Genomic DNA, 57,671 nt, shown 5'->3' with positions numbered 1-57,671 from the left:
AAAGTAGGAAAATCCGCTTTCCGTAAAGGCTGAGCTGTGATAGCGAGGGAAATTTAGTACCGAAGTTCCTGATTCCACACTGCCAAGAAAAGCCTCTAGCGAGATAAAAGGTGCCCGTACCGCAAACCGACACAGGTAGGCGAGGAGAGAATCCTAAGGTGAGCGAGAGAACTCTCGTTAAGGAACTCGGCAAAATGACCCCGTAACTTCGGGAGAAGGGGTGCTTTTTGAGGTGAATAGCCTCGAAGAGCCGCAGTGAATAGGCCCAGGCGACTGTTTAGCAAAAACACAGGTCTCTGCGAAGCCGCAAGGCGAAGTATAGGGGCTGACGCCTGCCCGGTGCTGGAAGGTTAAGAGGAGGGGTTAGCGCAAGCGAAGCTCTGAATCGAAGCCCCAGTAAACGGCGGCCGTAACTATAACGGTCCTAAGGTAGCGAAATTCCTTGTCGGGTAAGTTCCGACCCGCACGAAAGGCGTAACGATCTGGGCACTGTCTCAACGAGAGACTCGGTGAAATTATAGTACCTGTGAAGATGCAGGTTACCCGCGACAGGACGGAAAGACCCCGTGGAGCTTTACTGTAGCCTGATATTGAATTTTGGTACAGCTTGTACAGGATAGGTAGGAGCCGTAGAAGCCGGAGCGCTAGCTTCGGTGGAGGCGTCGGTGGGATACTACCCTGGCTGTATTGAAATTCTAACCCGCACCCCTTATCGGGGTGGGAGACAGTGTCAGGTGGGCAGTTTGACTGGGGCGGTCGCCTCCTAAAGAGTAACGGAGGCGCCCAAAGGTTCCCTCAGAATGGTTGGAAATCATTCGTAGAGTGTAAAGGCACAAGGGAGCTTGACTGCGAGACCTACAAGTCGAGCAGGGACGAAAGTCGGGCTTAGTGATCCGGTGGTTCCGCATGGAAGGGCCATCGCTCAACGGATAAAAGCTACCCCGGGGATAACAGGCTTATCTCCCCCAAGAGTCCACATCGACGGGGAGGTTTGGCACCTCGATGTCGGCTCATCGCATCCTGGGGCTGTAGTCGGTCCCAAGGGTTGGGCTGTTCGCCCATTAAAGCGGTACGCGAGCTGGGTTCAGAACGTCGTGAGACAGTTCGGTCCCTATCCGTCGTGGGCGTAGGAAATTTGAGAGGAGCTGTCCTTAGTACGAGAGGACCGGGATGGACGCACCGCTGGTGTACCAGTTGTCTTGCCAAAGGCATCGCTGGGTAGCTATGTGCGGACGGGATAAGTGCTGAAAGCATCTAAGCATGAAGCCCCCCTCAAGATGAGATTTCCCATAGCGTCAAGCTAGTAAGAACCCTGAAAGATGATCAGGTTGATAGGTCAGAGGTGGAAGCGTGGTAACATGTGGAGCTGACTGATACTAATCGTTCGAGGACTTAACCAAGTTTTTAGCGAACTCAAATGTTTATTGAATTTTCTTCTACATTATCTAGTTTTGAGGGAATGAAAAAATATATTTTCCTCTTGAAAAAATTAAAAAAGACATTATAATAAAATAGTGTCAAATAAAATAGTCTGGTAATTATGGCGAGAAGGTCACACCCGTTCCCATACCGAACACGGAAGTTAAGCTTCTCAGCGCCGATGGTAGTTGGGACGAAAGTCCCTGTGAGAGTAGGACATTGCCAGGCTGTTATATTATTGTTCCGCAGTAGCTCAGTGGTAGAGCTATCGGCTGTTAACCGATCGGTCGTAGGTTCGAGTCCTACCTGCGGAGCCATTTTTATGTCATCAAGTAAATTCAGCTATGCTTCCATAGCTCAGTAGGTAGAGCACTTCCATGGTAAGGAAGAGGTCAGCGGTTCGAGCCCGCTTGGAAGCTTACCTATATTAATATTATGGCCCCTTGGTCAAGCGGTTAAGACACCGCCCTTTCACGGCGGTAACACGGGTTCGAATCCCGTAGGGGTCACCATTTCGGAGGATTAGCTCAGCTGGGAGAGCATCTGCCTTACAAGCAGAGGGTCGGCGGTTCGATCCCGTCATCCTCCACCATATAATATGCCGGTGTAGCTCAATTGGTAGAGCACGACCGAATAAGCTTCCTGAAATATCATCAGCATACTGACCGAGCTGCTCCTTGAATAAGCTTTCTGAGGTCAGGATGACGATAATAAGGACAGCGTGTACAATCTAATATTTTTTTCAAACTATTTGCCGGTGTAGCTCAATTGGTAGAGCAACTGACTTGTAATCAGTAGGTTGGGGGTTCAAGTCCTCTCGCCGGCACCACTTTTTAAAAATAAATATGGAGGGGTAGCGAAGTGGCTAAACGCGGCGGACTGTAAATCCGCTCCCTCCGGGTTCGGCGGTTCGAATCCGTCCCCCTCCACCATTTATATTTTTAAAAAAGTTGGACATACTATAAGTGTAAATCACTATTGGGCTATAGCCAAGCGGTAAGGCATCGCACTTTGACTGCGACATGCGTTGGTTCAAATCCAGCTAGCCCAGCCAAGAGCCATTAGCTCAGTTGGTAGAGCATCTGACTTTTAATCAGAGGGTCGAAGGTTCGAGTCCTTCATGGCTCATAATTAAAGATAAAACCCTGGGAGATATATCCTCGGGTTTTATCTACGAGTTTGCGGAAGTAGTTCAGTGGTAGAACACCACCTTGCCAAGGTGGGGGTCGCGGGTTCGAATCCCGTCTTCCGCTCCATAGATGGGGCCTTAGCTCAGCTGGGAGAGCGCCTGCTTTGCACGCAGGAGGTCAGCGGTTCGATCCCGCTAGGCTCCACCATCACACTACATAATTCGCCTTAAATCAGATGATGATTTAAGGCTTTTTTTATTTTTATGAGCTGGAATTTTATCTTATAAGAATAGAAGGTCGCATAGAGAGGTTCTATGAGCCTGTGATCTGGATTATTAAGAGAGAAAGGTCGCGTAGAGGGGTTCTATGAGCCCGAGATCTGGATTATTAAGAAAAAAAGGACGCATAGAGAGGTTCTATGAGCCCGAGATCTGGATTATTAAGAAAAAATGGACGCGTAGAGAGGTTCTATGAGCCCGAGATCTAGATTATTAAGAATAAAAGGACGCGTAGAGAGGTTCTATGAGCCCGAGATCTGGATTATTAAGAGAGAAAGGAAGCGTAGAGGGGTTCTATGAGCCCGAGATCTGAATTATAAAGAGGGAAAGGACGCGTAGAGGGTGTTCTATGAGCCCGAGATCTAGATTATAAAGAGAGAAAGGTCGCGTAGAGAGGTGCTATGAGCCCGAATTCTGGATTGTTAAGAAAAAAAGGACGCGTAGAGGGGTTCTATGAGCCTATGATCTGGATTATTAAGAAAAAAAGGACGCGTAAAGAGGTGCTATGAGCCCGAACTCTGGATTGTTAAGAAAAAAAGGTCGCGTAGAGCAGTCCCTGAATCATAATCATGATTTTTTAGTAAAAACACCCGAACACCCTACCGCTTACCGCATATATATACACAATTCTGTCGAGTTGAGTCATTTGTTTGAAAGCGGTTAAAATAGAAGTAATAAGGGCTAGGGAGGAATTGCATTGACTAAGAAACTTTCAATTATTGGAATGCCTATGGACTTAGGCCAAATGCGTCGTGGAGTAGATATGGGGCCTAGTGCCATCCGCTATGCAGGAATCTACGAGCGATTAAAACCGCTGTTTGAAGAAATTCATGATTTAGGTGATATCCCGGTCGGAAGACCTGAAGTTGTCGTAGATAAGGAATCGAATTTACGAAATTTAGACCTGGTTGCCGAAAAAAGTACTTTGCTGGCTGAGAAAGTAGACGAGGCTGTCCAATCTGGAGCATTTCCACTTGTTTTGGGTGGAGACCATAGCATTGCGATTGGTACATTAGCTGGTGTTTCTAAGCATTATAAAAATCTTGGTGTGATCTGGTATGATGCGCATGGTGATTTGAATACAGCGGAGACAAGCCCAACAGGAAACATCCATGGAATGCCTTTAGCAGTCAGCCTTGGATGGGGTCACTCTTTATTAACCCAGATCCTTAACTATTCCCCAAAAGTAAAGCCTGAAAATGTAGTCATTATTGGTGCAAGAGCACTTGATGATGGTGAAAAAGAATTAATAAAAGAAAAAGGGATAAAAGTCTATACCATGCATGAAATCGACCGTTTAGGTATGACGAAAGTAATGGAAGAAACTATTTCATATCTTAAGGAAAAAAACAGATGGGGTTCACTTGTCACTAGATTTAGATGGATTAGATCCAAGCGACGCTCCAGGAGTAGGTACACCGGTTATGGGCGGAATAAGCTACAGAGAAAGTCATCTTGCGATGGAAATGCTCGAGGAAGCGAAAATTATTACTTCTGCAGAATTCGTAGAAGTGAATCCCATTTTAGATGAAAAGAATAAAACAGCTGTCTGTGCTGTTGAACTGATGGGATCATTATTTGGAGAAAAACTTTTATAATAAATTAAAAGCAGCTGCCCGAATTTCTGCAGCTGCTTTTTACATTTTTGATTCTAAGGTATGATATTGATACAGTAATAAATCGAGCTTTTTACTTGCTGCTATGACGCGGGGATGTAACAAAGAAGTCTCAGATGCAAGCCGAACCATTTCATGTCGGCAGTTTTCTATTTCCTCCAATAATTTAGGACGTTGAAGACCCACTTTGCCATTACCTCTTTTCTATAAAATCGTTATTGTTATCTTTTTACCCCAAGGAAAAAACTTTAAACTAATTGCTTACCGTAATTAGTAAATTTTTGTTAATATTATAGATGTTGAGAAGATTTTTCGTTTTAAACGAAACTTTTTTGCTAGGGATACGTAGTATCGTATAGCAGCATTGGAGCTGAGGTAATTTAATGGAAGCTATTATTAAAAAAAGAATAAAACAAGTTATTAAAGGCGACCAAGATGCCTTTGGTGAAATCGTTGAGATATATAAAAATAGCGTCTATCAGCTTTGTTATAGAATGCTTGGGAATCGCCATGAAGCAGAAGACGTAGCACAGGAAGCTTTTATCCGTGCATATGTAAATATCAAATCGTTTAACCAAGACTTAAAGTTTTCAACCTGGCTGTTTCGGATTGCTACTAATTTATGTATTGATCGCATGAGAAAAAAGAAACCCGATTATTATTTAGATGCAGAGGTAGCAGGAACAGAAGGATTAACGATGTATGCGCAGGTCCCATCAAATACGCCGTTGCCGGAAAAAGAGGTTGAAAGCTTAGAACTGCATGAAACTGTTCAGCAGGAAATATTAAAACTGCCAGAAAAATACCGTTCTGCAATCGTATTAAAATACATTGAAGAACTGTCATTAAATGAAATTAGTGAAATTCTTGATTTGCCACTAGGAACGGTCAAAACAAGAATTCACCGAGGACGAGAAGCGTTGAGACAACAATTAAGATATGTGTGATAAGAGGTGAAACGTTAAATGTGTCCAGAACAAATCATTGAACTAATGCACGAATTTTTAGATGAAGAAATAGAACCAGAAAAGGAACAAATATTAAGAGAGCATCTTAAAAGCTGCGCAGAATGCGATGCGATTTTTCATGAACTAAAAAGAACGATTGCTTTTGTAAAGAGCACTTCTCATATGCAAGCTCCAGATGATTTTACGGCGAATGTGTTAGCTCGTCTCCCAAAAGAAAAGAAACAGATTTCGATGCAGAGATGGTTGAAGAATCATCCTATACTTGCTGCCGCATCCGTATTCGTAGTCTTAATGTTGGGAAGCTTATTCTCTACATGGAACCAGGACCAGGAATTTGCTGTATCTAAGCAAAAGAACCTTATCGTCAAAAATAATACTGTTATTGTTCCTAAAGGGGAAGTTGTAAAGGGCGATGTTACTGTTCGTAATGGAAAACTGAAAATAGAGGGAGAAGTCCAAGGAGACGTGACAGTCATCCATGGTGAGAAATATTTAGCGTCTGCGGGACATGTAACCGGAAAAATTGAAGAGGTAAATGAGGTGTTTGACTGGATATGGTATCATATGAAAAAGACAGGACAAGATGTCTTGGCCCTTTTTGACCAGCCAGCAACAAATTAAAGACAAATCACTCTGTGTATGAGTGATTTGTTTTTTTACAAGGCTCTGTTAAACTTGCCTGTTGATTTCCGCTCCAGACGCGAGCGGTTCGTGGGTGTTTCGGCGAGCCTCCTCGACGCAAGCGTCTGCGGGGTCTCCCCTGAACCATACTCCCACAGGAGTCTTCGCGTCTTCCGCTCCAATCAACAGGGTGCAATAATCAACATTGTTCTTTAACACAGCCTTTTACAAAGAATGTCTAAATTATCCTTGAAGTGTCAGGAAAGAGGGAGTTTTCGCCTAAATATAGACATATAATAAGCATATGAAGAATTTATGGTATAATAATTGAGTTGTCATGAAAATAGGTTTTTATAAAATTACGGAGGAAAAACAATGCAGTTTGCTGATTTCACTGTATGGAAGTATTTAGCTAGTATTGTTGATATTGTCCTCGTATGGTATGTCATTTATAAACTGATTAATGTGATAAAAGGAACAAAAGCTGTTCAATTATTAAAAGGGATACTGGTGATTCTCTTAGTCAGAGTGGTCAGTGAGTTCCTTGGCTTAGCCACATTAAGCTGGATGATGCAACAGGCCATAAATTGGGGATTTCTTGCTATAATCATTATTTTTCAGCCTGAACTTAGGAGAGCTCTTGAGCAATTGGGGAGAGGGCGGTTCTTTTCAAGGAGCAGTAATCCGGATGATGATGACCAGGAAAAAACAGTCGAAGCGATTATTAAGGCTACCGACTATATGGCAAAACGACGGATTGGCGCTTTGATCTCCATTGAAAGAGAAACGGGTATGAGTGATTACATAGAAACAGGAATACATTTAGGTTCAACGATTTCTTCGGAATTGCTCATTAACATTTTCATTCCAAACACACCACTACATGATGGGGCTGTTATTATTCAAAAGAACAGTGTGGCAGCGGCTGCCTGTTATCTACCTTTGTCAGAAAGTCCATTTATTTCAAAGGAGTTAGGTACCCGGCACCGAGCGGCACTAGGAATAAGTGAAGTAACCGACAGTATTACGGTTGTTGTTTCAGAGGAGACTGGTAGTATTTCTCTTACAAAGAACGGAGAATTGCACCGTGATTTAAAGTCGGAAGGATTAAAAGAATTACTTACGAGTGAATTAGTCATTCATAACAAAGCGAAACAAGCTTCTTCCGCTCGTTGGAACTGGAGGGGGAAGAATAATGGATAAATTGATGGATAACCCATGGTTTATAAAAATTCTTGCGTTGTTATTGGCTGTTCTGTTATATAACTCGATCCCGCCGCACACAGGAAAACAACTATCGGATGTGAATGTACCAGGAGTACAATCGACCGTCACAATTAAGGATTTCCCTGTAAAAGTGTATTATGATACAGAAAATTTAGTGGTCTCTGGTATCCCAGATACAGTGGATATTACTTTAAAAGGACCAAAGACACATGTACAGTCTGCCAATGCGCTAAGGAACTTTGAAGTATTCGTAGATTTAACAAATGCAAAAATTGGTAAGCAAAAAGTGAAACTAGAGGTCAAAGATCTCTCTGATAAACTAACGGCAACCATGAAACCAGGTACTGTTACAGTGTCTGTACAAGAAAAAATCACCAAGGAATTCAAAGTCGAGGCAGAATTCAATAAGAATCAAATCGAGGATGGATATTCCGCCGGACAACCTGTGGTAGAACCAAATAAAGTAAAAATCACAGGTGCAAAAAGTGCAATCGATCGAATTACTTATGTAAAAGCGACTGTAGAGGCAAAAGAAAAGTGGAAGAATTCATTAACGAAGGAAGCTACTGTCCAAGTATTAGACAAGGATTTAAATAAATTGGATGTTACGGTGGAGCCAAGTACGGTAAAAGTCACGATTCCGATTAAGGATAATAGTAAGACCGTTCCCATAACGATACAAAAGAAGGGAACACCACCAGCAGGAGTGACAATCGAATCCATTGATTTAGATGTAAAAGAAGCAACCATTATTGGTCCTGAAGAGATTCTCAAGGAAACAGAAAGTGTCCGTGTAGAAGTGGATGTAAGTAAAATTACGGATAATACCACACTCGACTTACCTGTTATCATTTCAAATGGAATAACAAAGGTGACACCGCAAATGGTGAAGGCCACAATTGTTGTCAAAAAGACAGAAGAAAAGACCGTTTCGAGCATTCCTTTAAAAATTCGTGGATTGTCAGATAACTACACTGTGGAGATTAATGATCCGGCGAATCAAATGATAAGTTTATTGGTTTATGGTCCAAGTGCGGCTGTCGGTGGCTTAAAGCCTGAAGACTTCAGTGTATATGTGGACCTATCCAGCCTTTCGGAGGGGGAACACGATGTGAATATTCAAATCGAAGGTCCTAAAGATGTGGATTGGAAACCAGATAAAGCAAAGGCGAGCATAACGATCACTAAAAATAATGCATAGATCAGATACAGCCTATATATTGAAGGAGCGATTTTTAAAAATGGGAAAATATTTTGGTACCGATGGCGTACGCGGAGTAGCAAATAGTGAATTAACACCTGAATTAGCCTTTAAATTAGGCCGATTCGGCGGGTATGTTTTAACAAAGGATAAGGATCGTCCAAAAGTACTAATTGGACGTGACACTCGTATATCTGGCCATATGCTCGAAGGCGCCCTCGTAGCAGGATTATTGTCAACTGGTGCTGAGGTTATGCGTTTAGGCGTTATTTCAACACCAGGTGTTTCTTATTTAACAAAAGCGTTAGGTGCGCAGGCGGGTGTAATGATTTCTGCTTCACATAACCCTGTAGCGGATAACGGTATTAAGTTCTTCGGTCCAGACGGATTTAAACTGTCTGATGAACAAGAAAATGAAATTGAAGAGTTAATGGACTTACCTGAAGATCAACTGCCACGTCCAACGGGTGGAGATCTTGGACAAGTCATGGATTATTTCGAAGGTGGACAAAAGTATCTTCAATACTTAAAGAATAGTGTGGATGAAGATTTCTCCGGCATTCATATTGCATTAGACTGTGCACACGGAGCAACTTCATCATTAGCCTCTCACCTATTTGCTGATTTAGATGCCGATCTATCAACGATGGGAGCTTCTCCTAATGGGCTAAATATTAATGCAGGTGTTGGCTCTACCCACCCTGAAGCACTTGCTGCTTTAGTAAAAGAAAAAGGTGCCGATGTTGGCTTATCTTTTGATGGTGATGGCGACCGCTTAATCGCAATCGACGAAAAAGGAAATATTGTCGATGGAGATCAAATTCTTTATATTTGCGGTAAGTACATGAAGGAACATGGCCGCTTAAAGCACGGAACGATTGTTTCAACAGTTATGAGTAACCTTGGTTTTTATAAGGCCTTAGAAAACCACGGAATTACCAGCGTACCAACAGCGGTTGGAGACCGCTATGTGGTGGAAGAAATGAAGAAAAGTGGATTTAATCTAGGCGGAGAACAATCCGGGCATATTATTTTCTTAGATTACAACACAACAGGAGACGGCTTATTAACTGGCTTACAATTAGTAAATATTATGAAGGCAACACAAAAGCCATTATCAGAGCTTGCGGGCGAAATGAAAAAATTCCCTCAAAAGCTTGTGAATGTTCGAGTAACAGATAAGCACCATGTAACGGACAATGCCCGCGTAAAGGAAGTCATTGAACAGGTAGAGGCTGAAATGGCTGGCGACGGAAGAATTCTTGTCCGTCCTTCAGGTACGGAACCGCTTGTTCGTGTAATGGCAGAAGCACCAACACAGGAGCTATGCGATTCATATGTAGATCGTATTGTCGCCGTTGTAAAAGAGGAAATGGAATTAAAAGAATAATGGAAACGAGGCTCCAGCATAAAAGCTGGAGCTTTTCCAATATGGGGGAACTAGGGAGGAGCTCTCTGCATACTTTATTATGTATTATCGGTTATATATGGAAAAATTTATATTTTTAGGTTATTAGTTGACGGACTCTGCCAATCATAGTAGTATTAACATGCTTTGTTTTTTAAAGCAGGTTGACCATTCTAATATGGAAAGGTGGATAGTAAGGTTATAACTACAATAAAAGCGCCTGAACTAATCTTCAGTGGGTAGATTAGTTGACGAGGAGGAGGTTTATCGAATGATCGGCGGATACCTCCCGGTTGCGACGCACAACCGAAAAAATTCTTCTTTAAAACATTGGGGCAACTCAGTGCACAAAGAGAAGAATATGCGCATACTAAATTTAATGTTTAAAACGGTATAGACAGATACCTAAAAAACAGAGATAAGGGGGCAAGTCTGCCTCCAAAGAGCCTTGCCCCCTGTATCAGGGAGGAAACAGAAAATGTGTGGAATTGTTGGATATATTGGAAATAACGACTCGAAAGAAATCCTATTAAAAGGGTTAGAAAAACTTGAATATAGAGGATACGACTCAGCAGGTATTGCTGTAAAGAACGAAAACGGCATTCATGTGTTTAAAGAAAAAGGCCGTATTGCTGATTTACGCGACATTGTAGACCAAGATGTTATGGCTAATATCGGGATTGGTCATACTCGCTGGGCAACACACGGTGTTCCAAGCAAAGTGAACTCTCACCCGCATCAAAGTACTTCAGCCCGTTTTACATTAGTTCACAATGGTGTGATTGAGAACTATGATCTGTTAAAGAACGACTATTTAACAGACGTAAACTTCGTAAGTGAAACAGACACTGAAGTAATCGTACAGTTGATTGAACGCTTTGTTAACAAAGGTTTAGATGTTTTGGAATCATTCCGTAAAACATTAACGTTGTTGCATGGTTCTTATGCTCTTGCTCTATTAGATGCAGAGGACAATGACACCATTTATGTTGCGAAAAACAAGAGTCCACTTCTTGTGGGTCTTGGTAATGGCTTTAACGTAGTAGCAAGTGACGCGATGGCAATGCTTCAAGTAACTGATCAATACGTGGAACTAATGGACAAAGAAATCGTCATCGTTACAAAAGACGAAGTGACAATCCAAAACTTAAACGGCGAAATCATCAACCGTGCTCCATACAAAGCAGAACTTGATGCAAGTGATATTGAAAAGGGTACGTACCCACACTATATGCTTAAAGAGATTGATGAACAGCCGCTAGTGATGCGTCGTATTATCCAAATGTACCAAGATGAGCAAGGTGAATTAACGATTGATCGTGACATCATCAATGCTGTTAATGCAGCAGACCGTATCTACATCATTGCTGCTGGTACTTCTTATCATGCAGGTCTAGTTGGAAAACAATTCATTGAAAAAATGGCTAAAATTCCAGTTGAGGTTCATATCTCAAGTGAATTCGGCTATAACATGCCGTTGCTTTCTGAAAAGCCGTTGTTTGTCTTCATTTCACAAAGTGGAGAAACAGCAGACAGCCGTGCCGTTCTTGTTAATGTGAAAGAAATGGGTCACCCGGCGTTAACGATTACGAACGTTCCAGGTTCAACACTTTCTCGTGAAGCAGACTATACGCTTTTATTACATGCAGGTCCTGAAATTGCGGTTGCCTCTACAAAGGCTTACACTGCTCAGTTAGCTGTACTTGTTATTTTAGCGGAAGTGGCTGCAAAGAGCCGTAACCTAAGCGTTGATTTTGACCTTGTAAAAGAATTAGGTATTGTGGCTAATGCGATGGAAGTTCTATTGTGATTCGAAAGAAATCATTGAACAGATTACAAGAGAATTCTTATCTGTTACACGCAATTGCTTCTTCATCGGCCGCGGCATTGATTTCTATGTTGGTCTAGAAGGTGCCTTAAAGCTGAAAGAAATTTCTTATATACAGGCAGAAGGTTTTGCTGGCGGTGAATTAAAGCACGGTACCATCGCTTTGATCGAAGAAGGTACACCAGTAATCGCTCTTGCAACGCAGGAAAGTGTTAACCTAAGTATTCGTGGAAATGTTAAAGAAGTTGTAGCCCGCGGTGCAAACCCATGTATCATCTCGATGAAGGGTCTAAACCGTGACGAAGACAGCTTCGTGATTCCAGAAGTAAATGATTTATTAACACCACTTATCTCTGTCATTCCATTACAATTACTTTCATACTACGCAGCCCTACACCGCGATTGCGACGTAGACAAACCGCGTAACCTTGCTAAATCAGTAACGGTTGAGTAATTGTATATAGTAGAAACAAAAGCCTCGCTCCATTAAATTGGAGCGGGGTTTTTTTTAGTTCTATTTAATAAAGGGTAATCGTAGATTATTGGAGAATTATGTAAAGCGGGAGGCGGAAGAATGGATATTACATATGACTTTTCATTTAATCTAATAGAGTTAATTTTTGATCTTATCTCGTGGGCCATAGTGGGGCTGATTGCCTACCGGCTATACAAACGTATACCAGACAAATCAAAGGTTTGGAAGATTATTGTTTGTATTTATATTGGGCTCTTTTCATTTTCTATCAATTGGAATGTGGCGGATACTCCGATAAAGATTGCGATTTTACCATTAGGCGGTTGGGTATTGTATTGGTTATTAAAGAACAAGGTAGGCAGATGGGAGAGATACCGTTCGTTTGCATGGCTGGGATTTTGGGCAAATTTCATCTTTTTAGCAACTACCTTATTATCTATACCAGTTCATCAGGCTATTTACTCGGAAGATGAACTTTCGACTTATATTTCACATGTGGAGGATGCTTCCGTAATCGCTACACATCCTTCTGCAAAGGAGCAAATATTAGATAAGGAAAGCTTACAAAAACAATTACCTAATATGAAGCTCGAAGTGAACCATGGAATTGAATGGTATAACGAAATTGAATCAAGCGTAGTAAAACCTAATAATAGGAGCGAAAAGTTTCCTTATCAACTTATTGATTTTACGTCTAAATGGGGAAGCGACTTTCATGTAGTCATTTATATAGCAGCTGATGGAAAAGGGTTATTAGTAACAACACCAAAAAAGCAGCTTTATTTCCGCTCTAAAGAGTCACTGTTAAGGGGAGGGAACTAGTAATGAATAAAAAAGTGATTATTTTCCCTTTATTAGCTTTTGCCATTGTTGCATCTAGCATATTGGTTTATTGGTATTATTTTTCGAAACCTACTGCGTTTCCCCAAAACGATCAATTAATCGAGAAGATTCATAGTGTTTTTCCGGAAACTTCACCAAATATCATTCAGGATTCCATCGCTATCGATGAGCGGCATCGATTTGTCCCCTTTATTTCGAAGGAGGGTAAGTATGGAGTGAGTTATTGGCAATGGGAACAGCATAAGTGGAATGTTGTTTCCATCAGCACTACAGGTGATATTCATGTTTGGAAAATAGACAATAATGACCCATCAACGTTTTACTTTTTATGGAACTTTCATCCGGATGACCAGGTGAATCAATTGAAATTATATTTGATTAGGGATAGAGGCTATCATGGAGCTAATAGAGAATTATGGTATGAGCCGAGGATCCAAATGGAAAAATTGGTTGAACAAAAAAAGTCCTATGGGGTGTTGAAGATGCCAGCAGAATGGGCTTCCTCTATGAATGCCCTTTTACAAGTCGGTTCCACGGAGCCAACGGGACTTTTTAATAACGGGATCATACCTAATGCAGGGATGTATTTTGGTTATATTCCCTATAACAAGTCGGGGAAAGAAGCAAGAACGATGAATTCTGTAAATGGGAGCAGCTTTCAAATGGGTAATTTTGATCATGAGTATGTCAGGCAGTTAAGTGAATCGGAAATAGAATAAAAATCTTGACAAAATAATTTATTTGTGCTATAATTTTACATTATTGTAAATAAATATAATGTGTCATATAATAAACTCCTGGCAGAATTCTGCTTGGAGTTTTTTTGTTTTTATTAGAGGGGGAGTTTCTTTGGAAAAGAACAAGGAAAGTTTAACGGCATTAGTAAGCTGCTATGCTAGGGGATATCATGCCTTGCAAAGTAACCAACCAATTTTTAATGATTGTGTTGCCAGTACGCTGTTAAAGGAGGAAGAAAAGCAGTTGATCAGCACGAATTGGGCGAATGCCATTGCGTTTTTTGCTCCGGAAAAAAGTGAAACGTTGAAGACATTTGAGGATAAATTGCAATGGGTAATGAACAATCAGACCGTGCCGCAATTAGTCAGCCGTGCTCGCTACGCTGAGGATGGACTTTTATCAGCGATTGAACGAGGTGTCAGACAGTATGTGATTTTGGGTGCAGGCTTTGACACATTTGCATGGAGACAAGAAAACCTCCCTGAAGATTTCATCATCTACGAAGTCGATCACCCTGCAACCCAAGCGTTTAAAATCAACCGTCTGCATGAAATGGAGTTGGAAATGCCTAAGAACGTGAGGTTCGTTCCTGTTGATTTTAAAAAGGACTCTCTTCAGGATGAATTGATCAAGGTCGGCTATAATAAACAAAACTTAACATACTTCAGCTTATTAGGTGTGGTCATGTACCTAGAGAAGCATGATTTCTATCAACTTCTTTCTACTATTTCTGATCTGTCTGTTAATGGTAGTTCATTCATCTTTGATTACCTCGACGATACTGCATTTAATGACGAATTAGCCTCCAAGAAATTAATCCAAATGCGACAAATTACGGCCCATACAGGTGAGCCGATGGTCACCGGTTTTGACCCGCTTACGCTTGACCTGAAACTCCAAGATTGCAATATGTTAGTCTATGAAAATCTATCCCCTGAAAATATTCAAGAGTGGTATTTTACGGATAGAGACGATGACCTGCATGCCTTCGATCATTTTCACTTTGCTCATTTAGTGGTTCAGAAATAAAACTGGGAACACCGTTCAAATTACTTGAATGGTGTATTTTTTTAAAGGGAAAGTATGGTAAAATTTTCAAGGAAGGCGGATATTTAGGAGGGGAAAGATTGAGTAAGTATTCGATTAGTGAATTTATTGATAAAACAGAGCAGGTAGATAAAGGTGAGGGATTCTTTGAATTAGAGACTCCTAGAATGCTAGAGGTAAATCTGGACGGTCAGGTTTGGGCGAAAGCGGGGTCGATGGTTGCGTATCATGGGAAAATCAAGTTTGAGCGCGAAGGAATATTGGAGCATGGACTAGGAACCGCATTCAAGAAGGCCATCACCGGTGAAGGCGCCTCATTAATGAAGGCAGGCGGTCAAGGAAAATTGTATTTAGCAGATTCGGGTAAAAAAATCATCATTCTCCATTTGAACAATGAATCCATCTATGTGAATGGGAATGATTTGCTTGCATTTGAGCCGAGTATTAAGTGGGAGATCAAGTTAATGAAAAAGATTGCCGGGCTAATGGCGGGCGGTTTATTCAATGTTCGTTGCGAAGGAACCGGTATGATTGCTATTACGACTCACTATGAGCCACTCACTCTAAGGGTTACTCCAGGACAGCCTGTCATTACAGATCCGAATGCAACGGTTGCCTGGTCAGGAAATCTTCGTCCGGAGTTTCAGACAGATATCAGTTTGAAGACGTTCTTTGGAAGAGGAAGCGGCGAGTCTATCCAAATGAGATTTGAGGGCGAAGGATTTGTCGTTGTGCAACCATACGAAGAAGTTCGCAGGGTTGAACAAAAGTTAGTTTAATCGTTGATTTGCCGCCGATTAGATCAGCTAATCGGCGGTATTTCTTTGAGTTAGGTGATTATTCGAATGTGGGAATGGAAAAAGGGGAGGATGGTTCCGCAGAGAGGTGCTTCTATTCGACCAAGTTTAAAGGAAAAAGAAGCAAAAGGGTTCGTAAAGGAGTTCTATGCGACCGAAGTTAAAGGAAAAACCAACAAAAGGGTTCGTAGAGGGGATCTCTGCGACCGAATCCAGAGGAAAAAATAACAAAAGGTCTCGTACAGTGAATTTACGAGACCACGGGCAACTTAAATAGCACAAAACAGTCACATACAAAAATATTACTTATTTAAAATAAGGTATTTCAATCTCTGCTCACTCATAGTAAACCCATCTCCCGTATCCTTTTGAACAAAGTTTTGTTCTCAAAATCCTAACAACCCTTTTTCGTGAACCACCCTCACCCTCACCCTCACCCTCACCACACCACTCGTAAACAAGATTAGAAGTAATCTTCCTCTCCGGAAAAAGCAGCTTTAACTCTGCCACAGCTCGGAGGACAGCGGCTTCTAAAGTATCTTCATGGCCGCAAACATCACATACCAAACGTCTATCTCCTTGGAAGGGAGATAGGGAGTGGCACTTTGTACATGTAAATGTCAAGCTAAGTATGTACATTTTTGATTGTTTAAGAATGTACAAAAATTACTCGTTTTCCTTTTCCAAATGATTTTTAATACGATACGAATCACCAATTATGTTCACAACTGTTGCGTGGTGTAATACACGATCCAATATGGCATTTGCTATTTTTGTATCCTGGAAGACCTCATCCCACTGCTTAAAGCTTACATTTGTGGTTAATATGGTGCTTTTTTTCTCATATCTTAAATCAATTAGCTGGAAGAACAATTTGGCATCCTCACGATCAATTGGTAGATATCCAATTTCATCAATAATTAATAACTTATACTTTCCATAATGCTTTAATCGACTTTCTAAGCGATTTTCTAATTTTGCTCTTTTTAATTGCAGGATTAATTCATTACATTTTATAAAATAGGTACTGGTTCGTTTCTTGGCTGCTGCTATCCCTATGGCTGTTGCTAAATGTGTCTTTCCGACTCCACTAGGTCCCAAGAATACGATATTCTCTTTCTCTTCGAGAAATCGTAATGTTGTAAAATCAAGTATTTGCTGCTTGTTTACTGATGGTTGGAAATTAAAATCAAAATCCTTTATCTCTTTACGGTGGGGGAAGGCCCCCACCTTGACCATTGAATTAACCATGGTTTTTTCACGCATATCGATTTCATAATTTGTTAGTTTTAAGAGTGTGTCTACAAAAGATAATTGATTACTCATACCAAAATCAATCGTTTCACCAAGATGACCAATCATCTGTTTTAATTTTAAATACTCAAGGTTTTGCATTAATTGTTGATAACTACTATTCATTTTTATACACCTCATCAATCGCTCGTAAGTTATTTTTAGCCAGCTCATCAATATCCGGAAAGTGCGGAAGCCCTCTTGAGAGTGCCTCAACGTAGTGTTCTTTTTTATAGTTGAGTTTGATTTCACTGACCTCGTGTTTCGCGATTAACTCCGTGTTATAATAAATATGGATTTGATTATCATATACTTGTAAACCAACGGTTTTCCCTTTGTATTCAGCTGGAACTGAATACTGGTTTGATTTATAAGTAATCATGCAAGCGGAATTGACCTGTACAAGTTTATGGTGGATCTTATAAGAATCTCTTATTTGCTTTCTTGGTAGGGGCAATAAGAGATTTTTTTCTTGTTCAATGGCCAAAATAGGTATTTTCCCTGTACCCTGATGGTAACTGTGGTTAATCCGTTCACAAAGGCTCTGCACAAACGCATGAAGCTCCTCATAATCAAATTTTCCCTGATAGGCATGAATCTCGTCTATCAATTTCATAGGACTTTCAACTTTCCCCTTCGTCCTTGGTCGTCCTGCAATACAAGGCCTTACTTTAAACCCAAAATCCTTTTCAAATTGACCAAAGCGTTCATTCACTACTCCCTTTGAATACTCGGTTCGTGGTTCATCCATTACTGTTTTCATATTATCCGTCACAAGGTTTTTAGGCACTCCCCCAATGGCTTCAAAGCTTTCTGTCAGAAAGGACATCAATACGCTTTGTGACTTTGATATTGTTAAATGAAAGGTTCTAAAACGGGAATGGGACAAAAGAAAAACAGCCACATTTACATAAAGAATTTCTCCATCTTTCGTTATATACCGGATATTCTCCTTCCAATCTATTTGAGCTTGTTCACCCGGAAGGGTTTCATAACGAATTACGGAGTGAACAGTTTCTGTACGTTTCCCCTCACTAAAGTATGCTTGAAACTCTGGTTTACGAGCTATATAAGCTCGAAATGTTGACTGGGAACATTCCAGTCCATGATTATCTTTTAAATACTGCCATAGAACACGTTTATAAAAAAATCTCTGCTTAGACTCTCGGGAAAGCAGTAGCTTTATTACTCCGTAATAATCATCTATCTTAGATTCTCTATCTCGTTTCTTTTGAGGCACATATCCATTAATATATTTATCAACTGTCCTCCGATCTACATTTAATTCTCTAGCTAATTTACTCTTGTTAATTTTCATATTTAAATTCTCCATAAGAAGTTTAAGTTTTGGTAAGTCTGTAAGACTGTTGATTTCAAAATTTGTTGTAATATCTAGTTGAACATACATACTCTCCACCTCGATAAGAGTATGCCATGTACTACCCAAAACTGTACATTCTTATACAATCATTTCTGTACATATTAAAATTAGCATTTATAGTACACAGTTTCCCCTTTTTCATTTGGTCAAATTGATAGGGAGGAAATTTGCAAAAGGGATACTCACTTTGGTGCGAAGCCATTAATAGATCAGCAAGCTCCTTATGTCTTTTTGATAGCTTCGAAGGAATTGTGTTTAATTGCTGGACAAGTAGATTTAATTGCGTTGGAAAAATAATGGGCTTGTCAGGGGGAGCCTGATATAAGGTGAACTCAGGGTTAATGAAGACAATGTGACTATCAATAGGTAACTGATAGCCGAGTTTTTTCAAGAATTGGCGAAGTAATGTTTCACACCGCTCCAATTGGTGTAATGGATTTTTCAGATCGTTGCCACCCCGAAGCCTCCGAAACTTTTCATCTTCGTACAAATAGTCGCCTCCGGAATTTTTCACATCGAACACGTAGATCTTTTGTGGAGCAATCAGAAGGGTGTCGATTTGGAAATAAGAGTTGTTAATTTCAAAGAGTAGACCGTTCAAAATGTAAACATCAGATTGAAGCCCCTTTGTCAGCTGATCGAACATCAACTCACCTTCATATCCCTTTTCAAGGGTGCGATAATAATGTTTTTCATCTGATGTTAAATTACCTCGTGCATATAAACTCCTCCAGACTAATAATTCCTTTGATTCGATACGAGACTTTAAAACACCCATTGGCCACTTCCTTTCTGAATAAAAACCTCATATCTATTCTAATAAAAATCACTTATAAACACGTCCAACACAAATGAACATTTAGTTAACTTTTACTATTCAGAATATTATTGACAGAATTCACCAAGGAATGTTATTATTTTCCTCTGTGACTCAAAAGGGAGGGACGCGTTTTGATTAAATTAGAAGGTATCTCGAAATCCTATAAGGTTGCCCAGCGCACTTCTGGAGTGAGGGAAGCGGCAAAATCCCTATTCTATCGAAAACATACGATTGTAGAAGCACTGAAGGATATCTCTTTTTCTATTAATCCAGGAGAAATCGTCGGTTACATCGGCCCAAATGGGGCTGGAAAGTCTACCACCATTAAAATTATGAGTGGGATATTGGTGCCTGACACCGGAAGCTGTAGCATTATGGGCTATACCCCTTGGAAGGATCGCGTGCAATATGTAAAAAATATTGGGGTGGTTTTTGGCCAGCGTTCCCAGCTTTGGTGGGATGTTCCTGTACTCGATTCATTTGAACTCTTAAAAGATATTTACAAGATTCCACAGCAAGAATATAACACCACCATTGATCTGCTCATTGAAACACTTGAACTGCAATCCATCGTCCAATCACCCGTCCGCCAGTTAAGTTTAGGGCAGCGGATGCGCTGTGAAATTGCAGCTTCCCTCATTCATAATCCCAAGATTTTATTTTTAGATGAACCGACGATTGGCCTTGATGCTGTTTCGAAAATAGCCGTTCGCCAGTTTGTGAAAACAATTAATAAGGAGAAGGGTGTAACGGTCATTCTCACTACCCACGATATGAACGATATTGAAGCATTGGCTGAACGGGTCATTCTGATTGGAAAAGGTAGCTTATTATACGATGGCAATTTAAATGAATTAAGAAAACAGTTCGGTACGCATAAAACAATAACGGCTGATTATGAAAAAAATTCAAAGCAAATTCACATTCCGGGAACTTTCATCCTTTCTTGGTCACCTGAGCGGGTGGTTTTGAGCGTCGAAACGGAGGAAATCAAGACATCCGATGTAATCACCCAGCTGTCCAATCAGGTTGAGCTTCAAGATGTAACCATCGAGGCACAGCCAATCGAGGATATCATTGTTCAGCTCTATAAGGAGTACCAAATATGAGGCCATATGTATCCTTTTTAAAACTGAGGCTTAACATGGGGATGCAGTATCGAACGGCTGCGTTCGCGGGAGTGGCTACGCAGTTCTTCTGGGGCATGATCATTATTATGGTGTTCGAAGCCTTCTATCAACATGCAACAAAGACACCGCCTATATCGCTGCCACAAATTATTACTTATATTTGGCTGCAGCAAGCCTTTCTGGTATTTGTTACAATGTGGTTCCGTGATAACGAGCTGTTTGAACTGATAACAAGTGGAAACATTGCTTATGAGCTGTGCCGACCATGGGAGCTTTATGGATTTTGGTATGCGAAGCTGCTAGCCCAACGGCTGTCGAGTGCGCTGCTGCGCTGCTTCCCTATATTGCTCATTGCATTCATGCTGCCTGCTTCCTACCGCCTGACATTACCACCAAATGTGACTACACTTTTCCTTTTTATTATCACCTTATTGCTAGGATTACTTCTGTTAATTGCTATTTCAATGTTCTTATACATATCCGTATTTGTGACCATGTCACCGGTTGGATCACTTTTAGTATTCAGTGTTCTCGGAGAGTTTTTTGCAGGCTTAATCATACCCGTTCCACTCATGCCATCATGGCTTCAGACCATTGCTAATGTCCTTCCGTTCCGCTGGACGGCCGATTTTCCATTCAGGGTCTATTCCGGTCATATCTCTGAGGAGGTTGCCATCAACGGAATTCTGATCCAGCTGGCCTATTTGGCTGTACTGGTTGGCTTAGGGAGGTTCTCGCTTAACCGAATATTAAGGAAAGTCGTTGTACAAGGAGGTTGATGGAGGTTGCGACTTTATTTTAAATATTTGAAGATACTCTTTAAATCTCAAATGCAGTATCGGACATCCTTCTTGCTGCTTTCAGTAGGGCAGTTTTTTATACCATTTGCCGTTTTTGCAGGTGTGTACTTACTGTTTGAGCGATTTGGTCAAATAAAGGGGTGGCAGTTTTTCGAGGTAGCTCTTTGCTTTGGGATTATTCACATGGCCTTTGCCTTAAGTGAATGCTTTGCAAGGGGCTTTGATTCCTTCTCAAGTCTCATCATTAAAGGAGACTTTGATCGGGTGCTAGTAAGGCCGAGAAGTACCTTTGTCCAAGTATTGGGCTCTCAATTTGAGTTTACGAGATTCGGCAGGCTGTTTCAAAGTTTGTTTGTGTTAATTTGGGCGTTAATAAATCTATCAATTGATTGGACGCTGATAAAAATTTTGACACTAATGTTCATGATCATCAGCGGTGTACTTATCTTTACGGGGATCTATATGCTTGCGGCCACCATGTGTTTTTGGACCGTACAGGGTCTAGAGGTAGCAAATATTTTTACTGATGGCGGCAGGGAGATGGCCCAGTATCCTCTTAATATTTATAAAAAATGGGTCTCGCGTTTTTTTACCTATGTCATCCCGTTTGGTACCGTCAATTATTTGCCGTTACTGTATATTCTCGGGAAGACAGAGGGGAGTGATGTCCTTTACCTGCTCACACCAATAGCAGGAAGCCTCTTTATTCTCCCGTGTTTTCTGGTCTGGCAGTTTGGGGTAAGGCATTATCGATCCACGGGGTCCTAAGATTTTTTCCTATTTAAGGTAGTTATAGATACAAATGATAGGCGCTTCGATTATAATTATTGGTACGAATCTAGTTTCCTGAAAGCAGGCCAATCATGTATGAGTGAATATAGACGATTTCGACAGCAATTGTTAAAAAATTATGTAATAGGGTCATCGCTAGCGGTTGGTGTCGTTGGCAGTGTCTTTATCTTTTTCACCTTAACCCTTACGAAAGCTGAAAATATCTATATGATAGGGATTTTAGCCATTTCTTTTGTCATCATGATGATCGTAGAATTTCTTCATTTTTCTAAGAGTATGACGCCTATTTCTGATGTATTTACGAAAGAAATACACGAATTTGCAGGCTTGCAACGTGTGTTTGATTATTTGCATGAATTTCCACTAGTAACATTCAAGCGGATTATGGGGCCTCACTTATTGGGTTTATCATTTCCGGCTATCCTTCTAACAACCGTAGCTATTAAACTGCAGATATTAACCATTCCTTACTATTATATTTTGCTAGCCATGGCCGGGGCAACGCTTGTGGCAGGAATGCATGGAATTATTGAGTTCTTCCTTGCCATCAAGGCTGTTCAGCCTTTATTAAAAAAGGTGGAACACATGGCAATCAAACAATTCGGAGAAAAATATACGCTAAAAGGGAAAATGGTTCTCTCAATTAAGCGAAAGTTTCAAATCAGCTTTCTCTACATTTCCGTATTTCCGATTCTGTTATTCGGGTTAGCGACCCAAGTAAAACTGGATATCGGCGAAAATTCGGGCCAAGGTTTTTGGAGCTGGGCCGCCGTGATTATTGTCCTAGGTCTCATCTTTGCCTACTATGGAGCCAAGCTGTTATTTCTAGATGTCCATCAGCCGATCGACCAGCTTAGAGAGTCCATGCGTGAGGTTCAGGAAGGCTCATTGGTAAAAACCGATGTGTTGTACTCTGATGAGTTTGCAGGGCTCGTTAATGGATTTAATCATATGATAGAGGCGATTCAGGCTCGCGATGAAAAAAACAAGGCGATGTTTGCCAGCTTTTTAGAAGGTATGACTACCGCACTAGATGCCAGGGACCCGTATACCTCTGGACATTCTACCCGTGTCGCTGCCTATTCCCTTGAAATTGGAGCAAAAGCAGGTTTGAGTGAGGAAGAACTTGAGCTGTTACGGACCTCGGCACTGTTGCATGATATCGGCAAAATTGGTGTACCTGATAGAATCCTGTTAAAGGATGGTCGTTTAACGGATGAGGAGTTTGCTGCAATTAAAAAGCATCCTGATATAGGTAGAAATATCATTAAGCAGGTTCAGGGATTTTCAGAGTTGCCACCAGTAATGGAAGGAGTTCTGTCTCATCATGAACGATATGATGGTAAGGGATACCCTGAGGGATTAAGCGGTGAAAATATACCGTTGTTCGGAAGAATTATTGCGGTTGCCGATGCCTTTGATGCGATGACTTCTAATCGTCCATACCGAAGCGGCATGCCGGTCGACAAAGCACTAGCGATTATTCATGAGGGTAAAGGTACCCAATGGGACCCTAAGTTTGCGGAAATCTTTGTGGAACATAAAAAAGGAACGGTCCGGAACTTTGCATAAAAGACAGAAACACATGACCAGCAGGACGGTCATGTGTTTTGTCCATTTTTCAAACAAATTTCCAGAGGTTTGAAACCGCTATAAAGCTGTGCTATAGTGAAATTATCTATATGACCGTAGAACTAAAATAGTCAAAAGGAGGGAGGTCAGAATGGCACCCGATAGAAGAAAGATGATTGTAGAGGCTGCAACTAAGTCTTTTTCGCTGTTTGGTTATAAAGCGACCACCATGGACCAGGTTGCGAAGCTTGCTAATGTTGGAAAGGGAACCATCTACACCTTTTTTAAAAATAAAGAGGAACTATTTGAAGAAATCATTTCCACGTTAGTAAAAGAAATGATAGCAGAAGCAGAGGCAGTGATTCAACCAGATCTGCCATTTACTGAAAAAGTCCACCGCGCACTCTATCGCTTACTAGAATTCCGCTCACAGCACCAGCTTATGATCAAGTTGGTCCAAGAGGAAGCGGAAATGGGAACCATAGCCGTCTCTGAAATGCTGCAACACGTGGAAAATGAGATTATTACCTATTTAAAGAGAAAAATTGAAGCAGCGATTGCGAAGGGATCCATTCCTTCAACTAACGTAGAGTTAACGAGCTTTCTGTTGTTGAAAATGTACATTGCCCTTGTTTCCGATTGGGAGCGGCATCATGAACCATTGAGTTCAGAACAAATTGCGGAAATCATAAAAGTTTTCTTTTTAAAAGGATTGAGCATATAAACAAAAAGACTTGTGCGACAAATGGCACAAGTCTTTATTATTAATTAATTTAGCTCTGTTAAAATGCACTGTTGATTTCCGCTCCAGGCACGAGCGGTTCGTGGGTGTTTCGGCGAGCTTCCTCGGCGCAAGCGCCTGCGGGGTCTCCCCTGAACCATACTCCCACAGGACATTGAATAAGCTTCATCGATTCAACACCGCACGAAGGAAATGCGGTAGCATTTTCGAGGATCTTCGTGCCTTCCGCTCCAATCAACAGGGTGTATCAATCAACACTGTTCTTTAACACAGCCATTAATAAAGGTTATCGCTTCTTGGAGTATCCTGTTGTGCTTGGGGCCACTTTGCTGTTAGCTGTATATTCTTCCATTAAACTTAGAAAGGTTCCGAACAGGTAATTGACTACAGAGCCTAACAGTATTCCAAAACCGAGGGCGGTCAAGAAATAACTATTATTGGAACCGCTTGCAAATTGTCCTGACAAAATAAGAATAATGCCTAACATACTGCCGAAAATAGCGGTTCTTTTAAAAGTAAAAATGCTTTTTAAATGGATATCACGCATCATCATCAACTCCTTGTTAAGAATATTCTATCAATTGTCACAAAATTGTCAAACTTTTTTTCAAAAATAAGGAGGTCAGACCAAAAAATGGGGTCTGACCCCCTTTGACACAATTACTGTTTTTTGGTTAGGTTTTCCTGTGCCATTTTGACAAGCTCGCGAACCATGCTTCCGCCAAGCCTTCCGCCTACTTTTCCTGCCTGTTCTGAAGTAAGTTTCCCGTTGTAGCCTCGTTGTAATGGCACTCCTACCTCTTCGGCAGCTTCAAACTTCGCCTCATCCGGGTTTTGTGATTGAACCACCTTTGCCTTAAGGGCATCTAACCCGCTCCTTGCCTCAGGAACGAGGATTTTATTTCTTCTTCTCGCCAAGTGAATCCCTCCTTTAGACTTAGAATTTCCTTATTAGAAAAAATAATCAATATTCAGTGGATAAATCCTTTTCCTTCCAGTATAATAACTGATAATAAAGTCGGAAAAATCAATGAAAAAGAGAGTAGTATACCTAGGATGTCGCAGCGAGTCGGGGGTGGTGGGAGCCTGATACGGAATAGATAACGAAGCGCACTTTTGAGATGTGGACCTGAACAGAGTAGGGTGCACCGGAGACTCCTCCGTTACAAAAGGAAAAGCCGGTTCGATAAGAACAATTAGAGTGGTACCGCGGGATTTAAAAAACTCTCGTCTCTTTTTTAAGAGACGAGAGTTTTTCTATTTTCTAAAGATAATTAGGGAGGTCTTCAGAATGAATTTTAAAAAAGAGCTTGCAGCGATTCTTTATGAACTGCTTGAGAAGGAAATGCCCGAAAATGAATTGGAACTCATGATCGAAAAGCCTAAAAATGCATCACATGGAGATTTAGCTTTTCCATGCTTCACACTAGCTAAGCGAAAACGTAAATCGCCAAACCTCATTGCACTAGAATTAAGTGAGAAAATCCACTCAGCCACATTTGAGAAAGTAGAAGTGGTAGGAGCCTACCTCAATCTCTTTTTAAATAAAAAACTCGTTTCGAAAAAAGTAATCAGTGAAGTCCTTGCGCAACGAGAACAATTCGGCTCACAGGATTTTGGCGGCGGCAATGTCACGATTGATATGTCCTCACCAAATATCGCCAAACCGTTTTCTATGGGGCACTTACGCTCCACTGTCATTGGGAATGCGTTAGCCCACATTGTTGAAAAATGTGGCTATCAGCCGATTAAAATTAACCACCTTGGCGACTGGGGCACACAGTTTGGGAAATTAATTACGGCCTATAAGCTTTGGGGAGAGGCTGAAAAGGTTAAACAAAATCCGATTAAAGAATTGTTACAGTTGTATATTAAGTTTCATGAGGAAGCAGAGAACAATCCAGAACTGGAAGATCAGGGACGCAGCTGGTTCAAACGCCTGGAAGATGGGGATGAAGAAGCGTTCAAGCTTTGGCAATGGTTCCGGGACGAATCCCTGAAGGAATTTTCAAGAATATATGAGTTAATGAACGTCGAGTTTGACTCCTTTGCGGGAGAGGCTTTTTATAATGATAAAATGGCTCGGATTGTCGACATCCTAGAGGAGAAACAATTACTCATGGAATCCGACCAGGCACAGGTAGTGGAACTAACGGAGGAGCAGCTGCCGCCATGCCTCATTAAAAAATCAGATGGGGCCACACTTTATGCGACGCGGGATTTAGCGGCTGCGCTATACCGTAAGGAAAACTATGACTTTGTTCAATCCCTTTATGTAGTTGGCCATGAGCAAAGCCTTCATTTTAAACAATTAATCGCCGTGTTAGGGAAGATGGGTTATCCTTGGGCGGAAAAAATGGTTCATGTACCATTTGGCATGATGTTGAAAGACGGGAAGAAGATGTCGACCCGTAAAGGCAAAGTTGTTTTATTAGAGGAAGTATTAAATGAATCGATCGCGATGGCAAGACATAATATTGAGGAGAAAAATCCTAACCTCGAAAACAAAGAGGTAGTAGCCAAACAAGTGGGGGTAGGTGCGGTCATTTTCCACGATTTAAAAAATAACCGTATGAATGATATCGAGTTTTCATTAGAGGAAATGCTTCGTTTTGAAGGCGAAACCGGACCATACTTGCAATACACCTATGCTCGGGCATGTTCTATTTTAAGAAAAGGATACGGGTATTCTAAATTTGATTCTATTGAATATGATTATTCTTGGGAGAACGAATGGAAGGTGACAAGCCTGTTAATGGAGTTTGCACCGGCAATTAAACGAGCCTGTGAAAACTTTGATCCATCGCAGGTGGCGAAATATATTGTCGACCTTGCCCAGGCTTTCAATAAGTACTATGCCGAGGTAAAAATCTTAGAAGAAAGTGAAGCAAAACCATCTCGCTTGGCGCTTGTCTTGGCCGTAACCATCGTAATAAAAGAAGGACTCCGTTTATTAGGAATAGAAGCACCTGAGGAAATGTAGAGCTTTTTAGTAAGAAGATTTTCCATCCTGTTATAAAATAGAATTATGTAAAAAAGGGAGGGCATTAGAATGAGTGAATTACTATTTAAGAGCTATGAAGTAACAAGAGGGTATTATATAAAAACGGTGGAATCGCTAGAGGAGAGTTTAGTTGATGTGCAGCCAGAAGGCTTTAACAATACCCTTCACTGGCATGTTGGCCATGTGTTAACAGTGGCAGAGCAATTTATGTTTGGTTTCCCGAAGAAATCAACCCTTTTACCAGCTAACTACGTTGAGCTATTTGGAAATGGAACAAAACCGGCTGATTGGCAGGGAGAAGTTCCGTCCGTGCAGGTGTTGCTTGGCCAGTTAAAAGAACAACTAGTTAGAATCAAGGAGATTCCAGTAGAAAGCTTTAATGCCAAGCTAAAAACGCCATTCCTTGGTCAAGAAACATATGGCGAGCTGACCAGCTTTGCTATTTTCCATGAAACCCTTCACTTAGGCCAGATGCAAGCAATGAAACGTCTGATCAAAGCTGTAGAGGTAAAGTAAATAAGGAATAATTAGGGGGCTCGCCAATTGGCGAGCTTTCTTTATATAATAAGAGTAACGAAAAGAAGAGAGGCAGTGAGCACTATGGAGTTAGGTTATGCTGCGTATCAGTCTCCTATTGGAACCATACGAGTGATTGCAGATACGGTGGGAATTAAGCGAGTCGAACTATTTGAGGAGGATTGGGAAAATTTTTTGAACGACCATCCTGATCTCCAAGAAGACCAGATACTGTGTGGGGAAGCGATTCGTCAGTTGGACGAATACTTCAACGGAAAAAGGAAGGATTTTGACCTGCCACTATCCATTGAGGGAACGGAATTTCGAATGCAAGTATGGAAGGCTCTGCAATCTATTCCTTACGGTGAAGTGAAGAGCTATGCGGACATAGCAGAAATGATTGGTAATCCTAAAGCGGTTAGAGCAGTGGGACAAGCTAATCGCTCCAACCAGATACCCATCATTATCCCTTGTCATCGTGTAATTGGAAAAAGCGGAAGCCTGGGAGGGTATGCAGGTACGAATACCCCCATAAAAAAAATGCTTCTAGAGCTTGAGGGCTTCACCGTACCACAGTAAAACGCCAAATAAATGTAAAGCTAAGCATGAAGAGCGGAATCTTCATGCTTTTTATTATGGCAAAACGGATCAAAACGAGTGAAGGGCGTGAAATGCGGGTACTCTAAACTAGAAAAAGCATCATGTCATAAAGAAAACACTTCATCTTCTCAGATATCTTGTGATAAAATCAATCGGTAATTCTAACTTTGAATGTGGTGGGTGACTCACATGCTCTCTTCTTTTAAGAGATTGTTAATTGGCCGGCCGTTAAAATCAACGGCATTAGGTGAACAAAAATTAAATGTTTTTAAGGCTTTAGCGATTTTGTCCTCAGATGCCCTTTCCTCTGTGGCATATGGGACTGAACAGATATTAATTGTATTAGCTACCATAAGTGTGATTGCCTACTGGTACTCTCTTCCCATCGCAATTGGGGTATTGTTTCTTTTAGCAGCGCTCATATTATCGTATCGCCAAATTATTTATTCTTACCCGCAAGGCGGCGGAGCCTATCTGGTTTCAAAAGAAAATATTGGGGAGAAAGCGGGATTAATTGCCGGGGGTTCATTATTAGTTGATTACATACTAACTGTGGCGGTAAGTGTTTCCGCAGGTACAGACGCCATAACTTCCGCGATTCCTGCCCTGCATACCCATACGGTACTCATAGCTTGTATTTTAGTCATTTTCATTACGATCCTGAACTTACGGGGGTTAACAGAGTCTGCATCAATTTTAGCGTATCCTGTCTATTTATTCGTTATTGCTCTGTTTATATTAATCGGCGTGGGATTATATAAAATTATAACGGGTGATGTTTCAGCTACTGCTGAGCATGCGGCAATAGGAGCTCCAGTACAAGGGATAACTTTGTTCTTGCTGCTTCGTGCCTTTGCATCCGGATGCTCTGCCTTAACAGGGGTAGAAGCAATCTCCAATGCGATTCCAAACTTTAAAGATCCTGCACCAAAGAATGCTGCCAAAACGCTCATCCTGATGGGCTCACTTTTAGCGATTCTATTCTCTGGAATCACATTTTTAGCGTATTACTATGGAATTTCTCCAAAGCATGATGAAACGGTGGTTTCACAAATTGCGGCAGAAACGTTCGGACGTAATTATCTTTATTATTTTATCCAAGGAACGACAGCTCTGATTTTAGTGCTTGCAGCTAATACCGGCTACTCCGCGTTTCCTTTGTTAGCTTTTAGCATGGCAAAGGATAAGTACATGCCAAGAATGTTTACGATTCGGGGAGACCGTCTGGGCTATTCGAACGGGATTGTTTCCTTAGGAATTGCATCGATTATACTCATTGTTGCTTTCCAAGGAAAAACAGAGGCACTGATTCCGCTTTATGCGGTAGGGGTATTTATTCCGTTTACATTGTCGCAAACAGGGATGATTTTAAAATGGCTCAGGGAAAAACCAGCCGGCTGGATCGCCAAATTGACGGCAAATTTAATCGGAGCTTTGATTACACTAACCGTATTAATCATTTTCTTTGTCACTAAGTTCAGTCAAGTATGGTTTGTTATTATCTTTTTACCGTTAATTGTTATAGGATTCCTGAGAATTTATAAACATTATGAATCTGTAGGGGAACAATTAAGGCTTAAACCGGGAGAGTGTGAATTCGATATTTCAGGTAATGTCATTATTGTTCCGGTTGCAGGAATTACCAAGGTGGTTGCGAACTCAATCAACTACGCTAAGTCAATTACGGATCAAATCTTTGCAGTTTATGTTTCCTTTGATCGTGAAGATGAAAAACGGTTCGAGGAAAAATGGCAGCAATGGCAGCCGGACGTACGGTTGGTTACACTGCAATCACATTACCGCAGTGTGTTGCAGCCTTTATCGAAGTTTATTGATACCGTGGAGCATAAAGCGAGTGAAAACAATTACCGGGTGACGGTATTGATTCCACAGTTCATTACGAAGAAAAGCTGGCATAACATTTTGCATAATCAATCCAGCTTATTGATCCGGACCTACCTTATTTTTAAAAAGAGAGTAATTGTAGCAACCTTGCCATTCCATTTTAAAAAGTAAAAGAAGGTGAGAGGGACTTTGGATTTTTTGGTGGAGAACAAGTGGATGATCTTGGTTGTTCTTGAAGTGCTGGCGTGGTCGTCTACCTTTTTCTTGCTTTATGCAAGATATGGGTTGAAGTCAAGCTTTTGGTTTAAGGTAGCCACTGTGCTTTTTGCTTTAACAGGTGTGATTCCACAGGTTTTAATGGGGATTGTAAACTTTATTGCGACGAAAAAAGTTGATATTTTCACGTTGATTATTGTGTTACTGATTGTATATGGTTTTACGATTGGGAAAAAGCATGTGAAAAAGCTGGATGCGTGGGCACAAAAGAAATTTTCAAAACAACAGTCATAACGCAAACAAAGAAACCACCGATTCCGTTAATCGGTGGTTTTCTTTGTTTTTTTGACTAAGAAGTAAATGGCGCCTAGTACGACTGCTGCGATGATGATTGGCATGACATATGGTTGCGCGTATTCTTTGATATGTGACCAGTTGCTTCCGAGCACCTTTCCTAAGTAGAGGAAGAGGATTGTCCAAGGTAATACGGCTGCCACTGTGTAAAGGGTAAATTTAGTTGCAGACATTTTCGCGATACCCGCAGGAATCGAAATGGCATGTCTCACGACTGGAATGAAACGTGCAGAGAAAATGACGCCAGCCCCATATTTTTGAAACCAATGTTCAGCCACATCAATATGACTCTTCTTGATTAGTACGTATTTTCCGTATTTTTCTAAGAATGGGCGGCCGCCGTAATAACCTGCCCAATATAAAAATAATTGAGCAATCGTTCCCCCTATGGTACCGGCAATGACGGCGCCGAAAAAGTTGAGATGACCTTGTGAAATCATATATCCGCCGTATCCCAACACGATTTCACTCGGAATCACTTCAATCATTAATCCGAGGGCAATTCCAAGATAGCCTAACTGTGATAAAAACGCTAAAACACTATTAATAAAATCAGCCATAATTCACCTTCACTTATGTAAAAAGATTATTGTCTTCGTTTATTTTATCGTAGATTGTCTGAATAAGAAATAAATAAGACTAACTACTTAAAGACGTGCTTGATGAAAACAAGTAGGTTTTATGATGATAACGGATGCTGTAAACCAGCCCCATGGCAAACATATTACCCATAAGCGAGCTGCCCCCATAACTAATAAACGGTAGAGGAATACCGGTTATCGGCAGGACCTGAATGGTCATCCCGATATTTTGGAACACATGGAAGGTAATCACGCTTATAATTCCTGTACATACATACGTATTAAATGGGTCATTGGTTTCAAGGGAGGTACGAATTAAATGATAAATTAATAAAAAGAAAAGACCGATGACGATGCTTCCACCCACGAAGCCATATTCCTCTCCGATGACGCTGAAAATAAAGTCAGTATGTGCTTCAGGGAGATATATACCTCACGGTTGTTGAAACCTTTCCCCGTAACTAACCCTGAGCCGATGGCACTTAACGATTTTAATAAATGATAGCTTGCCCCTGACGAATGGCTGGTTGGATCCAGCCATGTATAGATTCGATTGAATTGATAGGTCTTCACATGGAGGTATTTTTCAAGTAATTCAGGTTTTTGTAAAACAAGGTAGAAAATCAAGGCGCCAATGGAGATTCCTGTACTATAAATAGGAAGGATAATCTTCCATGTATGCCGGAAACAAGGATAAACCCGGTTAAAATGGACAGAATTACGAGCCCTGTTCCCAGGTCAGGCTGGAGCATAATCAAGCCTAACGGGATGGAAGTGGTTGCAAACAGTTTGAGTAGTAAAAGAAAGTCGCTGGTAAAGGTTTTTTCTAGATGCTTTTCCTGATGGCTGGTAGTGAGCCTGCTTAAGGCTAAAATTAAGAAAATTTTCACAAACTCTGAAGGCTGGATGGAGCCTACTCCTTTAAGTACGAACCAGCTTTTTGCTCCATTTCTAATAGGGGAAATAGATTCCGGGGCAAGGTATACGGCGATTAGTAAGAAAAGACCAAAGCCATATAAATACCAGGAAAGCCGCTTGTACTGATCAGCATCAATAAAGATGGAAACCGAAATGATGGCGGCTCCGACCCCGTACCAAAAGATTTGCATAACTAAGAAATCTTTCTCCCCATATTGCCCTGAAGCCTGAGCGCTATAAATGGCTGCACAGCTAACAAGGAAAAAGAGTAAAAGCAACAATGTTAATGTCCAATCGAAACGGTCTCTTTTCTTCTTATATTTGTCCATAAAAACACCTAATTTTTTCTAATAATATAACTTTATGCTAGCATGGTAACAGTTATCCCTCTGTGAAAATAGGGAAAATATTACATATCTTATAATAAATGACGTTTGCTAAGAAAAAATGTTTCTATTTTTCAAGAGCCAACTAGAAATGTTTTTGGACAATTAACGAAGGTGCTGCAGAAACATGGTTGCAATACCAAAGTAGATAAGCAAGGAAAAAATGTCATTTAAAGTGGTAATAAGCGGCCCTGAGGCCACCGCAGGGTCAATCTTTAATCGATATAGAATAAGGGGAATAATAGTCCCTGCAAGCGTGCCGATTATAAGGGTGAAAAATAGGGAACAGCCGACGACGGCCCCTAGGATGAGATTGCCCTGCCAAATGTAAGCGATGATGAAGATGAGGAGGGCACAGGTAATTCCAATGGTGAGGCCTACGCCTAACTCCCTGGTGATCAAGCGGATAATTACCCCTCGGTCAATATCATGTGAAATGAGCCCCCTTACGACGACCGCAAGGGACTGCGTACCTGTATTCCCAGTCATACCTGCAATCATGGGCATAAAAAAGGCAAGAGCCACCACCTTCTGCAAGGTATCCTCAAAGCTGCTGATAATTCTTCCTGAAATAAGCCCAATGAACAAGAGCAAAATTAACCATGGTAACCGCCGCGCGGCCGCCACGAACATTTTAGTTTCAAAATCAATCGATTTCCCTGTTGCTGATAATTTTTCAATGTCTTCATTCGCTTCTTTGATGACCACGTCAATAATGTCATCGACCGTCACTATTCCTACCAGGACATTGTTGTCGTCCACAACGGGCACGGCTAAGAAATCGTATCGTTCCGCTGTACGGGCTACTACCTCTTGGTCGGTTGTTACGGTGACAGAAATGACTCGTTCATACATAATGGTACGGATTTTTTCCTCAGGTTCAGCTAGAAGTAGATCCCGATACGAAACAACGCCTACGAGATTACGTGCCTCATCAATTACGTAAATATAGTTGATTGACTCTGCGAATTCCGCAAAAGTCTTAAACTTTTCAACGGCCTCTTTAACGGTGAAATAATCACGAATCCATACAAAACGGTTTGTCATAATTCTTCCGGCAGTTTCAGGTGGGTAATTCATAATGCCTTTAACCGCACTGGACTCTTCTTGCTTCATTCCGGATAAAAGAGAATCCTTTTTTTCTGGAGAAAGTTCATTTAGTAATATGGCCAAATCATCATTATCCATCAAGTCGAGAACTTTACTCGATTTTTCGATTCCGAGCAGATTTAATAGTTCGAGCTGCTCTAATTTCGGAAGCTCCTCCATCAAATCAGCCAATAGGTCAAATTGTAAAAATAGAAGAAATCTCGCCCGATGTTTCTCGGGGAGTTCCTCATATATTTTAGCGAGATCATAGGGCTGAAGCTCATCAACAATTGATTCAAACTCTGCCTTTTTATTCTCCTTTAATGTTTTAATGATATAAAGATTTATTTCATCTTGTGTCATATCTTTAATCAAGGAATCCACACTCCTTTCCTTAAGGTGCATGTTGTTGTAAAAAAAATCTATGAAATAGAGGAGAAACAGAAATAATAGGGAATAGGACTTTAAAATAGTATGTGTAATTACTTTAAGAAAATAGATAAATAAGCAACAAAGGTGTTATTCAAAAATATTATTTGTAAAAGAATTGAAATAAGCTATTTGACCTACTTTTTGATAAAATAAGTAAGTATGAACAAAAGGTTTTAGCAATTCTTTTTTGACATAAATTACATGTGTTTGAACGGAGGAGTTTGGCTTTGAAGAAGCATCATCAAGACATACGGGATCTTATCTATGTCCATTTAAACCAAACAGACCAGTATGTTATGTCCTACGGTATTGAATTCGATGAATTTGCTGCTGCTTTTTCAGGCTCATTAAATCATCTGCTTTTGTTAAAGCACCGTTTTGATGATGCTGATTTCAATATGCATACACTACTCGAATATTGTCCGGAAGATAGAATAAATAAATTAGCTGGTGAAGATGTCTACAGTTACGGGGACTTTTGTTGGATTGATTTTATTGAAGAAGAGGTCTTAAATGAACTATCAGGGCAGGAGTTGGCTGAATTATTATATTTAGGCCACCAAAAGCAACATCTGAAACTGCCTTTCTATAATAAGCTGGGGAATCGATTTGTTTACTTAGCTCACGATGATGGCTGGTTTAACAAAATATATTACCGAAGCTTTAAGGATTTCTTCCATCTGCTAAGCGAAGTCATTGCTGACAAGGTCGGCGAATTGAAGCTTGAAAAATCCATTCTGGGCATTCGGAAAAAACGCGTGTATCCAGCGGTCAATAAAGAGATTTTACTCTCATTGACTCCATTTATTAAAGAGGGGATATGTATCTCTTTAAGAGATGCAGACCATCAACGCGGGCGCTTGGAGATTCCGATCTGGGTAATAGGCGATTTTGCCAATATGGATGACATGTATGAGGAATATGAAAATATCTCTAATAAATCATACCATGCGAAACTGATCTTTGATAAAAAAACAAAAGAGTGGAAATTAAATGTAATGTAGAGAGGCTGACTCCTTATGAGACAGCCTCTGTCTTTTAACCGGGTATTACTTGAATTTCCTGCGAATAAAAAGGGCAAATTCCCAATCGTTTGTATTTAATCAAGCTATTGGAAACATACAATAATCAATAGGAAAAAACATTTTAAAATAAAAGTGCTACAATTACTTTCTTAAATGATAAAGTGTTAAAATAAAACCGTGAAAGATAATATGGAGGTTTTGGTATGAAAACAAAACTAGGTTTATTATACGGGGGGAAATCCGCCGAGCATCAAGTTTCTTTACAGACAGCACTTGCTGTTATTAAAGCATTAGATCTTGAAAAATTTGAAATTCATCCAATTTACATAAATGTCGAGGGTCAATGGATTAAAGGGCCACAACTGAGCGAGCCGGTAGAGACCGTTCAAGCACTTGCGTTTTCACAAGGAAACCAATTATCGCCTCTAGCACTTGCGCCATCACTGTTCCAAGCGGAACAAGAAAAAGCTGCTCCACTTGATGTCATTTTCCCATTGCTCCACGGACCGAATGGTGAAGATGGAACTGTACAGGGATTATTAGAATTATTAAACCTTCCGTATGTAGGAAATGGCGTACTCGCCTCTGCTGCTGGAATGGATAAAGTCATGATGAAAAATGTGTTTGCACAGGCTGGCCTTGCTCAAGTAAACTATGTTGCTTTTATTAAGAGCGAATGGGAAAAAGGAGCAGACGAAGCATACAGCAAAGTAGAAGCAGAACTAGGCTACCCTTGTTTTGTGAAGCCGGCAAATCTTGGCTCAAGTGTAGGGATTAGTAAATGTACGAATCGGACAGAATTAGCGGCAGCTTTTGCCGAAGCTTTTCAATTTGACCGAAAAGTCATTATTGAAGAGGGTGTGGTTGCCCGTGAAATTGAGATTGCTGTATTAGGAAACGATGCACCAGAATGCTCTGTAGCTGGTGAAATTGTTCCGAAAAAGGACTTTTATGATTATAAAGCCAAATACGAAGATGGGGATACGGCGCTAATTATCCCTGCTGATATTACAGAGGAAGAGTACAAGGGGTTAAAAGAAATGGCGATTCAAGCATTTAAAGCACTAGATTGCTCTGGACTTGTACGTGCTGATTTCTTTTTAACAAAAGAGGGTAAATTATTAATAAATGAAGTCAATACGATGCCGGGCTTTACGCCGTTTAGCATGTTCCCGCTATTATGGAAGCATACAGGACTTGAGTATCCACAATTAATTGAGCGGCTCGTCCAGTTGGCCATCGAAAGACATACAGAAAAACAAAACATTAAATATACATTCTAATGCTAAGAAAGACACGGAGACACGGCTGATGTGCCGTGTCCGTTTCTATTTAATAATTCAAAAGGAGGGTACCGAATGATCAAGCGGACATTAGAACAAGTGTCTGAAATGGTGTCAGCTATCAATGATAGCCGTGCATACTCAGATGTAGTGATCAACGGAGTGACCATTGATTCTCGAAAAATAGAAGCAGGAAGTCTATTTGTCCCATTTAAAGGGGAACGTGTGGACGGTCATCAATATGTAGTGGAATCAATTGAAAAAGGAGCAGCTGCTGCTCTTTGGCAAAAGGATGTGCCTAATCCCCCAGAAAACCTGCCTATTTTAATCGTAGAGGACTGTCTGACAGCACTTCAAGAATTAGCACGTAATTATCGGAATCAGTTACGTGTTAAAGTAGTCGGTATTACGGGCAGCAACGGAAAAACGACGACTAAGGATATGACGACAAGCCTTTTATCGACTCAATATAAAGTTCAAAAAACAGAAGGAAATTATAATAATCATATAGGACTTCCGTTAACGGTTTTAGGCTTACATGAGGATACTGAAGTGGCTGTCCTTGAGATGGGGATGAGCGGAAGAGGAGAAATCGAATTCCTCACAAAGCTTGCACGTCCTGATGCGGTGGTGATTACCAATATCGGTGAGTCCCATCTTCTTGATTTAGGCTCCCGCGAAGGGATTGCAGAAGCGAAATTTGAAATCCTCCAAGGCCTTCAAGATGGTGGGCTGGCTGTCCTCCATGGGGATGAGCCGCTCTTGATGGAGCGGATTAAACAATATCAAGGCAATGTTCAAGTGAAGACCTTTGGCCGAACGGAAACGAATGATTTTTATCCAACAGAAATCATCCAAATGGACCAAGGGAACCAATTTAAAATCAATGCTTCATCAGAAACATTCGAGCTTCCGGTGTTAGGTACGCATAATATTTTAAATGCATTAGCTGCAATGCACATCGCTCGTTATTTTAATATTCCGTTTGAAAAAATGAAAGCAGGCCTAACAGGAATTAAACTGACAAATATGCGAATGGAATTAGTAGAAGGCAAACGCGGCGAAAAAATCATTAATGATGCTTATAATGCGAGTCCTACCTCTATGATGGCTGCCATTGAATTAGTGTCTAACCTTCAGGGATACAACAGGAAAATCCTTGTGCTTGGTGACATGCTTGAGCTTGGGCCAAAAGAAGAGCAATATCACATGCAAATCGGTGAAGGCTTGGATGCGGAAAAAACGGACTATCTCTTTACCTATGGTACGCTCAGTGAACACATAGCCATAGGTGCTAGGAAAGTCCTGGGAGAGGATCGTGTCTTTGCTTTCCGTGATAAAGCGGAACTCATCGAGGAACTAAAAAAGCATGTAAATGAACAGACATTAGTCCTTGTAAAGGCATCGCGTGGAATGAAAATGGAAGAAATTGTGGCAGCACTACAAAATTAAGCTACAGGAAACTGGACGATTGGCAGGTGAAACAAGATGATTGGCTGTTTATGTATCCACGGCTTTACAGGTGCGCCGTATGAGGTGGAACCACTCGTTGACTTTTTACAGCAACGTACTGATTGGGTCTTTCGCGTTCCGACGCTGCCCGGTCATGGTGAGGCTAATTCATTAAAAGGAATTCATTTTCAAGAGTGGATTAATCATGCGGAGACAGAGCTAAAGCAGCTGATCGACAATTGTGACGAAGTATATGTGGTCGGTTTTTCAATGGGTGGTATGATCGCCAGTTATCTTGCTGCCAATTACCCTGTAGATAAATTAATTTTATTAAGCGCAGCTGCCTATTATATTAATCCTAGGCAGCTGGCGACTGATATAAAGCAGACCTTCCTTGATGCGATCAAAGGAAACTTAAAAGAGAATGAATTATTTCACCGCTATAAAAGAAAAATAACAGAAACACCTTTAGCGGCGACACTGCAATTTCGTAAGCTTGTTACTTTTATTAAACCCCTTCTAACGAAAGTGAAAGTCCCCACACTAATAGCACAAGGGGAGTGTGACGGGATTGTGCCGCTCAAAAGTGCTGAATATTTATTTCAAACCATTGGCGCAAAACAAAAGAAGCTTACTTATATTAAGCAATCAAAACATCATATTTGCCATTGTGAAGAACGTGATGTCCTGTTTAATCAAGTGTTAGACTTTTTGATGGAGCGGTAAGACTAGCTGGAAATAGTAAGCAACTCGTCTTTATTGCAAAATACTAGTAAGAGTGGTATGATAATCATCAACGTGTCTAAAGAACGAGCAAAAAGGGCATACTCCTTTGGAGAATGTCTTTTTTTTGGTAAAATAAATAGGTAATTACTTACTAGCGGCATTTTGATGCGTATCGGACGAAAATATTCAGTACTAATAATATTTTCAAATAGATGAAGGAGATTGAAAACATTGACAAAGTTTGAAGATTTAGGTCTAAGTCAGGCCACTTTAAAAGCCGTCCTCAAAATGGGTTTTGAGGAAGCAACACCAATCCAGTCAGAAACAATTCCATTGAGCTTAGAAAACAAGGACTTGATCGGCCAGGCTCAAACAGGAACAGGTAAAACCGCTGCATTTGGAATTCCATTGGTGGAAAAAATTGATACAAAGTTAGATGCTATCCAAGGGATTATTATTGCTCCAACTCGTGAGTTAGCGATCCAAGTTTCGGAAGAGCTTTATAAAATCGGAGCGGGTAAAAGAGTGCGTGTCCTACCTATTTACGGAGGTCAGGATATCAGCCGCCAAATCCGTTCACTTAAGAAAGCTCCACATATCATTGTTGGTACACCAGGACGTGTGTTAGACCATATTAATAGAAAAACAATGCGTCTAGATACTGTAAATACAGTGATCCTTGATGAAGCAGATGAAATGCTGAACATGGGATTCATTGAAGATATTGAATCCATTCTTGCAGCGACTCCAGAAGAGCGTCAAACATTACTTTTCTCTGCAACTATGCCAGGACCAATCCAAAGAATGGCAGAAAAGTTCATGAAGAACCCACAAATCGTGCGTGTGAAAATGAAAGAAATGACTGTTCCTTCCATTGAGCAATACTATCTTGAAGTTCAAGAAAGAAATAAATTCGATGTGTTAACAAGACTTCTTGATATTCAATCACCAGAATTAGCGATTGTTTTCGGACGTACGAAGCGTCGTGTGGATGAGCTATCAGAAGCGTTAACATTAAGAGGATACACAGCAGAAGGAATCCACGGTGACTTAAGCCAGGCAAAACGTCTTTCCGTTCTTCGTAAGTTTAAAGAAGGTTCGATTGATGTTCTTGTAGCAACAGACGTAGCTGCAAGGGGTCTTGATATCTCTGGTGTAACTCATGTATACAATTTTGATATCCCGCAGGATCCAGAAAGCTATGTTCACCGTATCGGACGTACAGGACGTGCTGGTAAAACAGGTATGGCGATGACGTTCATCACACCACGTGAAAAATCTTATCTTGCAGTAGTTGAAAAAACAACGAAACGTAAGATGGATAAAATGAAGGCTCCTACGCTTGATGAGGCTTTAGAAGGTCAACAAAAAGCGGTTGTTGAGAAAATCGTTCAGACGATTGAATCAAATAACCTTCATTACTATAAAGCAGCAGCACAAGAGTTGCTTGAAGAAAATGACGCAGAAACAGTAATCGCTGCTGTCCTTAAGATGCTTACAAAAGAACCTGATACAACACCAGTTAAGCTAACTGAAGAACAGCTTCCGATGAAGCGCGAAAGAAAGTCTTACAATGACCGTGACCGTAGAAGAAGAGATGATTCTCGTGGATCTTATGGTGGTGGCGATCGTAACAGAAAAAAAGCACCGGTAAAACCAAGAAGCGGTGAAAAAAGAACTGGCGGCAAGTCATCTAAACCAAGATCGTTTCAAGAACGTTAATTCATAGACACTAAGAAAGCATGGACTTTATGTTCATGCTTTTTTCTTTTGCATAAATAAATTGGTAAATTCGACTTCAAGAAATGTCCAGCTCCAGCGCCTAAACCTACTGCGAGTAAAGTCAATGAGCTGTAGACGGGCTCTACATCTACTTTTTTCGATAAAAAGTCCAATAACGTCAAAGTAGACGGGTTCTACATCAACTTTTTTTAATAAAAAGTCCAATAACGTCAAAGTAGATAGGTTCTACATTTACTTTTTTTAATAAAAAATCTGATAACGTCAAAGTAGACAGGTTCTACATCAACTTTTTTTAATAAATTGTCCAATAACGTCAAAGTAGATAGGTTCTACATTTACTTTTTTTGATAAAAAATCTGATAACGTCAAAGTAGACAGGTTCTACATCTACTTTTTTTAATAAATAGTCCAATAACGTCAATGTAGACGGGCTCACATCTACTTTTTCAATAAAAAATCTGATAACGTCGATGTAGTCTTTTAAAGATAATTTCAAAGTAAGCGGCAAAACCGTAGACTGCTTTTTCCGAGAAGAACATTTGCCTGTAGGGGCTAATCAAGGCTCTTACGCATTTCTTATCCAAAACGGGAATGATAATAAAAACCCTAATGATGGAGTGATGGTATGACGATTGTTCGTCTTGGATATGTAGCCATGAGCGTGGAGGTAGCCAACGCTTCCCCCTCTCAAACGATGACCTTTGCGCAATTCAGTCGGATTAAAGACCGCGAAGCTGCCCTACGGAAACTAGAAAGAATTGCGATATCGAACATAGAAAACTGCCTGCGGTTATTAAAACATAATGCGGCGAACGATATTCACTTTTTCCGATTAAGCTCACGACTGATTCCCCTTGCTAATCATGAAGAGTTACTTGATTGGGACTATATGGAACCTTTAAGAGAGCCTCTCCGTGAACTGGGGAGTTATAGCAAAGAAAAATCGATAAGAATGGATTTCCACCCAGACCATTTTGTTGTCCTAAATACACCGGATAAAGAAATCTTGAAAAATTCGCTTAAGACACTTGTGATGCATCATGCTATGCTAAAAGGAATGAACATTGATACCGAACATCGGTGTGTTCTGCATGTCGGCGGCGGTTATGATGATAAGGAAAAAGCGCTTGAACAGTTTATCCATAACTGGGCATACATTAAGCCGGCTATCCAAAGAATGATTATGCTTGAAAATGATGATACGACCTTCACCGTAAAGGAAACATTATATCTCTGTGAAAAATTAGGCATTCCAATGGTGTTTGATTATCATCACCACTTAGCAAATTATGAAGAGTTGGATTGGGTATCGGACTGGGAACGAATCATCAGCACGTGGGCGCATTCCCCGTTACCCGTCAAAATGCATATTTCTAGTCCGCGCTCTGAAAAGGAATTTCGCGCGCATGCGGATATGGTAAACCCCGACATGTTTATGGACTTCTTAAAAGAAATAAAAGGAACGGTACCGGAGATTCACTGTATGATTGAAGCTAAGCAGAAGGATGCAGCGCTTTTTCAATTGGTGGAGGATCTAAAGGAGTATGAGGGCCTAAAATGGCTAGACCAATCTAGTTTTGAGATGGAATAATAATGCCAGTTTCTCCCTGTCGATGTATACTAAAACATAAGGAAGTAGGTAAGGGGGGAGAGTTAAGGATGGAGCTGCAGAAAAGAATCTCGAAAAAGGCCTTAACCGTTTGGCGCATTTCGGGTGGGATAAAGTCACTGATAGGCTGGGTAATTACTGCAATTTTCCTGTTTCTCATTGATTTGTTCGATTGGCCATTTTGGATTGCTCTTATCTTGATTACGCTGGGTATTATTTTTCCTGTATTAGATATCTTTATATTTCCAACTCTTAGATGGCGATATTGGAGGTATGAGGTACGAGAGGAAGAGATGGAACTAGAAAGAGGGATGTTCATTCGTAGCCGGACACTAGTTCCAATGGTACGAGTGCAACATGTCGATACAATTCAAGGGCCACTCTTAAGGAAGTACAAACTTGCTTCTGTGGTCGTGTACACAGCTGCCACTTCTCATGAAATTCCCGCTTTAGAAGTGAGTGAAGCAGAAGAATTGCGCCTTTATATATCAAAGTTAGCAAGGGTGGCGGAAGAAGATGTCTAAAGCAAGAAGACTCCATCCAATTGCTAGTGTGATTAATACGGGAAAAAGAGCCAAGAGACTAGTGATACCCATTCTAGCTATATTATTTTCGGGAGGAAGGGATAGTACGGGTTCTTTGCTTTATGCCATGATTGCTTCAACGGTTATTGTCATCTTTACTTTTATATCAGGGTTATTATCGTGGTATCGATATACATATAAAATGGAAGCGGATGAACTTCGAATTGAATATGGAATCTTTGTGAGAAAGAAAAGGTTTATACCGTATGAACGAATTCAGAGTATGGATGTAACAGAAGGGATTTTACAGCGGTTATTTGGACTCGTCAAAGTGCAAATTGAAACAGCTGGCGGCCAACAGGACGAGAGTGCCGATGCCGTATTATCAGCAATCACGAAAGAAGAGGCGCGAATCATACAGGAATTTGTAGCGACGGCAAAAGGAAAGCGTCGAGTTGAAGGGAAAGAAGAACAAGGGCATCCAAGTGTATATCACATCTCCCGGCAGCAATTGATCATGCTATCCTTAACATCCGGCGGGGTGGGGGTTGTCATCTCAGCAGTTTTTGCCGTATTGAGTCAATTAGATGATTTCATTCCTTTTAAAAAATTGTTTGGCGGCTTCGAAACATGGGCGGAACGAAACCTTATTATTATAGCTATAATCGTTTTTTTGGTTTTTTTGATTTCCTGGTTGATCGCTCTTGTTGGAACGTTATTAAAATACGCTAATTTTACGGTGATAAAAGCAGAAAAGGATCTCATTATTTCACAGGGTCTTTTAGAGCGTCGTCAGATCACCATTCCTATCAAACGGATTCAAGCGGTAAAAATCCGTGAAAATATCATTCGGCAGATTTTTGGCTATGCAACAGTCCATGTGGAAAGTGCAGGAGGATCCGTTGAAAATCTAGAAGGAGCAAACGTGACGATTTTACCTATGATTAAACGGAATCAAATAGCTTCCGTTCTCAACACGCTTTTGCCGGAATATTGTATGACCACTTCCTTTACACCCGTACCGAAGCGGGCGCTAAGACGGTATATTTTTCGCAGCTGGTCTTGGGTAATGCCAATCGCCGCTCTAGCTATTATTTTTCTGAAGCTTTGGGGATTGCTTTCTCTACTTCTTTTATTCATTGTTACCGTCAGAGCCATTCTAAAATATCGAGCAGCTGGCTGGAAGCTTGATGGACAACAGTTAAGCTTGAGGTATCGTACTACACAGCGAATAACGGTTTTAGTAAAGAAAAATAAACTTCAAAGCCTTGAGCTTAGGGAAAGTCCATTTCAGCGTAAAGTGCAGCTTGGTACAATAGAAGCATTTGTTGAATCGGGTGCAGGGAATGCGGGAGGAACGGTTGTTGATATGGAGAAGAGTGATAGTCTAAAGGTTTATAAGTGGTTTACAAGAGAACAGAAAAACAGGGACAGCTCCGAAGAATAGTTTCGAGAGCGTCCCTGTTATTTTTGACTCCAAAATCCGAGAATGGCAACAATAAGAACGAAAGCCCAAATCAGAACTTTGGCTGGAGATTGAGTAGATAAGTTTTTCTTTCTGCTAGTTGCCCAGTTGGCTGTCCCTCTAATAGAATCAGAAAGATCCTTTTTATTATAATAAGGAATGGCCCCCAATAAAAAGCCGCCTAGTAAACCGAAAAGATGAGCGGTAATATTAATATTGGGCTGCAAAAAGGTCATAATTAAACTAACTATGCTTAGGGTGATAATAATTTGCGAGTTTTGTTTTGTTAGCATTTGTTTACGGAAGATGATGATGGCAATATAATAGCCAAATATTCCAAAGATGGCACCACTTGAACCAACATGTGTATACGTTAAAGGCTCCAGCAGAAGTGTGGCCACATTGGCTATGATTCCCGAGAGAAGATAAACGAATAGAAATCTCCCTCCACCAATCATACGCTCTAGGGCTGGCCCAAAAAGGACAAGTGAGAAACTATTAAATAGCATATGGGAGAAACCGCTGTGCATAAAAGTGGGTGTAATCAGTCTCCAATAGTCCCCTTCCATAATATAAAGATTGACTCCTGAAAAATTTTCGAAGAACCAATAGTTTGGAAATATGGGCAAGATGGTTAAAAGATATAATGCTAAGTGAATACAGACAATAATAGAAACAACGGGATAGAAACGTAAAAATTCACGTAAGTTTTCAGTCCTCGTAAACATGAATACCCTCCTCTCACTATCATGATAACCTTAATATCGGTCTTGTACACTAATATGCCGTTGATAATATAAATAGAAGGATGGTTGAACGATGATTAAAGGAATTGGGATTGATATTATAGAACTTTCCAGGATCCAGGATATATTGAATCGACAATTGAAGTTGATTGACCGAATTTTAACTGCCAGGGAAAGAGATACATTCGAGACTCTTTCAGATAGAAGAAAAGTGGAGTTTCTAGCAGGTAGATTTGCTGCAAAGGAGGCTTTTTCAAAAGCGGCAGGAACAGGAATTGGGAAAGAACTATCCTTTTTAGATATTGAAATAATCACTGACCAACTCGGCAAACCTCATATAGTAAAACCAAACGTCAAGTCGCACCTATCCATCTCACACAGCAGAGACTACGCAGTGGCGCAAGTGGTGATTGAAGAAATGTAGTGATGCTAGTCTGTTGATTTCCGCTCCAGGCACGAGCGGTTCGTGGGTGTTTCGGCGAGCCTCCTCGGAGAAACGCGCCTGTGGGGTCTCTCCTGAACCATACTCCCACAGGAGTCTTCGTGCCTTCCCTTCAATCAACAGGATGCCAAAGTAACAAAAAGGTTTCACAATTCCTCTACTCGAAAAAATAAATAGCTTGGCAACTTCTTTATCATAATCCCTAAGGTTGTCTCATATATTCATAGGGAACTAGGAGAGACAAGGTCAGCTATGGTCATTTGCCTGATCCCTGCCTTTCTCTTCTCTATAATCATATGAAATGAGACAAGAAGGGGTTGAAGGAATGAAGAAAAAGTTAGTGCTGCTCATGACAGGACTGATGGTCATCTTTTTACTAGCTGCCTGTGGCTCTAAATCACAAGATGACGTGGTGAAAGAGTTAAATGGTAAATTAGGAGATTTATCGAGCTACAAAGTCAATGCAAAAATGACCTTGAAAATGGGTTCAGATTCACAAGTATACAACGTAGAAATTTGGCATAAGGATCCTACTTTCTATCGCGTCAATTTAAAGAATGCCGAAAAAGATCAAAGCCAAATGATTTTACGAAATAATGAAGGAGTATTTGTCCTTACTCCAGCGCTAAATAAAAGCTTCCGTTTCCAAAGTGATTGGCCGCAAAACAGCAGCCAGGCGTACCTTTATGAATCGCTTATTAAGGATATTGTTTCGGACAAGGAGGCCAAATTCACTTCGACGAAAGACTTTTATGTATTCGAGACAAAAACACGTTATCAAAATAATAGTATGCTTCCAACTCAAGAAATTAAACTAAATAAGAGCGATCTATCACCTGCCGTTGTCAAGGTCATGGATCCAGATCGAAACGCTCTTGTGACTGTCGAGTTTTCAAAGGTTAAATTCAATGCTAGCTTTGATAAAGATGATTTCGATATGAAGAAAAATATGACTCGTGCCCAGCTTGGATTACCTGCTATGGCAGAAGCTGGCGACAAATCCTTTAGCGTGAAGTACCCTACCTTGGAGTTAAAAGGTACGAAGCTTATTGGTGAGAAAGAAGTAGCCATTGAGGATGGAAAACGAGTGGTCCTTACTTATGACGGTAAGAAGTCGTACACACTTGTACAAGAAAAAGTTACGGCGAAGGTAGCGTCAACTACACCAACCTATGTTGAAGGGGATATCGTCGACTTAGGCCTAACGATTGGAGCGGTGACTGACCATTCTATTTCTTGGTCACACGGTGGCGTCGATTATATGATTGCATCGAAAAACCTAACGAAGGATGAAATGATCGAGGTGGCAAAATCCGTTCAAGGTGATGCGGTAAAATAAGTAAGGCAAGAAAACAGGCTCATTTTTGGGTCTGTTTTTCTTTTTGTACTAGTTGTTATATTGCATCGTTAAAAAGTAGTATGATATGTTTTGTGATAAAATAATGGAATATGTGAATTTCAAATAGGAAGTGGAAGTATGGAAGAGCAAGGATATTTCTATCGAGATACATGGGCTGAAGTGGACTTGGATTACATCGCAGAAAATGTTAAATCTGTTAGAAGTCATTTGCCACAAGATGTGACGATCATCGCGGTGGTTAAAGCGAATGCCTATGGTCATGGTGATGTACAGGTAGCACAAACTGCGCTAGAGGCTGGTGCGTCCTATTTAGCTGTAGCCTTTATGGATGAAGCTATTGCCTTAAGGAATAAAGGGATCAAGGCTCCTATTCTTGTTTTAGGAGCATCACGGCCAGAAGATGTAGAAGTAGCAGCAAAATTTGCGATTACCCTAACTGTCTTTCAAAAAGAATGGGTACAAGAAGCACGGAAACATCTGGAAGGCAATCAATCCATTTCGGTCCATATTAAATTGGATACAGGAATGGGGAGAATTGGTATCCGAAATGCAGAGGAACTGATTTCCATTCATCAACTGATTGCAGAGGACGAACGCTTCCAGTTCGAAGGCGTGTACACTCATTTTGCGACGGCAGATGAACTGGACCAAACCTATTTTCAACAGCAGCTGGAGATATTTGAAAAAATGATCGCGGCATTGCCAAATCGCCCAAAATACATCCACTCAAGTAACAGTGCTGCAGCTTTGCGTTTTCCGAAAGCATACTTTAATGCCGTTCGAATTGGAATTGCCATGTATGGCCTGACCCCATCACTCGAAATGGAACAGGAAATTCCTTTTACATTAAAAGAAGCCTTTTCTCTAAATTCAAGGCTTGTACATGTGAAGAAGCTCGAGAAAGGTGACAAAGTGAGTTACGGAGCCACCTACGAAAGCGAAGAGGAAGAGTGGATTGGTACGATTCCTATTGGTTACGCGGATGGGTGGATTCGTAGGCTTCAAGGGCAGGAAGTGCTGGTAGCTGGAGAACGTTCGCCAATTGTCGGCAGAATTTGTATGGATCAATGCATGATCCGCCTCCCGCGGTATCTACCGATTGGAACAACGGTTACTCTAATTGGGACACAGGAAAATCAATTCATTTCAGTGAATGAGGTCGCTAAAAAACTAGAGACCATCAATTATGAGGTGCCGTGTATCATCGCCAATCGTGTTCCTCGTCTATATAAAAAGAACGGCAAAGTTGTCGATTTAAAAAACGATTTGTTGAACAATTATCAGGCCTAAATAAAGAAATTCAAACATATTTATGTTATTGCGGTAATTTGTGCATAAAAGCATCTTTTATTGGCTTATAATACAGTAGAATTATATTTAGTCTATGAATAAAGCTTGATTAGTGTTATTATTAAATATGGTACAGATAAATTATATTGGTGTGTAGTGATGGTGGAGGTGTATGTTTGTGTCTGAATCCGGCGCAACTACGGAAATCTTGGTGAAATTACCGCAACATCTTTTAACGGAATTAGATGGTTTCGTTAAGCAAGAAAATGTGAACCGAAGCGAGTTTATCTACCAGGCAACAAAAATGTATCTACGCGAACGTAAAAAGAGACAAATTCGCGAGTCAATGAGACGTGGATACATGGAAATGGCTAAAATTAATCTAAGAATTGCATCAGAAGCATTTCAAGCAGAATATGAGGCAGAACACACAGTTGAACGTCTTGTAAGCGGAGGATAATCCTTTGATTGTCAAGCGTGGTGACGTTTATTTCGCGGACCTATCCCCAGTTGTTGGTTCTGAACAAGGCGGCGTCCGACCAGTACTTGTCATCCAAAACGACATCGGGAATCGGTTTAGTCCCACAGTGATTGTTGCAGCGATTACAGCTCAAATTCAAAAAGCTAAGCTTCCTACTCATGTAGAAATTGATGCGAAGCGCTACGGATTTGAACGAGATTCGGTCATTCTGTTAGAGCAGATTCGTACAATTGATAAGCAGCGGTTAACCGATAAAATTACCCATCTCGATGACGAAATGATGGAGAAAGTGGATGAAGCCTTGCAGGTAAGCTTAGGTCTCATCGAATTTTAGTTCTACAGCACGCTCTTTACTAAAAGAGCGTTTTTTCATACATATCCTGACCTCAAACTATAATTCTGCCTAAAGCAAGCGCTGCCAGCTTGCTTTTCTTTTTATGTACCAACCATAATTTGGTACAATATGTAAGGGAGTAAAGGTACATATACTAGATCAATACAAAATTGGAGGATTGTTTTGTGAATGATACGGTTGTAAAAGAGGATCAGTTACTAGCAAAAATCGCTTATGAACAAGCGGTTTCTTATAAACAAGTAAAGAGTGTCATTTCATTACTAGAGGAAGGAAACACAGTTCCTTTTATTGCACGTTACCGTAAGGAAATGACAGGAGCGCTTGATGAGGTTCAAATCCGTGACATTTTAGAAAGATGGCAATACATACAGAATCTTGAACAAAGAAAAGAAGAAGTTCTCCGGATTATCGAGGAGCAAGGCAAGCTAACAGATGAGCTAAGTAAAGCTGTTACGAAAGCGGAAAAGCTCCAAGAAGTAGAGGATTTATACCGCCCATTTAAACAAAAGAGACGAACAAAGGCAACTGTTGCAAAAGAGAAGGGATTAGAACCACTTGCTGAATGGTTAATGACATTCCCGAAGGGCAGCATCGAGGAAAAAGCCAAGGAATTTGTATCAGAAGAGAAACAAGTTCTTACTATTGAAGATGCGATTGCTGGTGCGAAGGACATTATTGCTGAAACGGTCTCAGATGATGCGGAAAGCCGCAAATGGATTCGTAAAGAAACGTTTAAGTCAGGTACCGTAACATCTGCAGTAAAAGACGCGGAAAAAGATGAGAAAAATGTGTACGAAATGTACTATGAATACGAGGAACCGGTTAATAAGATCGTTCCCCACCGCACTCTTGCTTTAAATCGCGGCGAAAAGGAAGACATCTTGAAGGTATCTATTAAAATGAATGTAGATTTAATTATGTCTTACCTTTCAAGAAAGTGGATTCGGAATCAACATTCACCTGCGGCTTCTATTGTTCTAGAAGCTATGGAGGATAGCTATAAGCGATTAATTCAGCCTTCAATCGAACGAGAAATTCGTAGTGAATTAACGGAAAAAGGAGAAGAACAAGCCATTCACATCTTCTCTGAAAACTTGAGGAATTTATTATTGCAGCCACCGCTTAAAGGTAAAGTGGTGATCGGCGTCGACCCTGCTTATCGGACAGGCTGTAAGCTGGCAGTCGTGGATGATACGGGAAAAGTACTAAAGATTGATGTGATTTACCCGCATCCGCCTGTTTCGAAAACAAAAGAGGCGCGTGAAAAGTTTATTTCAATCCTGCGTGAGTACAAGGTAGAAATGGCTGCCATCGGTAACGGGACGGCTTCAAGGGAAACAGAGCAGTTCGTTGCTGATATTTTAAAAGAATTGAATGAAGAGATTTTCTATTTAATCGTTAACGAAGCGGGGGCTAGTGTATATTCTGCCTCCGATATAGCGAGAGAAGAGTTTCCTAATTTCCAGGTGGAAGAAAGAAGTGCTGTTTCCATTGCAAGACGTCTGCAAGATCCACTTGCTGAGTTGGTAAAAATCGATCCGAAATCAGTAGGTGTAGGTCAGTACCAGCATGACGTGTCACAAAAACGTTTATCAGAATCCTTGCATTTTGTCGTTGAGACAGCAGTTAACCGAGTAGGAGTAAATGTTAATACGGCTTCTTCTTCATTATTGCAATACGTGGCGGGGCTAAATAAGACAGCAGCCAACAATATTGTGAAAAAGCGTGAAGAAGAAGGAAAATTCACCAGCAGGGTTCAATTAAAGAAAGTTCCTCGCTTAGGTGCAAAAACGTATGAACAAGCGATTGGTTTCTTGCGTGTACTAGACGGAAAAGAGCCCCTGGACCGTACGGGGATTCATCCGGAAAACTATGGCGAAGTGAAGAAGCTATTAACGAAGCTTGGCTTTACGACGGATGATTTAGGAACGGAAGCGTTAATAACAGCGCTTAGTGGTCTGGATTTAAAGTCTCTTTCTGAAGAACTTTGTATTGGAGAGTTAACCTTAAAAGATATTATTGATGCGTTGGTTAGACCTGAACGTGACCCGCGTGATGATTTACCAAGACCATTGTTGAAAAAGGACGTATTAAAGCTCGAGGACTTAAAGGCTGGCATGGAGCTTCAGGGGACAGTCCGAAACGTCGTAGACTTTGGTGCGTTTGTAGATATCGGTGTGAAACAAGATGGTTTGGTGCATATTTCTAAACTGAGTAACCGATTTGTTAAGCATCCGCTAGACATTGTCTCTGTGGGTGATGTAGTAACGGTATGGGTGGATTCAGTTGATATGAAAAAAGGCCGAGTGGCGTTAACAATGCTTCCGCCGTCAAATCAATAATGAAAAAAAGGAAACACTGCTTTTTTAATTTTATTAGAAAGCATTAGACTTTGAGAATTGTCCAGCTCAAGCGCCTAGCCCTTCGGGTCAAATGTTCTTCTGTAATAAAAGTCAAAGAGCGACTTTTCTTGCAGAAGAACGTTTTGCCTGCCGGGGCTGACCAAGGCGCTTGAGCTTTTATTATGAGCAGTGTTTTTTTCTGTAAAAAAACCAGCACTGGTTTAAGAGTTTGATCTGGTAGCGGTCCTTCTCATAGAAAGCCCTTTTCATTTGGTTTTGCAACCAAGTTGGCATAATGAAAACCTCCCGAAAAGTTCGTCACCATTAATGGTATATACACTATATGCTATAATAGGTTGTCACGTTCGCGAAAAAAGGGGTGAAAGGTAAAATGACCGAGCAGGAATTGCAAATATTAGTCGAAAAGATATCAGATGAGTCATTTGGAAAACCTTTTTGTCACCAAGCGACCTTTAACCCGAGATTGCGATCAACAGGAGGAAGGTATCTACTTAGTACACATAATATAGAAATCAATAGAAAATACTTAGAACAGTTAGGGGAAAATGAGTTAATCGGCATCATTAAACACGAGCTATGTCATTATCATCTCCATCTTGAGAGGAAGGGCTATCAACATAAAGATGCAGACTTTAAAGCGCTCTTGAAAAAAGTAAATGCTCCTCGATTTTGCTCGCAACTTCCTAATAAACAAGTGAAACGTTCACCAAAAAAGCTTTTAATATATCAGTGCTCGAATTGTAAGCAGACTTATACAAGAAAGAGAAGTATTAATACCAGTAGATATGTATGTGGAAAGTGCCGTGGTAAGCTTGTAAAAGCAAGGGAAGTAACTTTAAATTAGAGAGAAGAATTTGGGATTAAAATTTCTTACAAAACTATGTTGACTTTCTGTTTAACGGTCATTATAATGTAAAGAGTCGACAGGGCAATAACCCATGTTGAGACGAAATAAGTATTATTCCGCAGTAGCTCAGTGGTAGAGCTATCGGCTGTTAACCGATCGGTCGTAGGTTCGAGTCCTACCTGCGGAGCCATTATGGGGAAGTACTCAAGAGGCTGAAGAGGCGCCCCTGCTAAGGGTGTAGGTCGGGTAACCGGCGCGAGGGTTCAAATCCCTCCTTCTCCGCCATAATATCTTTACGGCCCTTTGGTCAAGCGGTTAAGACACCGCCCTTTCACGGCGGTAACACGGGTTCGAATCCCGTAAGGGTCATCAGGGACGGGGAGTGACTTTAACTCATTTCCTGTTTCTTAATCTTTATAGTTTCTTATTTAATAAATATTGGGCTATAGCCAAGCGGTAAGGCATCGCACTTTGACTGCGACATGCGTTGGTTCAAATCCAGCTAGCCCAGCCATTTTTCTTTTATTGACCATCTGACTAACGGTATAAAAGATTAGTGAAACATCTTAGTATGAGCCATTAGCTCAGTTGGTAGAGCATCTGACTTTTAATCAGAGGGTCGAAGGTTCGAGTCCTTCATGGCTCACCATTTTAATTAATATGCGGGTGTGGCGGAATTGGCAGACGCACCAGACTTAGGATCTGGCGCCGCAAGGCGTGGGGGTTCGACTCCCTTCACCCGCACCAACCAAACATTTCCTCTTGTAATAAAGTGGTTATCGTGTTATGATAGTTTTTGTCGCTAATTATAACGCGGTCGTGGCGGAATGGCAGACGCGCTAGGTTGAGGGCCTAGTGGGGGCAACCCCGTGGAGGTTCAAGTCCTCTCGGCCGCACTAAAAACTTTATTGACAAACCAAACTGAGTATGATATACTTTAAAAGTTGATTTTAAAAGATGCGCCCGTAGCTCAATTGGATAGAGCGTCTGACTACGGATCAGAAGGTTATGGGTTCGACTCCTTTCGGGCGCGCCATTCTTATTACGGGAAGTAGCTCAGCTTGGTAGAGCACTTGGTTTGGGACCAAGGGGTCGCAGGTTCGAATCCTGTCTTCCCGACCATTTGAATTTTAATATGCGGGTGTAGTTTAATGGTAAAACCTCAGCCTTCCAAGCTGATGTCGTGGGTTCGATTCCCATCACCCGCTCCAATTTATACCTTTAAATTGTTCTTTGAAAACTAAACAAACAAAAACGTCAACAAACAATAATATTTAACTTCTTAATTGAAGTTAGCCAACGTAACAAAATGAGCTAATCAACTTTCTTGGAGAGTTTGATCCTGGCTCAGGACGAACGCTGGCGGCGTGCCTAATACATGCAAGTCGAGCGAACCACTTCGGTGGTTAGCGGCGGACGGGTGAGTAACACGTGGGCAACCTGCCTGTAAGACTGGGATAACACCGGGAAACCGGTGCTAATACCGGATAATCCTTTTCCTCACATGAGGAGAAGTTGAAAGTCGGTTTCGGCTGACACTTACAGATGGGCCCGCGGCGCATTAGCTAGTTGGTGAGGTAACGGCTCACCAAGGCGACGATGCGTAGCCGACCTGAGAGGGTGATCGGCCACACTGGGACTGAGACACGGCCCAGACTCCTACGGGAGGCAGCAGTAGGGAATCTTCCACAATGGACGAAAGTCTGATGGAGCAACGCCGCGTGAGCGATGAAGGCCTTCGGGTCGTAAAGCTCTGTTGTTAGGGAAGAACAAGTACCGGAGTAACTGCCGGTACCTTGACGGTACCTAACCAGAAAGCCACGGCTAACTACGTGCCAGCAGCCGCGGTAATACGTAGGTGGCAAGCGTTGTCCGGAATTATTGGGCGTAAAGCGCGCGCAGGCGGTCCTTTAAGTCTGATGTGAAAGCCCACGGCTCAACCGTGGAGGGTCATTGGAAACTGGGGGACTTGAGTGCAGAAGAGGAAAGCGGAATTCCACGTGTAGCGGTGAAATGCGTAGAGATGTGGAGGAACACCAGTGGCGAAGGCGGCTTTCTGGTCTGTAACTGACGCTGAGGCGCGAAAGCGTGGGGAGCAAACAGGATTAGATACCCTGGTAGTCCACGCCGTAAACGATGAGTGCTAAGTGTTAGGGGGTTTCCGCCCCTTAGTGCTGCAGCTAACGCATTAAGCACTCCGCCTGGGGAGTACGGCCGCAAGGCTGAAACTCAAAGGAATTGACGGGGGCCCGCACAAGCGGTGGAGCATGTGGTTTAATTCGAAGCAACGCGAAGAACCTTACCAGGTCTTGACATCCTCTGACACTCCTAGAGATAGGACTTTCCCCTTCGGGGGACAGAGTGACAGGTGGTGCATGGTTGTCGTCAGCTCGTGTCGTGAGATGTTGGGTTAAGTCCCGCAACGAGCGCAACCCTTGATCTTAGTTGCCAGCATTCAGTTGGGCACTCTAAGGTGACTGCCGGTGACAAACCGGAGGAAGGTGGGGATGACGTCAAATCATCATGCCCCTTATGACCTGGGCTACACACGTGCTACAATGGATGGTACAAAGGGCTGCAAGACCGCGAGGTTTAGCCAATCCCATAAAACCATTCTCAGTTCGGATTGTAGGCTGCAACTCGCCTACATGAAGCCGGAATCGCTAGTAATCGCGGATCAGCATGCCGCGGTGAATACGTTCCCGGGCCTTGTACACACCGCCCGTCACACCACGAGAGTTTGTAACACCCGAAGTCGGTGGGGTAACCGTAAGGAGCCAGCCGCCTAAGGTGGGACAGATGATTGGGGTGAAGTCGTAACAAGGTAGCCGTATCGGAAGGTGCGGCTGGATCACCTCCTTTCTAAGGATATAAGCTGGACCTATGAGCCAGACAAAACATGTTTGTTTGATTGTTTTCTGTTTGTTTAGTTTTGAGAGTGCAATTTCTCTCAGAACTTCGTTCTTTGAAAACTAGATAATCGTAAAGAAGAAAGTCAAGAAACATCGAGTAATCGCCATTTTAGTTTTCTCTCTATTATATATAGAGTAATAAACCTTTTAGGTTAAGTTAGAAAGGGCGCACGGTGAATGCCTTGGCACTAGGAGCCGATGAAGGACGGGACTAACACCGATATGCTTTGGGGAGCTGTAAGTAAGCTTTGATCCAGAGATTTCCGAATGGGGAAACCCACTGTTCGTAATGGAACAGTATCTTTACCTGAATACATAGGGTATTGAAGGCATACCCGGGGAACTGAAACATCTAAGTACCCGGAGGAAGAGAAAGCAAACGCGATTCCCTGAGTAGCGGCGAGCGAAACGGGACATAGCCCAAACCAAGAGGCTTGCCTCTTGGGGTTGTAGGACACTCTACATGGAGTTACAAAGGAACGGGGTAGATGAAGCGGCCTGGAAAGGCCCGTCAGAGAAGGTAAAAACCCTGTAGTCGAAACTTCGTTCCCTCCTGAGTGGATCCTGAGTACGGCCGGACACGTGAAATCCGGTCGGAAGCAGGGAGGACCATCTCCCAAGGCTAAATACTCCCTAGTGACCGATAGTGAACCAGTACCGTGAGGGAAAGGTGAAAAGCACCCCGGAAGGGGAGTGAAATAGTTCCTGAAACCGTGTGCCTACAAGTAGTTAGAGCCCGTTAATGGGTGATAGCGTGCCTTTTGTAGAATGAACCGGCGAGTTACGATCCCATGCAAGGTTAAGTTGAAGAGACGGAGCCGCAGCGAAAGCGAGTCTGAATAGGGCGAATGAGTATGTGGTCGTAGACCCGAAACCAGGTGATCTACCCATGTCCAGGGTGAAGTCCAGGTAACACTGGATGGAGGCCCGAACCCACGCACGTTGAAAAGTGCGGGGATGAGGTGTGGGTAGCGGAGAAATTCCAATCGAACTTGGAGATAGCTGGTTCTCTCCGAAATAGCTTTAGGGCTAGCCTCACGTTGTTAGAGTCTTGGAGGTAGAGCACTGTTTGGACTAGGGGCCCTCATCGGGTTACCGAATTCAGACAAACTCCGAATGCCAAAGACTTATCCGTGGGAGTCAGACTGCGAGTGATAAGATCCGTAGTCAAAAGGGAAACAGCCCAGACCACCAGCTAAGGTCCCAAAGTTTACGTTAAGTGGAAAAGGATGTGGAGTTGCTTAGACAACCAGGATGTTGGCTTAGAAGCAGCCACCATTTAAAGAGTGCGTAATAGCTCACTGGTCGAGTGACTCTGCGCCGAAAATGTACCGGGGCTAAACGTAACACCGAAGCTGTGGATTGACATCTTAGATGTCAGTGGTAGGAGAGCGTTCTAAGGGCGTTGAAGCTAGACCGTAAGGACTGGTGGAGCGCTTAGAAGTGAGAATGCCGGTATGAGTAGCGAAAGATGAGTGAGAATCTCATCCACCGTATGCCTAAGGTTTCCTGAGGAAGGCTCGTCCGCTCAGGGTTAGTCGGGACCTAAGCCGAGGCCGAAAGGCGTAGGCGATGGACAACAGGTTGATATTCCTGTACCACCTCTTTATCGTTTGAGTGATGGGGGGACGCAGGAGGATAGGGTAAGCGCGCTGTTGGATATGCGCGTCTAAGCAGTTAGGCTGGAAAGTAGGAAAATCCGCTTTCCGTAAAGGCTGAGCTGTGATAGCGAGGGAAATTTAGTACCGAAGTTCCTGATTCCACACTGCCAAGAAAAGCCTCTAGCGAGATAAAAGGTGCCCGTACCGCAAACCGACACAGGTAGGCGAGGAGAGAATCCTAAGGTGAGCGAGAGAACTCTCGTTAAGGAACTCGGCAAAATGACCCCGTAACTTCGGGAGAAGGGGTGCTTTTTGAGGTGAATAGCCTCGAAGAGCCGCAGTGAATAGGCCCAGGCGACTGTTTAGCAAAAACACAGGTCTCTGCGAAGCCGCAAGGCGAAGTATAGGGGCTGACGCCTGCCCGGTGCTGGAAGGTTAAGAGGAGGGGTTAGCGCAAGCGAAGCTCTGAATCGAAGCCCCAGTAAACGGCGGCCGTAACTATAACGGTCCTAAGGTAGCGAAATTCCTTGTCGGGTAAGTTCCGACCCGCACGAAAGGCGTAACGATCTGGGCACTGTCTCAACGAGAGACTCGGTGAAATTATAGTACCTGTGAAGATGCAGGTTACCCGCGACAGGACGGAAAGACCCCGTGGAGCTTTACTGTAGCCTGATATTGAATTTTGGTACAGCTTGTACAGGATAGGTAGGAGCCGTAGAAGCCGGAGCGCTAGCTTCGGTGGAGGCGTCGGTGGGATACTACCCTGGCTGTATTGAAATTCTAACCCGCACCCCTTATCGGGGTGGGAGACAGTGTCAGGTGGGCAGTTTGACTGGGGCGGTCGCCTCCTAAAGAGTAACGGAGGCGCCCAAAGGTTCCCTCAGAATGGTTGGAAATCATTCGTAGAGTGTAAAGGCACAAGGGAGCTTGACTGCGAGACCTACAAGTCGAGCAGGGACGAAAGTCGGGCTTAGTGATCCGGTGGTTCCGCATGGAAGGGCCATCGCTCAACGGATAAAAGCTACCCCGGGGATAACAGGCTTATCTCCCCCAAGAGTCCACATCGACGGGGAGGTTTGGCACCTCGATGTCGGCTCATCGCATCCTGGGGCTGTAGTCGGTCCCAAGGGTTGGGCTGTTCGCCCATTAAAGCGGTACGCGAGCTGGGTTCAGAACGTCGTGAGACAGTTCGGTCCCTATCCGTCGTGGGCGCAGGAAATTTGAGAGGAGCTGTCCTTAGTACGAGAGGACCGGGATGGACGCACCGCTGGTGTACCAGTTGTCTTGCCAAAGGCATCGCTGGGTAGCTATGTGCGGACGGGATAAGTGCTGAAAGCATCTAAGCATGAAGCCCCCCTCAAGATGAGATTTCCCATAGCT

General features: G+C 41.7%; 45 protein-coding genes, 20 tRNA genes, 4 rRNA genes, 3 pseudogenes and 1 other annotated feature (1 of these 73 running past the window's edge). Of the genes and pseudogenes, 60 read left to right on the top strand and 12 right to left on the bottom strand.

Going from position 1 to position 57,671, the window contains the following annotated elements:
* The 13 genes and pseudogenes from QE429_RS00360 to rocF all read left to right on the top strand — a co-directional run.
* A 23S ribosomal RNA gene (locus QE429_RS00360) occupies window positions 1–1,400 on the top strand (it extends 1,536 nt beyond the left edge of the window).
* Window positions 1,401–1,530: 130 nt separating this feature from the next.
* Window positions 1,531–1,647 (top strand): 5S ribosomal RNA (gene rrf / locus QE429_RS00355).
* A 14-nt stretch (window positions 1,648–1,661) separates the two neighbouring features.
* Window positions 1,662–1,736: transfer RNA gene (locus QE429_RS00350), tRNA-Asn, on the top strand.
* 29 nt (window positions 1,737–1,765) lie between these two features.
* A tRNA-Thr gene (locus QE429_RS00345) sits at window positions 1,766–1,838 on the top strand.
* A gap of 18 nt (window positions 1,839–1,856) precedes the next feature.
* Window positions 1,857–1,931 (top strand) — tRNA-Glu (locus QE429_RS00340).
* A 4-nt stretch (window positions 1,932–1,935) separates the two neighbouring features.
* Window positions 1,936–2,011: transfer RNA gene (locus tag QE429_RS00335), tRNA-Val, on the top strand.
* A gap of 161 nt (window positions 2,012–2,172) precedes the next feature.
* A tRNA-Thr gene (locus QE429_RS00330) sits at window positions 2,173–2,248 on the top strand.
* A gap of 18 nt (window positions 2,249–2,266) precedes the next feature.
* Window positions 2,267–2,351: transfer RNA gene (locus tag QE429_RS00325), tRNA-Tyr, on the top strand.
* Window positions 2,352–2,398: 47 nt separating this feature from the next.
* Window positions 2,399–2,473: transfer RNA gene (locus tag QE429_RS00320), tRNA-Gln, on the top strand.
* 1 nt (window position 2,474) lies between these two features.
* Window positions 2,475–2,547: transfer RNA gene (locus tag QE429_RS00315), tRNA-Lys, on the top strand.
* A gap of 53 nt (window positions 2,548–2,600) precedes the next feature.
* Window positions 2,601–2,675: transfer RNA gene (locus QE429_RS00310), tRNA-Gly, on the top strand.
* A gap of 5 nt (window positions 2,676–2,680) precedes the next feature.
* Window positions 2,681–2,756: transfer RNA gene (locus QE429_RS00305), tRNA-Ala, on the top strand.
* Between the two features lie 795 nt (window positions 2,757–3,551).
* A pseudogene (gene rocF, locus QE429_RS00300) lies at window positions 3,552–4,425 on the top strand (arginase).
* A 39-nt stretch (window positions 4,426–4,464) separates the two neighbouring features.
* Here rocF and QE429_RS00295 read toward each other — a convergent pair.
* Window positions 4,465–4,629, bottom strand: a complete 165-nt coding sequence (locus QE429_RS00295) for an aspartyl-phosphate phosphatase Spo0E family protein (protein ID WP_307282705.1) — start codon at window positions 4,627–4,629, stop codon at window positions 4,465–4,467.
* Window positions 4,630–4,826: 197 nt separating this feature from the next.
* Between QE429_RS00295 and sigW the strand changes: the two genes are divergently transcribed.
* The 10 genes and pseudogenes from sigW to QE429_RS00245 all read left to right on the top strand — a co-directional run bounded on the left by sigW (window position 4,827) and on the right by QE429_RS00245 (window position 15,578).
* Window positions 4,827–5,390, top strand: coding sequence for an RNA polymerase sigma factor SigW (gene sigW / locus QE429_RS00290; RefSeq protein WP_307282702.1), 564 nt, complete (start codon window positions 4,827–4,829; stop codon window positions 5,388–5,390).
* Between the two features lie 18 nt (window positions 5,391–5,408).
* Entirely contained in the window at window positions 5,409–6,032 is a 624-nt protein-coding gene (locus QE429_RS00285; RefSeq protein WP_307282700.1) for an anti-sigma factor family protein, read from the top strand.
* 375 nt (window positions 6,033–6,407) lie between these two features.
* Window positions 6,408–7,235: a diadenylate cyclase CdaA gene (gene cdaA / locus QE429_RS00280; protein ID WP_307282698.1), complete on the top strand. Its 828-nt coding sequence runs from the start codon at window positions 6,408–6,410 to the stop codon at window positions 7,233–7,235.
* Window positions 7,228–8,460 (top strand): CdaR family protein, encoded by a 1,233-nt coding sequence (locus tag QE429_RS00275; RefSeq protein ID WP_307282696.1) that lies wholly within the window; start codon window positions 7,228–7,230, stop codon window positions 8,458–8,460. Before cdaA ends, QE429_RS00275 begins: the two co-directional genes overlap by 8 nt.
* 40 nt (window positions 8,461–8,500) lie before the next feature.
* The gene (gene glmM, locus QE429_RS00270; protein WP_307282694.1) at window positions 8,501–9,850 is read left to right on the top strand and encodes a phosphoglucosamine mutase; all 1,350 of its coding nucleotides are present in this window, start codon (window positions 8,501–8,503) and stop codon (window positions 9,848–9,850) included.
* 496 nt (window positions 9,851–10,346) lie between these two features.
* Window positions 10,347–12,150: pseudogene (gene glmS, locus QE429_RS00265) on the top strand (glutamine--fructose-6-phosphate transaminase (isomerizing)).
* A 120-nt stretch (window positions 12,151–12,270) separates the two neighbouring features.
* On the top strand, window positions 12,271–12,993 hold the full coding sequence (locus QE429_RS00260; protein WP_307282691.1) for a hypothetical protein: 723 nt from the start codon (window positions 12,271–12,273) through the stop codon (window positions 12,991–12,993).
* A 2-nt stretch (window positions 12,994–12,995) separates the two neighbouring features.
* Complete coding sequence (locus tag QE429_RS00255; RefSeq protein WP_307282689.1) at window positions 12,996–13,733, top strand: hypothetical protein; 738 nt, start codon at window positions 12,996–12,998, stop codon at window positions 13,731–13,733.
* Between the two features lie 130 nt (window positions 13,734–13,863).
* Complete coding sequence (locus QE429_RS00250; protein WP_307282686.1) at window positions 13,864–14,781, top strand: class I SAM-dependent methyltransferase; 918 nt, start codon at window positions 13,864–13,866, stop codon at window positions 14,779–14,781.
* A gap of 98 nt (window positions 14,782–14,879) precedes the next feature.
* Window positions 14,880–15,578 (top strand): AIM24 family protein, encoded by a 699-nt coding sequence (locus tag QE429_RS00245; RefSeq protein WP_307282683.1) that lies wholly within the window; start codon window positions 14,880–14,882, stop codon window positions 15,576–15,578.
* Window positions 15,579–15,932: 354 nt separating this feature from the next.
* Here QE429_RS00245 and QE429_RS00240 read toward each other — a convergent pair whose 3' ends face one another.
* The 4 genes from QE429_RS00240 to QE429_RS00225 all read right to left on the bottom strand — a co-directional run bounded on the left by QE429_RS00240 (window position 15,933) and on the right by QE429_RS00225 (window position 19,048).
* Window positions 15,933–16,163 carry a hypothetical protein gene (locus tag QE429_RS00240; protein ID WP_307282681.1) on the bottom strand — a complete coding sequence of 77 codons (231 nt, stop codon included), beginning with the start codon at window positions 16,161–16,163 and terminating at the stop codon, window positions 15,933–15,935.
* Window positions 16,164–16,262: 99 nt separating this feature from the next.
* Window positions 16,263–17,015, bottom strand: a complete 753-nt coding sequence (gene istB, locus QE429_RS00235; protein ID WP_307282679.1) for an IS21-like element helper ATPase IstB — start codon at window positions 17,013–17,015, stop codon at window positions 16,263–16,265.
* Entirely contained in the window at window positions 17,008–18,297 is a 1,290-nt protein-coding gene (gene istA, locus QE429_RS00230; RefSeq protein WP_307282676.1) for an IS21 family transposase, read from the bottom strand. Before istA ends, istB begins: the two co-directional genes overlap by 8 nt.
* A 31-nt stretch (window positions 18,298–18,328) precedes the next feature.
* Window positions 18,329–19,048, bottom strand: a complete 720-nt coding sequence (locus QE429_RS00225) for a nuclease-related domain-containing protein (protein WP_307282674.1) — start codon at window positions 19,046–19,048, stop codon at window positions 18,329–18,331.
* Between the two features lie 173 nt (window positions 19,049–19,221).
* On the opposite strand from QE429_RS00225, the gene QE429_RS00220 reads away from it, so the two are divergent.
* The 5 genes from QE429_RS00220 to QE429_RS00200 all read left to right on the top strand — a co-directional run bounded on the left by QE429_RS00220 (window position 19,222) and on the right by QE429_RS00200 (window position 24,108).
* Entirely contained in the window at window positions 19,222–20,199 is a 978-nt protein-coding gene (locus QE429_RS00220; protein ID WP_307282672.1) for an ABC transporter ATP-binding protein, read from the top strand.
* Window positions 20,196–20,999: an ABC transporter permease gene (locus QE429_RS00215; protein WP_307282670.1), complete on the top strand. Its 804-nt coding sequence runs from the start codon at window positions 20,196–20,198 to the stop codon at window positions 20,997–20,999. Before QE429_RS00220 ends, QE429_RS00215 begins: the two co-directional genes overlap by 4 nt.
* A 6-nt stretch (window positions 21,000–21,005) precedes the next feature.
* Entirely contained in the window at window positions 21,006–21,788 is a 783-nt protein-coding gene (locus tag QE429_RS00210; RefSeq protein ID WP_307282667.1) for an ABC transporter permease, read from the top strand.
* Window positions 21,789–21,887: 99 nt separating this feature from the next.
* On the top strand, window positions 21,888–23,384 hold the full coding sequence (locus tag QE429_RS00205) for an HD domain-containing phosphohydrolase (protein ID WP_307282665.1): 1,497 nt from the start codon (window positions 21,888–21,890) through the stop codon (window positions 23,382–23,384).
* A gap of 151 nt (window positions 23,385–23,535) precedes the next feature.
* Window positions 23,536–24,108 carry a TetR/AcrR family transcriptional regulator gene (locus QE429_RS00200; RefSeq protein ID WP_307282662.1) on the top strand — a complete coding sequence of 191 codons (573 nt, stop codon included), beginning with the start codon at window positions 23,536–23,538 and terminating at the stop codon, window positions 24,106–24,108.
* Window positions 24,109–24,412: 304 nt separating this feature from the next.
* On the opposite strand, the gene QE429_RS00195 is transcribed toward QE429_RS00200, so the two are convergent.
* Both QE429_RS00195 and QE429_RS00190 read right to left on the bottom strand, forming a co-directional pair.
* The gene (locus QE429_RS00195; RefSeq protein WP_307282661.1) at window positions 24,413–24,676 is read right to left on the bottom strand and encodes a hypothetical protein; all 264 of its coding nucleotides are present in this window, start codon (window positions 24,674–24,676) and stop codon (window positions 24,413–24,415) included.
* A gap of 110 nt (window positions 24,677–24,786) precedes the next feature.
* Entirely contained in the window at window positions 24,787–25,044 is a 258-nt protein-coding gene (locus QE429_RS00190; protein ID WP_307282658.1) for an alpha/beta-type small acid-soluble spore protein, read from the bottom strand.
* A gap of 103 nt (window positions 25,045–25,147) precedes the next feature.
* Window positions 25,148–25,364 (top strand) — a binding site (T-box leader).
* A gap of 53 nt (window positions 25,365–25,417) precedes the next feature.
* Between QE429_RS00190 and argS the strand changes: the two genes are divergently transcribed.
* From argS to QE429_RS00165, 5 genes are all read left to right on the top strand, one after another.
* Window positions 25,418–27,109, top strand: a complete 1,692-nt coding sequence (argS, locus tag QE429_RS00185; protein WP_307282655.1) for an arginine--tRNA ligase — start codon at window positions 25,418–25,420, stop codon at window positions 27,107–27,109.
* Window positions 27,110–27,178: 69 nt separating this feature from the next.
* Window positions 27,179–27,646 carry a DinB family protein gene (locus QE429_RS00180; RefSeq protein ID WP_307282653.1) on the top strand — a complete coding sequence of 156 codons (468 nt, stop codon included), beginning with the start codon at window positions 27,179–27,181 and terminating at the stop codon, window positions 27,644–27,646.
* An 84-nt stretch (window positions 27,647–27,730) separates the two neighbouring features.
* Window positions 27,731–28,225: a methylated-DNA--[protein]-cysteine S-methyltransferase gene (locus QE429_RS00175; protein ID WP_307290688.1), complete on the top strand. Its 495-nt coding sequence runs from the start codon at window positions 27,731–27,733 to the stop codon at window positions 28,223–28,225.
* A gap of 210 nt (window positions 28,226–28,435) precedes the next feature.
* On the top strand, window positions 28,436–30,262 hold the full coding sequence (locus QE429_RS00170; RefSeq protein ID WP_307282650.1) for an APC family permease: 1,827 nt from the start codon (window positions 28,436–28,438) through the stop codon (window positions 30,260–30,262).
* A 45-nt stretch (window positions 30,263–30,307) separates the two neighbouring features.
* Window positions 30,308–30,601, top strand: coding sequence for a hypothetical protein (locus QE429_RS00165; RefSeq protein WP_307282647.1), 294 nt, complete (start codon window positions 30,308–30,310; stop codon window positions 30,599–30,601).
* A 26-nt stretch (window positions 30,602–30,627) separates the two neighbouring features.
* Here the strand turns inward: QE429_RS00165 and uptA are convergent, their stop codons facing one another.
* The 3 genes and pseudogenes from uptA to mgtE form a co-directional block, all read right to left on the bottom strand.
* Window positions 30,628–31,221 (bottom strand): undecaprenyl phosphate transporter UptA, encoded by a 594-nt coding sequence (uptA, locus tag QE429_RS00160; RefSeq protein ID WP_373463166.1) that lies wholly within the window; start codon window positions 31,219–31,221, stop codon window positions 30,628–30,630.
* A gap of 79 nt (window positions 31,222–31,300) precedes the next feature.
* Window positions 31,301–32,489 (bottom strand): annotated as a pseudogene (locus QE429_RS00155) (FtsW/RodA/SpoVE family cell cycle protein).
* Window positions 32,490–32,651: 162 nt separating this feature from the next.
* Complete coding sequence (mgtE, locus tag QE429_RS00150; protein ID WP_307282643.1) at window positions 32,652–34,010, bottom strand: magnesium transporter; 1,359 nt, start codon at window positions 34,008–34,010, stop codon at window positions 32,652–32,654.
* Between the two features lie 284 nt (window positions 34,011–34,294).
* Here mgtE and QE429_RS00145 point away from each other — a divergent pair, with 284 nt between their 5' ends.
* From QE429_RS00145 to QE429_RS00110, 8 genes are all read left to right on the top strand, one after another.
* Window positions 34,295–35,071 carry a hypothetical protein gene (locus QE429_RS00145; protein ID WP_307282640.1) on the top strand — a complete coding sequence of 259 codons (777 nt, stop codon included), beginning with the start codon at window positions 34,295–34,297 and terminating at the stop codon, window positions 35,069–35,071.
* Between the two features lie 224 nt (window positions 35,072–35,295).
* A complete protein-coding gene (locus tag QE429_RS00140) occupies window positions 35,296–36,375 on the top strand; it encodes a D-alanine--D-alanine ligase (protein ID WP_307282636.1) in 1,080 nt (359 codons plus the stop codon).
* A 75-nt stretch (window positions 36,376–36,450) separates the two neighbouring features.
* Window positions 36,451–37,827: a UDP-N-acetylmuramoyl-tripeptide--D-alanyl-D-alanine ligase gene (locus tag QE429_RS00135; RefSeq protein WP_307282634.1), complete on the top strand. Its 1,377-nt coding sequence runs from the start codon at window positions 36,451–36,453 to the stop codon at window positions 37,825–37,827.
* A gap of 36 nt (window positions 37,828–37,863) precedes the next feature.
* Complete coding sequence (locus QE429_RS00130) at window positions 37,864–38,553, top strand: alpha/beta hydrolase (protein ID WP_307282631.1); 690 nt, start codon at window positions 37,864–37,866, stop codon at window positions 38,551–38,553.
* A 231-nt stretch (window positions 38,554–38,784) separates the two neighbouring features.
* Complete coding sequence (cshA, locus tag QE429_RS00125; RefSeq protein WP_307282629.1) at window positions 38,785–40,275, top strand: degradosome RNA helicase CshA; 1,491 nt, start codon at window positions 38,785–38,787, stop codon at window positions 40,273–40,275.
* Between the two features lie 646 nt (window positions 40,276–40,921).
* Window positions 40,922–41,887, top strand: a complete 966-nt coding sequence (gene uvsE / locus QE429_RS00120; protein WP_307282627.1) for a UV DNA damage repair endonuclease UvsE — start codon at window positions 40,922–40,924, stop codon at window positions 41,885–41,887.
* 68 nt (window positions 41,888–41,955) lie between these two features.
* Window positions 41,956–42,429: a PH domain-containing protein gene (locus QE429_RS00115; protein ID WP_307282623.1), complete on the top strand. Its 474-nt coding sequence runs from the start codon at window positions 41,956–41,958 to the stop codon at window positions 42,427–42,429.
* Window positions 42,422–43,876: a PH domain-containing protein gene (locus QE429_RS00110; RefSeq protein WP_307282621.1), complete on the top strand. Its 1,455-nt coding sequence runs from the start codon at window positions 42,422–42,424 to the stop codon at window positions 43,874–43,876. Before QE429_RS00115 ends, QE429_RS00110 begins: the two co-directional genes overlap by 8 nt.
* 17 nt (window positions 43,877–43,893) lie before the next feature.
* Here the strand turns inward: QE429_RS00110 and QE429_RS00105 are convergent, their stop codons facing one another.
* Entirely contained in the window at window positions 43,894–44,622 is a 729-nt protein-coding gene (locus tag QE429_RS00105; protein ID WP_307282619.1) for a rhomboid family intramembrane serine protease, read from the bottom strand.
* A 91-nt stretch (window positions 44,623–44,713) separates the two neighbouring features.
* Here QE429_RS00105 and acpS point away from each other — a divergent pair, with 91 nt between their 5' ends.
* The 6 genes from acpS to QE429_RS00075 all read left to right on the top strand — a co-directional run bounded on the left by acpS (window position 44,714) and on the right by QE429_RS00075 (window position 50,910).
* Window positions 44,714–45,064 (top strand): holo-ACP synthase, encoded by a 351-nt coding sequence (acpS, locus tag QE429_RS00100; protein WP_307282616.1) that lies wholly within the window; start codon window positions 44,714–44,716, stop codon window positions 45,062–45,064.
* Window positions 45,065–45,407: 343 nt separating this feature from the next.
* Window positions 45,408–46,421, top strand: coding sequence for a LolA family protein (locus tag QE429_RS00095; RefSeq protein ID WP_307282614.1), 1,014 nt, complete (start codon window positions 45,408–45,410; stop codon window positions 46,419–46,421).
* 138 nt (window positions 46,422–46,559) lie between these two features.
* Window positions 46,560–47,732: an alanine racemase gene (gene alr, locus QE429_RS00090; protein WP_307282611.1), complete on the top strand. Its 1,173-nt coding sequence runs from the start codon at window positions 46,560–46,562 to the stop codon at window positions 47,730–47,732.
* 178 nt (window positions 47,733–47,910) lie between these two features.
* Complete coding sequence (locus QE429_RS00085) at window positions 47,911–48,192, top strand: CopG family ribbon-helix-helix protein (RefSeq protein ID WP_071354167.1); 282 nt, start codon at window positions 47,911–47,913, stop codon at window positions 48,190–48,192.
* Window positions 48,193–48,196: 4 nt separating this feature from the next.
* Window positions 48,197–48,547, top strand: a complete 351-nt coding sequence (gene ndoA / locus QE429_RS00080) for a type II toxin-antitoxin system endoribonuclease NdoA (RefSeq protein WP_007083556.1) — start codon at window positions 48,197–48,199, stop codon at window positions 48,545–48,547.
* A gap of 185 nt (window positions 48,548–48,732) precedes the next feature.
* A complete protein-coding gene (locus QE429_RS00075; protein ID WP_307282589.1) occupies window positions 48,733–50,910 on the top strand; it encodes a Tex family protein in 2,178 nt (725 codons plus the stop codon).
* 180 nt (window positions 50,911–51,090) lie between these two features.
* On the opposite strand, the gene cmpA is transcribed toward QE429_RS00075, so the two are convergent.
* A complete protein-coding gene (gene cmpA, locus QE429_RS00070; protein WP_007083554.1) occupies window positions 51,091–51,204 on the bottom strand; it encodes a cortex morphogenetic protein CmpA in 114 nt (37 codons plus the stop codon).
* A gap of 97 nt (window positions 51,205–51,301) precedes the next feature.
* On the opposite strand from cmpA, the gene QE429_RS00065 reads away from it, so the two are divergent.
* The 13 genes from QE429_RS00065 to QE429_RS00005 all read left to right on the top strand — a co-directional run.
* Window positions 51,302–51,775 (top strand): SprT family protein, encoded by a 474-nt coding sequence (locus QE429_RS00065; RefSeq protein WP_307282578.1) that lies wholly within the window; start codon window positions 51,302–51,304, stop codon window positions 51,773–51,775.
* A gap of 118 nt (window positions 51,776–51,893) precedes the next feature.
* Window positions 51,894–51,968 (top strand) — tRNA-Asn (locus QE429_RS00060).
* 4 nt (window positions 51,969–51,972) lie between these two features.
* Window positions 51,973–52,063 (top strand) — tRNA-Ser (locus QE429_RS00055).
* Window positions 52,064–52,075: 12 nt separating this feature from the next.
* Window positions 52,076–52,147, top strand: a tRNA-Glu gene (locus QE429_RS00050).
* Between the two features lie 70 nt (window positions 52,148–52,217).
* A tRNA-Gln gene (locus tag QE429_RS00045) sits at window positions 52,218–52,292 on the top strand.
* Between the two features lie 59 nt (window positions 52,293–52,351).
* Window positions 52,352–52,427 (top strand) — tRNA-Lys (locus tag QE429_RS00040).
* 13 nt (window positions 52,428–52,440) lie between these two features.
* Window positions 52,441–52,525 (top strand) — tRNA-Leu (locus tag QE429_RS00035).
* 66 nt (window positions 52,526–52,591) lie between these two features.
* A tRNA-Leu gene (locus QE429_RS00030) sits at window positions 52,592–52,674 on the top strand.
* A gap of 63 nt (window positions 52,675–52,737) precedes the next feature.
* Window positions 52,738–52,814 (top strand) — tRNA-Arg (locus tag QE429_RS00025).
* A gap of 9 nt (window positions 52,815–52,823) precedes the next feature.
* Window positions 52,824–52,900 (top strand) — tRNA-Pro (locus QE429_RS00020).
* Window positions 52,901–52,915: 15 nt separating this feature from the next.
* Window positions 52,916–52,989, top strand: a tRNA-Gly gene (locus tag QE429_RS00015).
* 113 nt (window positions 52,990–53,102) lie between these two features.
* Window positions 53,103–54,640, top strand: a 16S ribosomal RNA gene (locus tag QE429_RS00010).
* A 200-nt stretch (window positions 54,641–54,840) separates the two neighbouring features.
* Window positions 54,841–57,671: ribosomal RNA gene (locus QE429_RS00005) — 23S ribosomal RNA — on the top strand; the annotation flags it as partial.

Source organism: Bacillus sp. SORGH_AS_0510, assembly GCF_030818775.1.
Classification (GTDB): Bacteria; Bacillota; Bacilli; order Bacillales; family Cytobacillaceae; genus Neobacillus.
The sequence above is the reverse complement of the archived record's forward strand: the minus strand, read 5'-3'. Positions and strand labels throughout refer to the sequence as shown.

Coding starts and splice junctions, on each gene's coding strand:
- sigW (WP_307282702.1), top strand. CDS start 4,827: ATGGAAGCTATTATTAAAAAAAGAATAAAACAAGTTATTAAAGGCGAC.
- QE429_RS00285 (WP_307282700.1), top strand. CDS start 5,409: ATGTGTCCAGAACAAATCATTGAACTAATGCACGAATTTTTAGATGAA.
- cdaA (WP_307282698.1), top strand. CDS start 6,408: ATGCAGTTTGCTGATTTCACTGTATGGAAGTATTTAGCTAGTATTGTT.
- QE429_RS00275 (WP_307282696.1), top strand. CDS start 7,228: ATGGATAAATTGATGGATAACCCATGGTTTATAAAAATTCTTGCGTTG.
- glmM (WP_307282694.1), top strand. CDS start 8,501: ATGGGAAAATATTTTGGTACCGATGGCGTACGCGGAGTAGCAAATAGT.
- QE429_RS00260 (WP_307282691.1), top strand. CDS start 12,271: ATGGATATTACATATGACTTTTCATTTAATCTAATAGAGTTAATTTTT.
- QE429_RS00255 (WP_307282689.1), top strand. CDS start 12,996: ATGAATAAAAAAGTGATTATTTTCCCTTTATTAGCTTTTGCCATTGTT.
- istB (WP_307282679.1), bottom strand. CDS start 17,015: ATGAATAGTAGTTATCAACAATTAATGCAAAACCTTGAGTATTTAAAA.
- istA (WP_307282676.1), bottom strand. CDS start 18,297: ATGTATGTTCAACTAGATATTACAACAAATTTTGAAATCAACAGTCTT.
- QE429_RS00225 (WP_307282674.1), bottom strand. CDS start 19,048: ATGGGTGTTTTAAAGTCTCGTATCGAATCAAAGGAATTATTAGTCTGG.
- QE429_RS00215 (WP_307282670.1), top strand. CDS start 20,196: ATGAGGCCATATGTATCCTTTTTAAAACTGAGGCTTAACATGGGGATG.
- QE429_RS00205 (WP_307282665.1), top strand. CDS start 21,888: ATGAGTGAATATAGACGATTTCGACAGCAATTGTTAAAAAATTATGTA.
- QE429_RS00200 (WP_307282662.1), top strand. CDS start 23,536: ATGGCACCCGATAGAAGAAAGATGATTGTAGAGGCTGCAACTAAGTCT.
- QE429_RS00195 (WP_307282661.1), bottom strand. CDS start 24,676: ATGATGCGTGATATCCATTTAAAAAGCATTTTTACTTTTAAAAGAACC.
- argS (WP_307282655.1), top strand. CDS start 25,418: ATGAATTTTAAAAAAGAGCTTGCAGCGATTCTTTATGAACTGCTTGAG.
- QE429_RS00180 (WP_307282653.1), top strand. CDS start 27,179: ATGAGTGAATTACTATTTAAGAGCTATGAAGTAACAAGAGGGTATTAT.
- QE429_RS00175 (WP_307290688.1), top strand. CDS start 27,731: ATGGAGTTAGGTTATGCTGCGTATCAGTCTCCTATTGGAACCATACGA.
- QE429_RS00170 (WP_307282650.1), top strand. CDS start 28,436: ATGCTCTCTTCTTTTAAGAGATTGTTAATTGGCCGGCCGTTAAAATCA.
- QE429_RS00165 (WP_307282647.1), top strand. CDS start 30,308: ATGATCTTGGTTGTTCTTGAAGTGCTGGCGTGGTCGTCTACCTTTTTC.
- uptA (WP_373463166.1), bottom strand. CDS start 31,221: ATGGCTGATTTTATTAATAGTGTTTTAGCGTTTTTATCACAGTTAGGC.
- QE429_RS00140 (WP_307282636.1), top strand. CDS start 35,296: ATGAAAACAAAACTAGGTTTATTATACGGGGGGAAATCCGCCGAGCAT.
- QE429_RS00135 (WP_307282634.1), top strand. CDS start 36,451: ATGATCAAGCGGACATTAGAACAAGTGTCTGAAATGGTGTCAGCTATC.
- QE429_RS00130 (WP_307282631.1), top strand. CDS start 37,864: ATGATTGGCTGTTTATGTATCCACGGCTTTACAGGTGCGCCGTATGAG.
- uvsE (WP_307282627.1), top strand. CDS start 40,922: ATGACGATTGTTCGTCTTGGATATGTAGCCATGAGCGTGGAGGTAGCC.
- QE429_RS00115 (WP_307282623.1), top strand. CDS start 41,956: ATGGAGCTGCAGAAAAGAATCTCGAAAAAGGCCTTAACCGTTTGGCGC.
- QE429_RS00110 (WP_307282621.1), top strand. CDS start 42,422: ATGTCTAAAGCAAGAAGACTCCATCCAATTGCTAGTGTGATTAATACG.
- QE429_RS00105 (WP_307282619.1), bottom strand. CDS start 44,622: ATGTTTACGAGGACTGAAAACTTACGTGAATTTTTACGTTTCTATCCC.
- acpS (WP_307282616.1), top strand. CDS start 44,714: ATGATTAAAGGAATTGGGATTGATATTATAGAACTTTCCAGGATCCAG.
- QE429_RS00095 (WP_307282614.1), top strand. CDS start 45,408: ATGAAGAAAAAGTTAGTGCTGCTCATGACAGGACTGATGGTCATCTTT.
- alr (WP_307282611.1), top strand. CDS start 46,560: ATGGAAGAGCAAGGATATTTCTATCGAGATACATGGGCTGAAGTGGAC.
- cmpA (WP_007083554.1), bottom strand. CDS start 51,204: ATGCCAACTTGGTTGCAAAACCAAATGAAAAGGGCTTTCTATGAGAAG.
- QE429_RS00065 (WP_307282578.1), top strand. CDS start 51,302: ATGACCGAGCAGGAATTGCAAATATTAGTCGAAAAGATATCAGATGAG.